Genomic DNA, 53,954 nt, shown 5'->3' on the forward strand with positions numbered 1-53,954 from the left:
GCGGCGGGCGTGGGGCCCCAGTTTTTTTTAATAAAGGCGGGGGGGGGGGGGGGGGGGGGCCCCCCCCCCCCCCCGGGGGGGGGGCGCCCCCGGGGGGGGGGGGGGGGGGCCCCCGCCGCCCCCCGCCACGAGGCTGGGGAGGCGTGAGGTGCGGTGCGGGGTGGGACTCAAAGGGGCAGTCGCGAGGCGGGCACAGGCGAAGCAAGCACCGGAGCGAGGAAGCGAACGGAGTGAGCGACCGAGCGAGGAGCGTGGTTCGAGAGAGCGGAGCTCTCTCGTCATCCCGAAAATCTCCGATTTTCGGGCGACAGCGAGCGTGCGCCCGCCTCGCGACTGGGGCTTTGGCGGTGTTCGCCGTCGATCCGTTGTCAGTTATTTATAAGCGAGCGACTGGGGATTTGGCGGTGTTCGGCACCGATCCGCAGTCAACAATTTATAAACGAGAGACCACGCTTATCGAGACTCGCTCGTTCGCGTCGAAAGTCGACGAATGGCCACTCCGACCGCGTACCCGCCCACCCCGATCAGGACCGCGAACAGCAGTCCGAATCGGACGCCGGATTCGAGCCCGCCGATCAACTCGGCGCGCGCAGATTCGTAGCCGTAGCCCAACATCCGCGGGTGATTGTACCGCGTCGACCCCGCCCAGCTACCGGTGAGATAGCCGACGAGCGGCGGGAACGCGAACCACCAGCACCCGACGAGCCACAGCGAACCGACCGTCGGGACGAGACCCGCACTCGCGAATCCCGCGGCGACTGCGATCCCGAGCGTCACCGCGATCCAGCCGAGGGAGAGCCCGACATCCAGCCCGAGCACGAATCCGAGGGAGGCGAGCAGGAGGAGCGCGATCACCGCCAGCGCGAGCAGCCCCCTCGCGGGGGAGTCGCCGACGACGTGCGGGGTGGAACGCAAAGCTTGGAGGACCATTACCGTCAACTGAACCGCCGCGCGGAAAAGCCGTTTGGGGGATTCAGGAGCTGCTTGGCCTCCACAAGAAGGGTCTCCGGAGCAAGTCGACGGGAGCGACGCTCATCGCTCGTCGTCGTCGTACACCCACGCTCCGACGACCTCCTCGTCATCGTCCCGGCGCCACCGGATCGTGACGATGTCCGGGAACCGGATCGGAAATTGTACCGCTTCTCCGTTGATCGCGTCGCTCGATCCGAGGTCGTCGTCCAACTCCGCCCACGCGACGGTGTCGGACTCGCCCGCCTCGTAATCGGTGCTGACGTTAGTGACGAACACGTCTTCCGCGCGGAGTTGCTCCGTCCCGCCGGTGTGTTCGATGGTCAGTCGGTTCGGCGCGTCGTCCGCGCCCTGGTAGTCGAACGCGAAGCAGGCGAACTCCTCGCAATCCGTCAGTTCGCGGTACCCGAGGGCGCCGAATCCGACCGCGCCCGCGCCGAGGAGTATGACGGCTCGCCGCTTGGGGGACATAGCCTGCCTCACGGAACGGCGACAATTAGGCGTTCGGGCGTTCGGATCTGTCGTTGTTGGCGGTTGCTTATAAATTGTTGCTGGCGGATCGGCGACGAACCGCTCCGAAGCCCCAGCCGCGAGGCCCGCCCCGCACGGCACAGCACCTCACGCCTCCCCAGCCTCGGCGGACGGCCCGGCGCGGGCGGAGCCGCGCCGGACCGCCGCCTCCCTCGCGGTCGGCTCGCACCCTGCGGGCGCTCGCCGGCGCGCCGTTCGGATTTTAAATAGTACGGGTCGAACACGAGCGCGGCGTCGACCGCGGGGCGCCGCGAGGGCGAGACCGCCGAGAGCGTCAGCGCGGCCAGCGCGGGGCCGTGGTTCGTGTGCGCGTCGATGGTAGGCCATCCACGCGACCCGGGTGAATGTTTCCGTCGACGACGGAATCAGAGGCCGTGTCGGCGGTTGACGACGGACCCGACAGAAATCGCTTTCGACGAGCGACACGGCGCCGGCGTTCGCGGTTTCGGCGGGGACCGAGGCGTACCGGTTACGGATGCTTTTTCAACGGCCCGACGTAAGGGACGGTAATGAGTGAACGCGACACCGCGCGAGCGGGTGATCGGCGATGATGGGCGGCAACGACCAGCAGGCGTACGACCGCGGGACGTCGCTGTTCTCGCCGGACGGGCGCATCTATCAGGTCGAGTACGCCCGCGAGGCGGTCTCGCGCGGCGCGCCGAGCGTCGGCGTTCGGACGACGGACGGCGTCGTCTTCGTCGCGATGTCCCGCCCCTCCTCGTCGCTGATGGAGGCCGAGAGCATCGAGAAGCTCCACAAGCTCGACGATCACCTCGGCACCGCGAGCGCGGGCCACGTCGCCGACGCCCGCCAGCTGATCGACCTCGCGCGCCGCCAGTCGCAGGGGAACCGCCTCCGCTACGGCGAGCCGGTCGGCGTCGAGACGCTGACGAAGTTCGTCACCGACCACATCCAGGAGAACACCCAGCGCGGCGGCACCCGACCGTACGGCGCCGCCCTCCTCATCGGCGGCATCGACAACGGCGAGCCGCGCCTGTTCGCCGCCGACCCCTCGGGCACGCCCAACGAGTGGAAGGCGACCGTCATCGGCGGCGGTCGACAGGAAATTCAGGGCCACCTCGAAGAGGAGTGGCACGACGACCTCTCGCTGGAGGACGGCATCGAGCTCGCGGTCGCGGCGCTGGCCGCCCACGACGACGAGTTCGAGGCCTCGGACCTCGCGGTCGCGACCGTGACAGAGGCGGACGGTTTCCGGACGGTTCCGGTCGAGGAGGTTGAGGCCGCGTTCGAGGCCGCCGGCCTGAGCACGGACGGCGAGGATGACGCGGACGACGACGAGTCCGAGGCCGACGACGCGGACGACGACGAGTCCGAGGCCGACGACGCGGACGACGACGAGTCCGAGGCCGACGACGCGGACGGCGACGACGCCGAGTAACGGCCAGCCCCGGAGGCGTCCGGACCCCGGCCGACGGCCGTCCGACCCGTTCCGTGTGCGTGATTGTACGTCGTACACACAACACTTTTAGCGGCGGAAACCCTCGTTTACGGCGTAAAATGCCCGATTCGATGTCCGAACAGCTCCAACGGGACATGGAGTGCGAGGGGTTACTCGAGTGTTTCCACGGCCTGAAACAGTTGGACAAGGACTGTTATCAGGCGCTCGTGTCGGCCGAGGAGGCGCTCACGATCGACGAGGTCGCCGAGCGCGTCGACCGCGAGCGCTCCACCGCCTATCGCGCGGTTCAGCGCCTCCTCAAGGCCGGCTTCATCCAGAAAGAACAGATAAACTACGAGCAGGGCGGCTACTACCACGTGTACAGGCCGACGGACCCGTCGCAGATCGCCGACGACATGCAGCGGATGCTCAACGACTGGTACGCGAAGATGGGCCAACTCATCGGCGAGTTCGAGGAGAAGTACGACCGGCCCGAGCGCGCCGCCGCGGAGAGCTGACGCGAACGACACGCGGTGTTACGTCGGTTCCCTCGCCGGCACCCGTCGATCACGACGAGCAGTACTGTACGGGGACGGCTATACTACGTCTGCGCCCGCGCGCCAAAGCGACCGAGCGCGGCACGGGGATCGGTGGCGTTAGGCCCTTGGAGTCCGCACGATCGGTATGGCAACGAGCGTCAGCGTTCGCTGTGACGACTGTTCGTACGAGGAGGCGTTCGACTCCCTCCGGCGAGCGCGGACGGCGCTGAACGAGCACGAGCGCGCGACCGGCCACGCGGTCGAGTGGGAGATCGGTTCGCTGGCCGGCGGCGTCGAGCGCGCCGGCGACGACGCGGGCGTGTGCGGCCGGGCGGCGTGTGCGAACCCCGACTCGCCGCTTCTCAACCACGACGCCGCACGCGACGTCGACTCGGACGACTGACAGCGCGGTCGACGCCGCTCACCGCGGGGAGATCCGCGACGAGCGTCGGCGGTGCGGCGGGTCCCCGCGTCGTCCGCGGTGGTGGTTTTTGTCTCCGCCGTTCGGAGCGTGAGTCGATGCCACGAGAAGTCGTCTCACACCGCGACGGCCACGTGTACGAGTTCGGTCCGGAGATGGAGCCGGTCTACGAGGCCGCCGACAGCGAGTCGCTGACGATCGAGACGGTCGACAGCCTGAACGGCGAGATCCAGGAAGACGACGACCTGCTCGACGCGATCCCCGAGGAGGTCAACGCCGCGACCGGCCCGATCGCGGTGGTGGGGGCGAGTCCGGGCGACGTCCTCGCCGTCGAGATCGCGGACGTGCGCGTCGCCGAGGACCGCGGCCGCGTGCTCACCGCACCCGGGTTCGGTCTCCTTCGGGACGATACGGAGATCGACCACCCCGCGACGCGGATCACCGAGGTCGACGGCGGGGACGGTGTCAGCAGCGAACCGGGGACGATCGACTTCGAGGGGATCGACGTGCCCATCGAACCCGTTATCGGGACGATCGGGGTCGCCACGGGCGGCGAGACGGTCTCGACGCTCACGCCCGACGACCACGGCGGGAACCTCGACACGACCGACGTGACCGGCGGGACGACCGTCTACTTCCCCGTCTTTCAGGAGGGCGCGATGCTGGCGATGGGCGACGCGAAGGCTGCGATGGCCGACGGCGAGATGTGCGGGACCGGCGCCGAGATCGCGGTCGAGATCGACGCGACGCTCTCCGTGGTCGAGGATCCGGCCGTCTCGCTGGACCGCCCCGTCGTCGACACCGGTGACGCGGTGAAGACGCTCGCGAGCGCGGAGACGCTGGAGGACGCGGTCGCGCTGGCGAACGGCGACATGCTGGACCTGCTGGCGCACCACCACGACTTCTCGCGCACCGAGGCGTACCTCTTTTCGAGCCTCGTCGGCGGGCTGGAGGTCAGTCAGGTGGTCGACCCGCAGGTGACGGCGCGGAACGCGGTGCCGAGCGAGTACCTCTCGCTGCCGTTCTGATCCGCGGACGCCGGGGATCCCGACGACGAACCGGTCGCGTTGGCGTTCGGACGTCAGCGCTCCGACCGCTCGGCGAACCGACGCGCGGCGTCGCTCAAGCCGGAGTCGGTCGCCGTGTCGGTCTCGGCGGCATCGGTCTCGGCGGCACCGGTCTCGTCAGCTTCGATGGCGGTTTCCGACGCGGTCCGCTCGCGGTCCGAGTCGGGAGCGTCGCCCTCGGCAACCGCGTCGCCGGCCCCGACGAACGACGACCCGTCTCCGCCGCCCTCGTCGGCGGAAGCGGTGATGCCCGCCTCACCCGAGTCGGTGACCTCGGAGGGGTCGGCGTCCGGCGGGTAGCTCAGCTCGGCGGGCGGGACGAAGGCGGTTTCGACGGCGCGGACGATCTCGTCGATCTGCTCGTCCTCTAACCGGTCGGCGTACGCCTCGCGGACGAGATCCGGGACCGCGTAGGCGTAGTGCCCGCGGCCGGCGTGGCGGATGAGTCCCGCCCGACGGATCGGTCGGTGGCGGCTGTAGGCGTGCCCGGAGTCGCCGTCGCCGCCGGCGTCGATGTGGGCCGCGACGGGGTCGCTCGCGCCCTCGCGGCGGTAGTGGCGGAGCATCCCGCGAGAGAGCTCCGGGAGCGCCTCGATCCGCGAGCGGAGCTCCTCGATCACCGCCTCCCGGGTACCGAGTTCGATCGCGTCGTCGAACCGGAGCGCGCTCTCGGCCACGTCGTCGCGGGTGACGGGGTCGACGTCGTCCGGTGGGCCTGCCTCGTCCTCGGCCGCGGGGTCGACGGCCGGGGAGTCGGCAGATGCGGTTTCGGGGTCGCCGTGGCTGGCGTCCGAGGGCGTTTCCTCGTCGGCCGCCGCGGAGGCCGCGTCGACCTCGGCGCCGCCGTCGGCGGCCGAGGGGTCAGGTCCACTCTCGCTCTCCTCGGTCGCGGCGACAGCCTCGTCGTACGACTTGAGGACGGACTGGTCGTCGTTGCGCCCGTCCTCGCCGGCGCCGGCGCTCTCGAGTCGCTCTGCGCCGGCCGGCGGTCGCCCGCCGCCGCCCCGGTAGGGGGCCTCCGCTTTGCCGAGGAGCGCCTGCGCGAACTGGTCGGCCATGTTGCTCAGGTCGCGGGCCTCCTCCAGCTCGCGTTCAAGGTCGGCGATCCGCTGGTCCTTCTTGTCGAGTTCCTGTTTGAGGTCGGCGAGTTCGGACTCGCGGCGCTCCTGCTCGTCGGAGATGGACTGGAGTTCGCCGACGAGGTCGCTGGAGACCGACTTCAGTTCCGGGCGCTCGAAGTCGTCGAGTCCGGGGGTCGCGCCCGCGTCGAACGTCTGCTTGCGGTGGAACTGGATCCGGCGGATCGACTCGTCCCAGTCGGACATCAGGAACGCCTCGCCGTCGCCGAGGTCCTCGACCGCGCTCGCGTACTTCGACCCGAGAATCCGGCCGACGACCTTCGTGTCGTTGTCCCAGGTGAGCCGGTGCCAGCAGAGCCAGTCGCACTGGGTGATGAAGTCCTTCTTCACGTCGGCGGGGCGCTGGCTGATCCCGACGATGCCGAGACCGTGCTTCCGGCCGCGCTTGCCCACCTTGATCAGCATCTTGCCCGTCTCGTCCATCCCGCCGCCCTCGGGGATGTACTCGTGGCACTCCTCGATGACGAGCAGGAAGGGTTTCTTCATGCGCTTCTCCTTCGCGAACAGCTGCTTGACGACCGCCAAGAGCAGCTCGTTGGCGGTGTCCTCCTCGAGGTAGCCGGAGACGTCGAGGATGATCGGGACGTTCTGCTCCAAGGCGAGGTTCGCGAGCTTCTCGGCGTGTTCGGGGGAGACGACGATGTCGCACTCGTCGTCGGCGCCGGCGTGGAGGATCTCGTACTCCTCCTTCAAGCCGTAATACTCGCCGTCCGTGTCGACGATGAGAACCGGGAAGCCGCTGTCGAGCAGGTTCTCGATGACGACGGACGCGGTGTTGCTCTTGCCGGACCCACTTTTCCCGGTGATAAAGGACCGGCCGGTGAGCACGTCGACGACCGGGAGTTCGACCGGGGAGCCGGGTTCCGCCGTCGCGTCGCCGCCGATCCCCTCGCTGACGTCCGCGACGTGGATCGTCTCCTCCTCGCTCATACCCGAGAGAGGTGGCGCCCGCCTCATAAACCATCGCCTCGCACCTCGTCGGTCGCCGTCGGCTGCGGGCGGTCCACGGGCGGTCCGCGAGCCGCGGGCAGTCCGCGGGCGGGCGGTCCGCGGGCGGGTGGACCGCGGGCAGTCCGCGGGTGGACCACGAGCGAGTCGCGTTCCGGCGTCCGCAAGACGTATGCCGTTACCAGGAGTCGGACCACCCATGGGCACCGAAGACACCCTCCTCAACGCGGTCATCGGCGCGGTCGCGTCGGTTCTGCTCTCCTTTACCGGCATCTCCCCGCTCCTCGGCGGCGCGGTCGCCGGCTACCTGAACAGCGACGGCACCGCCGACGGCGGCGACGGACTCCGCGTCGGCGCCCTCTCCGGGTTCATCGCGTCGATCCCGATCGTCGGGCTGCTGTTGCTCCTGCTGGTCGTTCTCCCGTTTTTGGGGTTCTTCGCGTTCCCGATCGAGATCGGGCTCGCGGTCGGGGGGATCTTCGTACTCGGGGCGATCGCCGTGTTGGGCGGCGTCGCCTACACCGTCGTGTTGAGCGCGCTCGGCGGCCTGCTCGGCGTGTACCTGAAAGAAGAGCTGTAGGGCGGTCGTCGCTGGTACTGGTTTATTTTCGTGGCGGCGACGAACACCTCCGAAGCCCCAGTCGCTCGGCGATACGCAGTAACCTATGAATCGACGACGAACACCTCCAAAGCCCCAGCCGCGAGGACGGCGCAGGTGACGCAAGCACTGGAGGGAGTGAGCGAAGCGAACGACCGAAGCGCGCAGCGAGCGTGCGCCGTCCTCGCGACTGCCCCTTTGAGTCCCACCTCGCACCGCTCCGCACAGCACCTCACACCTCCCCAGCCTCGTCAGTCGCCCTCGCTCCGCTTCGGGCGACTGACTCCCTCGCGCGTGCGACTCGCAGCCTGACGGCTGCTCATCGGCACGCGCCACCGCAGGTCTATTTAAACGGGAGCGTACGAGAATCGACTCGCGACTTCAATAGAGCCGCCTCAGTGTTCGCCGCCCGTGCCGCGCCGGTTGGAGTCGAGGTCGATGTCGAGGTCGTCGAGCAGCTCCTCGGCCTCCTCGCGCTTCTCCTGGTGGTCTTCGAGGAACTCGCGCATGAGTTCGGCCGCCTGCTCCTTACAGCCGCCACAGAGGCGCTCGCCGTTGACGCACTCGGAGTAGACAGTCTTCGTCAGCTCGTCGTCGTCGCCCGCGAGCAGGTAGGCGTACAGCTCGTAGACGGGGCACTCGTCCGGCTCGCCGCCGAGTTCGCGCTGCTTCTCCGCGGTGTCGCGGCCGCCCGTGGTCGCCGCCTTCACCTTGTCGTAGCCGTCCGCGGGGTCGTCGAGCAGCGAGATGTGGCTCGCCGGAATCGACGAGGACATCTTCCCGCCGGTGAGTCCGGTCATGAACCGGTGGTAGATCGAGGAGGGCTGCCGGAACCCGAACCCGTCGTGGTCTATTTCGACCTCGCGGGCGACCGACTCGGCCTCGTCGCGAGTGAGGTCGAACGCGTCGACGTGGCCCTCGAACACGCGCTTCTCGCCGTCGACAGCCTCGATCAGCGCCTCGAACGCCTCGTCGGTCGCGTTCCGGTCGAAGAAGCGGACGCGGGGGCGGAGCGGCTCCTTCCCGCCGGCGCGGAGCTTGTCGAGGGCGCTCGACTTCGCGGCCGCGAGGTCGACGCTCTCGCGGTCGCTCTCGGGCGGCTCGTAGTCGGCGAGCCAGTCGGCGGCGTCCTCGCAGCGAACGTCGCTTTCTGAATCCACGTCATCCGGTGCGAGCGCGTCGTAGGCGGCCCGCACCAGCTGTCGCTCGTCGTCGTCCAGCTCGAAGGAGGCGAACGCCTCGGTCACCTTGAAGTAGCGCACGCGGGTCGCCAGATCGCGGGTGAGCCGGACGTGCGGGTCCTGGTCCGGCCCGACCGGGATGACGGTGGGCTTCGGCTCGTCGACGAGCTGCGGGTAGAGGATGTCCGCGGTCTGGGTGACGACGCTTTGCATGTGCGAGACGTTCGTCTCGCCGTCGAAGCCGTAGATCGCCTCGAACTCCGAGAAGTTCGCCTTCGAGCCGAGTTCGAAGCCGAGGTCTTGGACCTCTCGGTTGTCCGACTGGCGGTACAGCTCGCCCGCCTCGGCGTCGAAGCCGAGCGCGAGGAGGCTCAGGAGGTAGTTGCGCGCGTGCTCGTCGATCTCGTCCCACGACATCCCTCTGGCGGAGTGGGCTTCGAGGTCGGCGATGAGGCCGAACGCGTCGCCGCCCATCTCCTGGTGCCAGATGATCTCGTCGAACACGAGCTTGTGGCCGATATGCGGGTCGCCGGTGGGCATGAACCCGGAGAGCGCCGCGAACGGCTCGTCGTTCGCCATCGCCTCGGCGACCGCGTCGTACTCGCGGTGCCCGAAGATGACGCCCCGGCGCATCAGGTAGTGCGGGTCCGGCACGTCGTCGTCGACCTCGTCGAACGCCTCGATACCGAACTCCTCGAAGAGGTCCGCGTAGTCCCCGACCGACGCCGACCCCCACGGGTCGAGCGCGACGTCCTCGGTCGGCTCGTCCGCGCGCTCGGTCCCGCCGTCGGTCCGGGGGGGCGTCGACGGCCCGCGGGCGGGGTCGGACTCGCGCCCGTCGCCGTCCGGCGTCGCCCCCTCGGGGGTGTCCTCGTCCATACCACCTCTCCCGTCGGTCGACGCAAAAACCGTTCGCTTGCGCGGGAGCGCTTGCCACGGGCGACGGTCCGACACGACCCCGCGAGGTCGGCGTCACTCCGCGTGCGGCACCAGCCGCGTCGCGGTCGCCTTCCACCGGATCGACACCGGATCGCCGGGTGCGAGACCGAGCCGCTCGATGCTCTCGGCCGTGATCAGCGCGGCGACTTCGGCGGCGGCGTCGCCCGGCGCGCTCCCGTCGGTCGCTTCGACCGCGATTCGGACCGTCGACACAGTCTCGCCGGGGTCGATCCCCGAGACGCGTCCGGCGAGGCGGTTCCGAGCGCTCGTCGCGTCGGGGTCGACCACGTTGGCCGCGTCGTTGACGGTGACGGCGTCGGCCCCGATCCGGACCTGGACCGCGTCGCCGACGGCGAGGTCGCTGCCCCCGCCGCTCTCGTCGCCTCCGTCATCGCTGCCGGTCCCGCCGTGAAGTCCGGAAACCTCGCCGACCGCGGTGTCGACGACCGCGAGTTCGCCGTCGATGGCGGTCACGGCGCCGTCGAGGACCGTCTCCGGGACCGTCGCGGTCGCCGCGAGGACGGCCTGGAGTCGGTCGTATCGGCCGAGGATGCCGCGGCCCGAGGCGGTGAGCCGACTCCCGCCGCCGCCCTCGCCGCCCCGCCGCCGCTCGACGAGCGTCCCGTAGGCCTCCTCCAGCGCATCGATCCGCGAGAGGGCGCGAGCGCGCGAGCGACCGAGTTCCGAGGCCGCGCCCGCGACCGACCCCGCCGCGTCGACCGCGCGCAGCAGCGCCGCGTCGCGGCCGTCGAACTCGACGCCGTCCTCGATGAGCGCGGCGCGCCCGCGACCCGCGGCCGCGTCCGGACCGCGCTGGGCCGAGTCTTCCATGCCCGGGAGATGCGTCCGGGCCGTGTTGGCGTTTTCGACCGGAAGCGCACAGCGGCTTGCCGCGGCGCGCAACTTATATGTGGCACCGACCCACCGTTGTATCTATGACGATACAACGGAGGCGGTTCGTGGCGGCGCTGGGCGCTGGAGCGATCGCGAGCGCAGCCGGCTGTTCGTCGACGAGCGACAGCGGCGACGGAGGCGGGGGTAACGGAACTGCCGGCAACGGGACCGACGACGACGGAACCGAGGGTAGCGAGGCCGTCGGCGTCGCCGGCGAGACGCTGACGCTGACGACGACGACGAGCACGTACGACACGGGACTGCTCGACGAAATCCACACCGACTTCGAAGAGATGTACGGCGTCACGGTCGACGCCGTCGCGCAGGGGACGGGCGCCGCGCTGGAGACCGCCCGCAACGGCGACTCGGACATCGTGATGGTCCACGCCCGCGGGCTCGAAGACGAGTTCCTGCGCAACGGGTACGGCGTCAACCGCCGCGACCTGATGTTCAACGACTTCGTGATCGTCGGTCCCGAGAGCGACCCGGCGGGAATTCAGGGGATGTCCTCGGCGACCGACGCGCTGACGACCATCGCCGAGGCGCAGGCGGGGTTCGTCTCGCGCGGCGACAACTCCGGCACGCACACGAAGGAGCTGAACCTCTGGGAGGCGGCCGGCACGGATCCGGGCGGCGACTGGTACCAGGAGACCGGCACCGGGATGGGCGAGGCGCTGAACATCGCCAACCAGCAGGGGGCGTACACGCTCTCGGACCGCGGGACCTTCATCTCGCAGCGCTCGGAGATCGATCTCACGATCCTCGTTCAGGGACCGATCGAGGACGGGCCGGAGATCCTCGCGAACCCCTACGGCGTCATGGCGGTGAACCCGGGCGTCCACGAGAACGCCAACTACGACCTCGCGATGGCGTACATCGGCTGGATCACCAGCCCCGGCGTCCAGGAGTCCATCTCGGAGTACCAGGTGAACGGCGAGCAGCTGTTCTTCCCGGAGGCGGTCTCGGAGGACCCGAACTTCCAGCAGTACGTTCCGGAGGGGTGGAGTAGCGACGACTCGGACGCGTAGCCGTGCCGCTCGAACCCACCGCACAGCTCGCGCCGGTGCTGTTCGAACCGACCGCACAGTTGGTCCCGGCGCTGCTCGACGTCTCGTTCAGGGAGGGGTACGTCGGGAGCATCGTCTTCGTCTCGCTGTACGTGAGCCTCACCGCAGTGGCGCTGAGCACGCTCGTCAGCGTCCCGGCCGCCGTCGCGATCGGGCTGGCGGAGTTCCCCGGCAAGGGGTTCGTGAAGTCGGTTGTCAACACCGGGATGGGGTTCCCGAGCGTGGTCGTCGGGCTGGTCGTGCTGTTCGCGGTCTCCAATCAGGGACCGCTCGGCTCGCTGGAGCTCATCTTCACCCGGGAGGCGATGATCATGTCGCAGTTCGTCCTCGCGACGCCGCCGATCACGGCGATCAGCCTCGCGGCCGTGAGCGGCGTCGACGACGGGGTCCGCGACGCCGCCCGCGTCCTCGGGGGCACGCGCGTCGACGTGGCGCTCGTCGTCCTCAAGGAGGCCCGATACGGGATCGCGACCGCGGTGCTGGCCGGGTTCGGCCGCGCGGTGAGCGAGGTCGGCTCCGTGCTCATCGTCGGCGGGAACATCACGAGCGCGGACGGCATCTCGAAGACGCGCACGCTGACGACGGCCATCCAGCTCGAAGCCCGACAGGGGCAGTACGAGACGGCGATGGTCCTCGGCGCGGTGCTGGTCGCGCTCGTGTTGACCGTCAACGCCGTCGTCGTCCGCTTCGGCGACCGCGGGGTGACCGCCTGATGCGCCGGGAGGTGACGGCCTGATGCTCCGCGCGAGGAACGCCTCGCAGTCGTACGGCGACGAGACCGTGTTCCGCGACCTCTCGATCGGCGTCGACGCGGGGGAGGTCGTCGCGATAATCGGTCCCTCCGGCGTCGGCAAGACGACGCTGCTCCGGATGCTGGCGCTGTCCGTGGAGCCGGACGAGGGGACCGTGACGCTCGACGGGACCGACGCGTGGGCGGTCGACGAGGCCGAGCGGCTCGCGCTGCGCCGCCGCGTCGGGATGGTGTTCCAAGAGGCGAGCCTCTTCGGCGGGTCCGTCGCGAGCAACGTCGAGTACGGGCTTCGGGTCCGGCGCTCGTGGAGCGAGCGGATCGCGTCGGTCCTCCGACTGAACGGCGCTCCGGACGCCGTTCGGGAGGCGCTCGACGTCGTGGGGCTGACCGAGAAGACGAGCCAGCCCGCCGACTCGCTGTCGGGCGGCGAGGCCCAGCGCGTGTCGTTCGCCCGCGCGCTGGCGTACGAGCCCGACGCCCTGCTCCTCGACGAACCGACCTCTGACCTGGACCCGCGGAACACCGCCGTCATCGAAGACGCGGTCGACGAGGCGAAAAAGCGCGGAATCGGCGTCGCGCTCGCCACCCACGACATGCATCAGGCCGAGCGGGTCGCGGACCGCGTCGCGGTGTTACTCGACGACGGGATCACGGAGATGGGACCGACCGAGGAGATCTTCGAGGACCCCGAAAACGAGCGCACCCGGAAGTTCATCTCGGGCGAGCTGGTGTACTGACGCAGATTGGGGAAGAGAAGCCACCGATCCGAATCGGGCGATCTGAGACAGGTGATCGACGATTTTGCGAAGAACACCTCCAAAGCCCCAGTCGTGAGGACGACGCACGCTCGCTGCGCTCCTCGTCACTCACTCCGTTCGTTCCTGCGGTGCTTACATCGCCTGCGTCGTCCTCACGACTGCCCCTTTGAGTCCCACCCGACCGCAACCGCACAGCACCTCACGCCTCCCCAGCCTCGTCGCTGGCACCCTCCGCTTCGCTCCGGGAGCCAGCGACTCCCTCGCGCGTGCTGCTCGGCCGCGGGGCGGCCTCGCAGGCACGCGCCACCGTGCCGTTTGTTTATAAATAATCGGCACCGCCAGCTCAGACGTCGAAGTCGAGTTCCACCGCGTCGCCCGCGTCGGCGTCGCCCGGATCGACGACGTGCTCGTCGGCGGCGAACCCGTCGTGGAGGTGGTCGTAGGTGCGCTCGATCGCTTCCACGATCACCTTCGTGTCGCCGGTGACGGGCATGAAGTTCGTGTCGCCGCTCCACCGCGGGACGACGTGCGTGTGGAGGTGGTCGATCGACCCGCCGGCGGCGTCGCCGCCGAGGTTCTGGCCGGTGTTGACGCCGTCGGGGTCCAGATCGCGGCGCAGCGCCGCGAGCGTCGCCGCCTTCAGCTTCGCGTGATCGAGGAGGGTCGCGTCGTCGAGGGCGGTCGGGTCCTCGACGTGTTCGTCCGGGATCACCATCGCGTGGCCGGGGTTGTACGGCGCGTTGTTCAGGAGGACGTAGTTGCGCTCGCTGCGGGCGACCACGCGCGCCTCGCGGGCGTCCTCGCGCTCGGGCAGGACGCAGAACGGGCAGCCGTCGATCGGGTCGGCGTCGCGCTCGACCCACTCGATCCGCCACGGCGCGAAGATCCGGTCCATCAGTCGTCGAAGCCGTGGATGCCCGCAGTCGTCACCTCGACCCCGTCCTCGGTGACGAGCAGGGTGTGTTCCGCCTGACTCACGAGGGCGTCGTCGTCCTCCTTTAAGACGGGGTACCCCTTGATCGCGTTCGCCTGTTTCAGGCGGCGGAGCGCCATCTCGGCGCGGTCCGTCTCCAGCCACCGCGCCGCGAACGGGAGGTCGTCGAACGCCTCGATCGCTTCGAGCGCCTGCCGCGCGCGCCGGTCGCGCACGCTCGCGGACCCCTGCTGTTCGAAGATCTGCTCGTCGGTCCCCTCGCCGACCTTCCCGCGGCCGTCGGTGGCGAACGGCTCGATCGCGACCGCCTGCCCCGGCTCCAGCTCGACGGAGCGGTCGACGCCGCGGTTCGGCACCGTCGGCCCGGTGTGGGCGTCGTACCGCTGGACGCCGTGCCCGGAGAGGTTGAGGACCGGCGTGTAGCCGTACCCGCGGATCACGTCCTCGATCGCCTGTCCGACGACGCCGACCTCGACGCCCGGTCCGGCCTCGTCGAGCGCCGCTTCGAGGGCCATCTCCGCGGCCTCGACGAGTTCGGGGGTCCCGCTGTGGTCGACCGTCACCGCGGCGTCCGCGATGTAGCCGTCGACGTGGACGCCGACATCGAGACACACCATCTCCTCCCCGAACTCGGTGTCGTCGTCGCGGCCCGGGGTGGCGTGCGACGCCTCCGGGTCGACGCTGATGTTCACCGGGAACGCGAGACCGGCGCCCTGCTCGCGGACGAAGTCCTCCGTCCACTCGGCGACCTCGAGGTGGGTCCGGCCCGGTTCGACCATCTCGCGGGCCTCGTTCATCGCTTCCGTCAGCACCGCGCCGGCCTCGCGGTAGCTCTCGACCGCGTCCTCGTCCAGAGGTCCGTGACTCATGGGTCAGGATTCGGCGACCGCGCGCAAAGAGGTTGCGGAGGGCGGTCGCAACGCTCCGGATCCGGCGAGGGCGACGGAGCCGATCCGCCGCCGGTCAGGTGGGCGTGATCTCGACGTACCACTCGTCGGCGGCCGGGTTCGCCGTCTCGTGGGCGTACCCGCGTTCGGCCAACACGTCGTACAGCGGCACCGGCTCGAAGCTGTTCACCAGACAGAGCGACTCCCCCTCGTCGAGACCGTCGAGCGCGGCCATGATGTCGCCGAACGGTTCGCCGTCGATCTCGCGGGCGTCCAGCCGCTCGTCCGCGTCGTCGAATGGATCGGCGCTCATGGATCGGCGGTCGCGTCCCGCGGTGGTATAGTTCCTCCCGAAAGCGTTCGGGAGGTCCGTTCGAACGCTGGGCGTGCGCTCGAACATGTTCGCTCGAAGACGGAGGAGGCTCGGGCGCGTACCGAGGGATATGTCGAGTACACCCTCGGACCACGACCACGGCGCGGACCCGGTGACCGACCACGTCCACGAGAACTCGTGGTCCGCGAACCTCGAAGGCCCCGAACACGCCGAGGACCGCGACCTCCTCGTGCGGCAGGCGATCGAGGCGGTCGAGCACACGGCCGCGGGCAACCACGTCAACCTCGTCACCCACGGCGATCACGGCCACCCGGAGGAGTACCTCTTCGAGGCGCTCGAATCCGAACTCGACGGCGACGTCGACCCGGAGTACGTCGAGCAGTGCGGCTGCGGCGGCCACGTCGTCCGCGTCGACGTCTGAGCGGATTCATTCGTTTTCGCTGGCCGCTCGCGGGAGCCACATCCGAACCACCGTCCCGGTCGGCTCGCGGGTGTCGATCTCGAGGTCGCCGCCGGACTCCGTGACGATCCAGTGGACGAGCCAGAGACCCAGCCCGCTCGCGTGTTCGAGCGCCGTCTCCCGGGCCTCCGAGAACACCGCCCGCTCGACCGGCGGGATCCCCGGCCCGTCGTCGGCCACGTCGATCCGGAAGCGGTCGCCGTCGGCGACGACGCTCGCCTCCACGTGCGGGTCGTCGCCGTCGTTGTGGACGACCGCGTTCTCCAGCACGTTCCGGACCGCCGACTCCAGGAGTTCGTCCGCGGAGACGACCGCCGACCCCGGGACGGTCACCGTCACCGTCGCCCGCGGGAACGACGACTCCAGCGAGTCGCAGAGGCGGTCGACGAGCGCGGCCAGATCGATGTCGGTCCGGCCCGCGTCGCTGTGGAGCGCGACGTCGATCTCTCGGGCCTGATCGCTGAGGTGGGTCAGCGTCTTGACCTTCCGGTCGATGATGTCGAGGTACTGCTGGCCCTCCTCGTCGACGTGGTCGCGGAGCAGGTCCGCGTACCCGCCGATGACGTTGGTGTCGTTCTTGAGGTCGTGGCGCAGCACGCGGTTCAACACCTGAAGCCGCTGTTCGTACCGGCGGGCCTCTGTGACGTCGGTGGCGGTGATGACGACCTCGCGCGCGTCCTCGAACAGCCGTTCGATGACCGTCTCGAACTGACGCCAACTGCCGTCGGCGCAGGCGATCCGGTGCGTGAGCGACTCCGGCTCCGGGCCGTCGAAGGCGCGCTCGAACGCCCGCTGTGCCTCGCGCCGGTCCTCGGGATGGACCAGATCGATGACCGGCCGCCCCTCCACCTCGCTCGTCCGATGGCCGAGCAGCCGCTCTATCGACGGACTCACGTACCGAACCAGGCCGTCGTCGCCGCAGACCGCGATCACGTTCGGCGACTTCTCGATGAGCGCGCGGTAGCGCCGCTGGAGCGTCTCCCGCTCGGTGACGTCGCGGAACAGGAGCACCGTCCCGCTGCGGGCCGTCCCCGGCCCCGAGATCCCGTGGACATCGACGGTCAGGAACCGCGGCGTGCCGCCCCCGTCGACCGTCACGTGGAACTCGTCGTCGGCCGCCCCGTCCGCGACCGCGTCGGCGACCGGCGGGGCGTCGGCGAACGCCTCGTCGGCGTGGACGCCGAGTTCGGTCTCGGGGAACAGCGACCGGGCGGGGTCGTTGCGGTCGACCACGCGCCCCTCGGCGTCGCAGACGACGACGCCGTCGGAGAGGTTCGCGAACACCGCGTCGCGGGCGATCGGCGAGACGTCAAGCAGCCGATAGCGGAACACGACCCACGCCAGCAGCGCCGAGGTCCCGCTGAACGCGATCGGGGTGAAGTCGACGAGACCGGTCTCGGGACCGATCGCGCCGGCGATGCCGGCCGCGCCCAGCGCCAGCGGCGCGACGCCGGCGACGAAGAGGATCGCGGCCTGTCGGCGGAACACGCCGTCGCGGGTCGCCGCCGCGTAGCCGAGGACGGCGAAGGTGAACAGGTTGACCGCGTAGGTGTAGCCGACAAATCCGAGCAGCGCGGGCGTCGGCGCGTAGTCGAGGACGCGGTAGCCGCCGGCGTCGACGAGCGACGGAGCGAGGTAAAAGAGCGGGTCCGCCCCGACGGTCCAGACGGCGACGACGACCGCGGCGGGGACGAGCCAGAAGAGCGCGAAGCGGCGCCGACCGAGCCACGCGGTCCGGTCGACGTACGAGAGGACGAAGGCGGGCCACGCGACCGCCAGCCCGGCGGTGCCGAGCCAGACGAAGCGGTTGAAGTACAGCGTTGTCTCCAGCGAGGCGGCCGACAGCTGTGCCGCGTACGCCAGCGACCAGACGCCGGCGGTGCCCGCGACGCCGACGAAGCTCCACAGGAGGGAGTTGCCGCCGCGGGTTCGGTTACCGACCGCGTAGACGGAGAAGGCGAACGACGCGACGGCCGCCACGAGCAACGGAGCCGTGTACGGCGTCGGTTGCCACGCCATCGATACCGATAGGTGACGAGTAGTGCCTAAAAAGGGACCGAATCCCCTAACCCGTTCGAGGAGAGTCGATCCGTATGCTCGAACCGGGCGACTCCGCACCCGAGATCACGCTCACCGACCACCGCGGCGAGACCGTCAGCGTCGACCCGGCCGCGGCCGCTCACACGGTGGTGTACTTCTACCCGCGCGCCGACACGCCCGGCTGCACCGCCGAGGCGTGTGCCTTCCGCGACGAGTGGGACGCATTCGAGGACGCAGGGATCGCCGTCGTCGGGATCAGCGACGACCCCGTCGAGGACCTCGAACCGTTCGCCGCGGAGTACGACCTCCCGTTCACCCTGCTCTCGGACCCCGACGGCGAGGTGTCGAGCGCGTACGACTCCTACGGCGAAAAGCAGATGTTCGGGAACACCTTCGACGGCGTGTTCCGGAACACGTACGTCCTCGACGGCGAGGGCACCGTCGTCCTCGCGTACGAGGGCGTCTCCCCCGAGGACCACGCCGTCGAGATACTCGACGACATCGCCGCGCTCGAGGACTAACCGGGAATCGACCGGCGGCGGGACCACTATCGCCGGCCGCCACCCGGTAGTATTATTACTTGTCACGATTCACCTGAAACGATGCCCTCCAAACGAGCGTTTGCGAAGCGCGTAGCGGCGCTCGCAGCGACCGGGCTGGGAGTCGCCGGACCGATCGGTGCCTTGACCTCCGAGCCGCCGCCCGACGCGACCCTCGCCGTCGAATCGGCCGCGACCGGAGCCGACTCGAACCGCGACGAGACGGCGAGCGACCGTGCCGACGCGGAGTCCGGCGGGCCGCGCTCCGCGGTCGCCGCCGGAACCTACGACCCGGCCGCGACCGCGTCCGGCTCCGTCGACACCGTCGTGACGGGGCGGATCGATCCGGCGGTCCTGACGGCGACCGGCCTCCCGAGCGGGATCGGAACCCGGGTCCGACGGCTTCTCGACCGGTACGAGAGCGTGTCGATCGCCGCCGTGCGACAGGCGACCGGCGGCGCCGCGCTCACCGCGGACGGGCCGGAGGGGTGCGCCGTCGCGGTCGGCGACGTCGACGCGGCCGCGCTCGCCGCGGAGCTCGACGCCGATCCCGAGGTGACTCGCGAGTCGGACGACGGATCGGGATTCGCTCGGTTCCGGGCGCCGAGACTCGGGTCGGCGGTCGCCGTGGCCCCCGGTGAACTCGTGGCCGCGTACGGCCCGACGCCCGCCGTCGCCGCGACGCACCGCGACGCCGGAATCGACGGCGAGAAGCGGCGGCGGGCGGGCGCGACCGCGAGCTACGGCCCCCTCCCCTCGCTGCTCGGCGGCGACGCGACGGTGTGCGTCGACCTCGGATCGGACGCCCGCGATCACCTGCGGGACCTGCTCGCCGACGCGCCGGACGAGCTCCGCACCGCGCTCGACGCGTCGGGCGCGGTCGGGGCGTCGCTCCGCGTGACCGACGGGGGGTCCGGGAGCGGAGACACGGTCCCGGACGGCGACGCGAACACTGACGCCGGCGCGCCGAGCGTCGCGCTGCGGTACGGCGCGGTCGCGGACCCCCGACGCCTCGACAGGGAGACGGCCGAAGCGATCGCGCGGGCGGCCCGCGAGGGCGAGACCTCCCTTTCGGACGCGACCGTCGCGCGACACGGGCGGACCGTGATCGTCGACGCCGCCGCCGAGAGCGACCTGTTCGCCTCTCACGCGTCGCTGTTCGGCGCCGCCGTCGGCGATCCGATCGAGGTGGCCGACGCGTGAGCGACGGCGACGACCGCGACGGAACCGAGACGCATCGACGAGCAACCGACGCGCGAGCGAACTCACGATGACGACGCCACAACACACGACGCGACGACTGCGGAATCGAACGAGGGCGACTCGATGAGCTCCGAGGATCCGCCTTCGAGGACACCGGACGAACCGACTGACGACGCGGAGGTCGCGACGGGCGACCGCTCGACCGCCACGCGCTCGGCGCCGAGCGCCGGGCGGTCGAGCGGGGACAACGCGGACGCGACGCTCCTCGACCGCGTCGAGACCCGACACGCGGTCGGCGTCGCGGCGGTCCTCGCGGTCGCCGCGGGCCTGCTCGTCGCGCCCGGCGTGTACGGGGCGGTGACCGGTCCCGACGGGACGGTCGCCGTGGTCGAGATCGACGGCAGCATCGACTCGGCGACGGCCCAACACGTCGAGGACAACCTCCGCGACGCCCGGACGAACGACTCGATCGAGGCGGTCGTCCTCGAGGTCAACAGCGGCGGCGGCCTGCCCGCACAGAGCGAGCGGATGTACGCCGCGGTCGACCGCACCGCGTCGGTGATGCCCGTGTACGCCGCCGTCGACACGCTCGGCGCGTCGGGCGCCTACCTCGCGATCGCGCCCGCCGACCGGATCTACGTCGCGCCCTCCGCGCAGGCGGTCGGCAGCGTCGGGGTCGCCGGCACCGCGCCGGCCCCGAACGGCCCGAACGCGGGGACGACCGGACCGGACAAGTCCGGCAGCGACCCGGACACCCAGCGCGAGCGGCGACAGACGCTCGCGAACCTCTTCATCGAGAACGTGATCGAACAGCGCGGCGACGAGATCGAACTCGACCGCGAGGCGATCGCACACGCCGACGCGTACCTCGGCACCGAGGCGGTCGAGAACGGCTTCGCCGACGAGTTCGGCTTCGTCGACGGCGCGGTCGCCGACGCCGCCGCCGAGGCGGGAATCGACGACTACGCGGTCGACACGCGCCGCACCGAAAGCCCCGTGCCGACCAGCATCCCGCTGTTGGAGCGCGACGACGGGACGGTCGTCGTCGCCGGCGGCGCCGAGGAGGAACTCGGCGACGGACTTGTCCTCGCGGTCGCGCCGGCGGCGTGGGACGAGACCGTCGGCGACGACGTCGTCATGACGAGCTACACCGGGCGCCTGCCCGCGGACGGCGACGCGGCGGACGCGGAGACGACGGCCGGTGGCGACGGAGACGCGACGACCGACGACGCGGCCGCGGCGAACGGAGGTGACGGCGAATGAGCGTCGACCTGCGAACGACGGTCGGCGCGTTCGCGCTGGTCTTCCTCGCGGTCGTCGGCGTCGCCGCCGTCGGCGGGGTCGTCCTCGACGACGCGCCGCCCGAGACGGAGTCGGTCGCGGACGACCACTGGCAGTTGGACTCGGTCGAACCGGAGACGGTGAGCGAGGGCGGCGAGGTCGAGATGGAGAGCACCGAGCCGTCCAACACCGTCGTCGTCCATCTCGGCGGCGTGACGGCCGGAGTCGGCGGCGGCACGTCGATCCTGCCGATCGAAGACGGCGATGCGCCCGCGGGAGCGGACATCGGGTCGCTCGGCGGCGTCCAGCGCGGCGTCGCGCCGCTCACCGCGGCGCTCGTCGAGAACGGCCACGAGGTCCGGTTCTACGGCGGGGCGGCGACCGCGGAGCCGCTGTCGTCGATGCTCTCGGACGCGGACGCGTTCGTCACCACGACCCCCGGCGCGCTGTCGGCGACCGACGCCGACGCGGTCGAGTCGTTCGTCGACGCCGGCGGCCGGACGCTCGTCACGAGCGATCCCGGCGGCGCCGGCGCGCTCACCGACTTCGGCTCGCCGTTCGGCGTCTACGGCGAGGCGGGCTACGTGTACGACATGGAGAACAACGACGCGAACTACCTCAGCGTGCTCGTCGAGCCGACCGGGCCGGGGACGCTGACGGCGGGCGTCGAGGAGGTCGTCCTCCGCGGCGCCGCGCCGATCGGCGCCGCCGGCGACTCGGCGACGCTCGCCACCGCGGAGACGTCGCGGCTGTCGACGACCCGGGAGGCCGGCTCCTACGGCGTCGCGGTCCGAAGCGACTCGCTCGCGGTGATTGGAGACTCGAGCTTCCTCGAACCGGAGAACGCCGGTCGCGCCGACAACGGCGTCCTGATCGGTAACGTCGCGGACTTCCTCGTGACGGGACCGAACCCCGACGTGTCGTTCGGACCGGCGACCGGCACGGGCGGCGCGGTCCCGCCGGGAGCGACGATCTCGCCGGGCGGGACGACGACGCCGACCGACCCGTCCGAAAACGAAACGGACCCGTCCGGGAACGCGACCGCGTAACCGGTTCGCGCCCCGGCGCAACGCCGACTTTTCTATCCCGGAAATCGGATCCCGGCGGCCGCGTCGGCGATCTCGCGGCGCTTCAGGAGGCCGAATCCGAAGGCGATGACCGCGAAGCCGGCGACGGTGAACGGCGCCACCGGCTCGTCCGCCGATGTCCGCGTCGCGGCCGACCCACGCAGTGGACGACCCGCTCAGTAGCCGCGGACGATGAGGTAGTCCGCGAGGTCTTCGAGCAGGCTCCGAGAGCCGCTCTCGGGGAGCAGTTCGAGGTGTTCCTTCGAGCGCGCGGTGAGGTCCGCTGCGGTCTCGCGGGCGTACTCGATGGAGCCGGCTTCCTCCAGCGCCGCCACGGCGTCGTCGATGGCCGCCTCGGTCACCTCAGCGGGCGTGTCGGCGTCGACGAGCCCGTCGACGTCGATCCCCTGCTGACGGGCGTGGAGGGTTATCAGCGTCTCTTTCCCCTCGACGAGGTCGGAGCCGCGCTGCTTCCCCAGTTCCTCGGAGGGGACCGTGATATCGAGCACGTCGTCTTGGATCTGGAACGCGCGCCCGGAGTCGATCCCGTACCGGTAGAGGGCGTCGACGACCTCCTCGTCGGCGCCGAGCAGGAGGGCCGGGGTCGCCGCCGACGCGCCGTACAGCACCGCGGTCTTCAGCTCGACCATGTCGAGGTACTCCTCCGGCAGGATGTCGTCCCGGCTCTCGAAGGCGACGTCGAGCGCCTGCCCCTCGCAGATCTCGGTACAGGTCGACGCGAGCATCCGCATCGCCTCCAGCCCGTTCTGCGGATCGGCGCCCGTCTCGGTCATGAACTCGAACGCCTTCGAGTAGAGCGTGTCGCCCGCGAGGATCGCCGTCGAGAGGTCGTACGCCTCGTGGACCGCGGGGACGCCCCGACGCAGGTCGTCCTCGTCCATGATGTCGTCGTGGATCAGCGTGAACGACTGGATCACCTCGATGGCGACCGCGGCCCGCATCACGTCGACGTCGTCGCCGTCGAGCGACGGGAACGCGCGGAAGTCGGCGTCCATCGGCTCGGTGCCGGTGACCGCCTCTGCGGCCAGCGTCGCCACCGTCGGGCGGAGCCGCTTCCCGCCGGCTTCGAGGATGTACCGGGTCGCCTCGTACAGTCGCTCCGGCTCCTGTACCGGCAGCTCCTCGTCGATAGCGGCGTTGACGAGGTCACGCCGCTCGCGGATGGCCTCTAACACCCGCGCCTCCTTCGTCTCGCTCGTCATTCGACGAGCTGGATGGTAGACCCGTTCTGCGTGACGTGGACGTCACGTCCGAGCTTGTACCCCTGCGACTTCGCGAGGTCGACGTACGGCGAGCGCCCTTTCAGCGTCTGGTGACCGGGGATGAGGTGCTGGGGCTGGAGCGCCTGCAGCATCTCGTAGTGGCCCTCCTCGCGGAGGTGGCCCGAGACGTGGATGTCGTCGTAGAGGCGCGCGCCCTGCATCCGGAGGAGCTGCTCGCTCTGGTAGCGCTGGCCCTCGTTGGTCGGCTCCGGGATGACGCTCGCGCTGAAGACGACCTTGTCGCCGTCGTCGATTTCGTACGGGGTCTCGCCGCGGCCCATGCGAGTGAGCATCGCGCGCGGCTCGCCCTGATGGCCCGTCACGATGGGGAGGAAGTTCCCCTTCCCCTCCTTCATGATCCGCTTGAACGCGCGGTCGACGGACTTGCGGTGGCCGTACATGCCGACGTCGCCCTGGAAGTCGACGAAATCGAGCCGTTCAGCTGTGCCAGAGTACTTCTCCATCGAGCGCCCGAGCAGGACCGGCTGCCGGCCGATCTCGCGGGCGTACTCGACGAGGGTCTTCACGCGGGCGATGTGGGAGGAGAACGTCGTGGCGACGATGCCGCCGGTGTAGTCCTCCATCGATTTCAGCGTGTCCTCGACGTGCTTTTTCGCGTACGACTCGGAGGGCGTCCGACCCTTCTGGCCGGCGTTCGTACAGTCCTCGATGTACGCGAGGACGCCCTCGTCCTGCCGGCCGATCTCGCGGAACCGCTCCATGTCGATCGGGTCGCCGATGACGGGGTCGTGGTCCAGTCGCTTGTCGAGTCCGTAGACGATCGCGCCCTCGGGCGTGTGGAGGACCGGGTTGATCGCGTCGATGATCGAGTGGGTGACGTTGACGAACTCCATCTCGACCTGCTCGGAGTCGCCGATCGCCATCGTGGCGCCCGGCTTCATCTTCACGAGGTCGTTGTCGACCTGGAACTTCCCCTCGTCTTCGATCTGCTGGCGCACCAGCTCGATCGTGTACGGCGCGGAGACGATCGGCGCGTCGTAGCGGTGGGCGAGCTTCGGGATCCCCGCGATGTGGTCGAGGTGACCGTGGGTGGGGACGATCGCCTTGACGTCGCCCTCGAGCTCGCTCATGACCCGGTCGTCCGGGATGGCGCCCATGTCGATCAGGTCGAGGCTGTGCATGCTTTCGGTCTCCACGTTGTCGTGGATGAGGACCTTACTGAGGTTCAGGCCCATGTCGAAGATGACGATGTCCTCGCCCGCTCGGACCGCCGTCATCTGTCGACCGACCTCTTCGTAACCGCCGAGTGTCGCAATTTCTATTTCCATGGTGTGCGTGTCTGACGCCGTGGTCGGCGTCGGTCACTGAAACCCCGCAAGGAGCCGTCGGCGCTACGTCGTACCGCGCGTCGTTGAGGCCCCGCTACGGCCGAGTCGTCGCGACTCACCGTGTCCCGCGGGAGTGTGGTACCTCGGCGTACTCCCGCCCACGTTAAAAACTCCCGGGTTCGGTCGCGCGGCGGCGGTTCGCGTCCGAACGCGGCGACGAGGGACCGCGTTTCGACTGAGCTGACGGCGGAAGCTCCGAACGAGTCCCACAAAGCGTTTCACGCTCTCAGTCGAACCGCCGACGATGGCAGAGATCCCCCGCCGCCGGGCCCTCCTCGCGGTCGCGTCAGGGATCGCCGCCCTGTCCGGCTGCTCCGGCAGCGAAACCGCGTCGAACAGCTACCCGACCGGAGAGCGACCGATCGAGGGGTACGAACTCGAAAAAGCGCGCGACGAGCGCGGCGGCGCGCTGGTCACCGCGGACGACGGGCTGCCGTCGCTATCCGCCGACGAGCGGGCGCTCCAGCGGCGAGCGACGCGACGCGTGCTGGTCGCGGACGCCGACCTCGCGGCGCTCACCTTCGCCGAGACGGACGCGGGCGAGACGCTCCGGTCGTTTTGCGCCGCGACCGACTTCGACGCGGCGTCGGTGTACCTGCTCGCGATGTCGGTCGACGCGTGTCGAGAGGTCCGGTTCCGGTCGGTGGCGGTCGAGCGCGACGAGCTCGCGGACGACGACCTCCACCCGCACGCCGACTTCTGCCAGGCGTACCGCCCGGCAGACGTCGAGTGCGAGGGCGACGCGTTCCACACCGTCGGGTTCGCGATCCGACTCCCGGTCGCGGCCAGCCGCTCGACCGGCAGCGGAAGCGGCATGAGTAGCTCCTGTCAGCAGGGGGAGCCGCCGACCGTGTTCAACGCGTCGGCCTCGTCCGAAACCGACGGTGATGGCGCGTGACCCGCGGATCGGGTCCGGATCGTGGACCGGGTTCGCGCCGCGGGTCGAGCTCGCGCCGCCGGCTCCTCGCCGGGGTCGCGACGGCGGGCGCGGCGGCGCTCGCCGGCTGTTCGGGACTCCCGTTCACCGGCGACGAGGAGCGTCGCGAAGCCCCTCCGTCGCTTCCCTCGGACGCCGTCGGACCGATCGATTGGCCGGCGTCGCCGTACCCCGTGACCGTTCCCGCGTCGCTCGCGGACGCCCACGAGACGCGTGCCCGCGAGATGCTCGCCGACGTGCCGGCCGACCCGGACGTTCCCAACGCCGCGGTCGCGGCGGCGGTCGGCGACGACCGCGAGCGCGCGCTCCGGCGAGCGGACGCCGCGATACCCGAGGAGTGGCCGGTCGATACCCTCTCCGCGTGGCGACGGCGCCGAGGCGACGCCGCGGAGGTCCGCGGCGCGTATCGGGCGGCCACCGGGGCGGACGACGGGTCGGAGCTCGCCGCCAGGCGCCGCGCGATCCGCGACGACCGCGGGGCGCTCGCTTCCGGTATCGAGTACCGGGGCGAATCGGCCGTGGAGGCGGTGCTGGCGTACGAGCCGGTCGAGTCGCTGCTCGGGGAGTGCGCGAGCTACGTCGAGCCGCGCGTGACGTACCCCGCCGATCCGGTCGCTGAACCCTTCCGGGCGGGCGAGGCGGTCGCCCGGGTCGAGCGCGCGGCGGCGGCCGCGGCCGACGCGGAGGGGGTCCGCGAGGCGTTCCTCTCCGAGCGCGACGGGGCGGCGGCGCGGTGGGCGTCGCTGGTCGCGGCCGCCGACGGGCTGCGGGGGTCCGTGAGCCGGACGCACGCGACCGTCCGCGAGCGTACCGACGGCGAGGATCCGCTCGGCGACGAGGATCTGAGCGGAACGGTCGCACAGGAGTTGGCGGCCGTCAGCGAGACTCGGGTCGAGTCGGCGGCCGAGGACGTCGAGCGGGCGATCGACGCCGGCGACCACGCCACCGCCGTGATCGAGTCCGGCACCTCGTTGGCCGAGATTGAGGCGTTGCGAGCGACTGTCGAGGAGATCCGCGGCGGCGAACACCGGGACGCTCCCACGGAGGCGTCGGTTCGGTCGGCGGCGGAACGGGCGCGGACGACAGTGAGCGAGGTCGTCGACCGCGACGACCCGCTGGCGACGCGGCTCGTCCGCCCCGGACTGGAGATAGTCGGCTACGTCGCCGATCGGATCGAGGAGGGGTACGGCTCGGCGCGGCGGAGCCAGGCGGAACTGGCGTACGCCGACCTGTACGCGAGCGCGGTCCCGGCAGCGGCCGCGTTCGTTCGCGAGCGGCTGGAGCAAGCGGATTCCGGAGCGAACTGACTCGTCCGCAGGCGGCTGGAGCGACCGGATTCGTGTCAGACCGTCCGGTCTCGGGACCGGCGTCCCGGTATTTTTATTACCGCGACGGGCGGCGGTACGGACAATGAGTGGACGACCCCTCGACGTGCTCGAAGCGTCGCTCGAGGAGCCGGTGACGGTACACCTGAAGGACGGGACGACGTACTACGGAGTCCTGGGCGGCTACGACCAGCACATGAACGTCGTCATCGAACCGGAGACCGACGTGGACGACCGCGTCGACGACGACCTCGACGGCGAGTTCGCGGTCGCGATCGAAGACACAACGATTATACGCGGCGATAACGTCGTTACCATCAAAGCATGACCGGAGCAGGTACGCCCTCTCAAGGAAAGAAGAACAAGACGGTCCACGTGAAGTGTCGACGCTGCGGCGAGAAGTCCTACCACATCAAAAAGGAGCGCTGCTCCTCGTGCGGCTTCGGCGATTCCGCCTCGCGTCGCGATTACGCCTGGCAGTCGAAGACCGGCGACAACTGAACTGCGGTCTCTTCGGTTTCTTCTCGCTTTTACTCGGTGAGCCGCGCGTGTATGTAGAGGGAACTGGGGAGCGACGAACACCTAACTGGGGAGCGACGAACACCTCCAAAGCCCCAGTCGCGAGGACTCGCGCGTCTCGTTGTCGCCCGAAAATCTTCGATTTTCGGGATGTCGTCAGAATCCTTCGGATTCTGACTGCTAGCCAGAAATCGGAGATTTCTGGCGATGACGAGAGAGCTTCGCTCTCTCGAACCACGCGCTTCAGTCGCTCGCTTGTTTCACTCGCTCGCTCTTTCCAGTGCTTACGTCGGCGTGCTTCGTCCTCGCGACTGCCCCTTTGAGTCCCACCCCGCACCGCTCCGCACGGCACCTCACGCCTCCCCAGCCTCGTCAGTCGCCGTCGCTCCGCTCCGGCGACTGACTCCCTCGCGGGCGGTTCGCGGCCGCCGGTGGCGGCCTCGCAGGCACGCGCCACCGCGTCTGATCGGTTTCGATTCCCCGAACACCCCGCCGGCGAGCCAACCGTTAACCGGGTCAGTCGCCCAGCAGGGGTATGGACCTCTCAGTCGTCGACCTCTCGCCGGTCCCCCGCGGCGGCACCGCGGCGGACGCGTTCACGAACACGGTCGACGCCGCGCGCCACGCCGAGCGACTGGGCTACGAGCGGTTCTGGGTCGCCGAACACCACGGGATGGGCGACCGCCTCGCGGGCACCACGCCCGAGGTGCTCCTCGGCCGCCTCGCGGGCGCGACCGAGTCGATCCGGATCGGCTCCGGCGCCGTGCTCATGAACCACTACAGCCCGTTCAAGGTGGTCGAGTCGTTCGGCGTCCTCGACGGCCTGGCCCCCGGCCGCGTCGACCTCGGGATGGGACGCGCCAACGGCTCGCCCGCGTCGGACCGCGCGCTCGGCACCGACCGGCGCGTCGAGAACCCGAACGAGGACCACCGCGAGCGGATCACGGCGGTCGTGAACCACCTCCGCGACGACTACCCGCCGGACCACCCGTACAGCGACCTGTCCGTGCCGGGTTCAGCGGAGGGACCGGCCGTCCCGTGGGTGCTGGGATCGAGTCCGTCGAGCGGGAAGCTCGCGGGCGAGCTGGGGCTGCGCTACTGCTTTGCCGCCTTCATCCGCCCCGGATTCGCCGAGCGCGCGTTCGCGGCGTACCGCGAGGCGTTCGACCCCGAATCCGGACCCGGAGGCCTCGACGAGCCGCGCGGGATGGTCGCGGTCAACGCGGTCGCGGCGGAGACGGACGAGGCCGCGGCCCGGCGGCGCGCGCCCGCGGAGGCGACGTTCCGGCGCATGCAGCGCGGCGAACTGGGCGACGAGACCCCGACCGTCGAGGAGGCGGTCGACGAGCTGGGCGGCGCGCCCGAGCCGACGCCCGAGACGCTCGACGACGACGAGTGGCCGCGGGCGATCTCCGGGAGTCCGGAGACGATCTCGGGGCTGTTAGAGCAGCTGGCCGACCGTGTCGGCGTCGACGAGGTGATGATCCAGCACACCGTGCCGGACCACGACGACGCGCTCGACTCGCACGCGCTGCTCGCCGAGGCGATGGACCTGGACGGGCGGGAATAAATTGACTCCAGCGCGGGAGCCGCTCTCGATCCCGAATGCCCTCTTTGAGAAACGGTCGGTACCAGATCGGTAGCGGACACCGCTAAAGCCCCAGCCGCGAGGACTCGCGCGGCTTGCTGCGCTCCTCAGTCGCTCGCGGTGCTCGCTCTTTGCGGTGCTTACTGCGCCGTGCTTCGTCCTCGCGACTGCCCCTTTGAGTCCCACCCCGTACAGCACCGCAACCGCCCTCACGCCTCCCCAGCCTCGTCGGCCGGTCTCCGCTTCGCTCCGACCGGCCGACTCCCTCGCGCGTGCTCCTCGCGGCCGCCTTCGGCGGCCACTCGGAGGCACGCGCCACCGCAGATCGGGCTATAAGTAGTGCGGTCGGAATCGCGGTCAGACGCTTACTCCACGCGCTCGCGGGCGGCGGCGACGAGCATCGGGAGCATCACGGTCGCGTCGCCGTAGACGGAGGCGTTGCGCGCGTCCTTCTCCAGTTTCCCCCACGACCGCGCCTCTTCGAGGGTCGCGCCCGAGAGCCCGCCGGTCGCCTCCGGGTCCATCGTGATCTGGACGGCGTAGTCGTACGCGCGGGGCGTGACCAGCATCGTCTGGAGCGTGAAGTTCTTCGGCACGCCGCCGCCGACGAGCAGGCAGCCCGCGTCGTCGGCGTCGAACGCGAGGTCGGTCAGCTCCGTCATGTCCGCGAGCGCGTCGAGCGTGAAGTCGGCGGTCTGGGCGTACATCCACGCCTGAAGCCCCAGCACGGAGTCTTGAACCGCGGGACAGTAGATCGGCACGTCGCACTCGTAGGCGGCGGCCGCGACGCCCGGCCCTTCCGGGACGTCGTCGCGCTCGTTGACCTCGGCGTTCGCGCGGCCGAGTTCGCGCGTGAGGTCCGCGATGGAGACGGCGTCGTCGCCCGCTCCGCTCCCGCCTTCGGCGTCGGGGTCGGCTTCGAGCGCCGGGAACACCTCCTCGCGGAGGTGCCCCTCGAACTCCGCGAAGTGCTCTTGGGGAAGGTAGACGTTGTAGATGCGGTCGACCCCCTCGTCGCGGAGCCCCTCGTCGTGTTCGCGGAGGCTCTTCTCGGGGTCGTGAGTGCGCCCGTGGTGGTGTTTCCCGCCGATCGCCTCGATGGCGTCGTGGGTGAGGTTCGCCCCGGTGGTCACGAGGGCGTCGACGTAGCCGTCGCGGACGAGGTCGGCGACGATCCGGCGCATGCCGGCGGGCACCATCGCGCCCGCCAGCGAGAGGAACACGGTACAGTCCTCGTTCTCGAACATCTCCGCGAGCACGTCGCCCGCCTCGTTGACCGCGGCGGCGCCGATCCCCGCGTCGCCGTAGCCGTCGACGAGTTCGCTCACCGTCATCCCGGCCGTCGCGCGGGTGTGGCCCATCGGGTCCTCGCCGAACTCCTCGCGGGGTGGCTCGTGGCCGCCGTGGTCGTCGTGATCGTGGCCGTCGCCGGCAGCGTCACCGGCGTCGTCGGTCCCGTCATCGGCCGCGTCCGCGACGTCGTCTCGCGTCCCCTCGTCGCTGTCGGTCATGGCTCCGGATGGGGTCGGCGCGCGTTTGAAACGACCGATCTATCGCCCGACGCCCCCGCCGCTCACGGGCGGGAACAGCGCCAGCTCGTCGCCCGCTTCGAGGGTCGCGTCGAGACCGTCGTCGTGACGGACGCTGCGCCCGTTCCGGAGGACGTTGATGTGGTCCGCGACGGTCCCGTCCTCGATGACGCGGTCCCGCAGGTCGGGGTGCGCGTCCAACAGCGCGTCGAGGGCGTCGCCGACCGTGTCGCCCGGCTCCGCGTCGACGGTCACGGCGCGGCCGCCCGCGATCTCCGCGAGGTCGGCGAACAGCTTCCACTCCATACGCGGATCCCCGCGCGGGCGACTCAAGAGCGTTGCGTCCCGCCGACGGGGGGATCGGATCCGTCGCGGTCGTCGCCGCCGTCGGTCGAGGCGATACCGTCGCCGTCGTCGAGTTCGGCGTCGCGCTCGGCCGCGGACGCCCTCCCGTTTGATCCGCCCGATCCGCCAGCCTCGTCGGACGCCGCGGCGGCCGTCTCGAACCGGCGAATCGCGTCCGGGCGCCCGACGAGATACACCAGATCCCCGGCGTCGAAGGTGTACGACCGCGGCGGGATCGGCTGGACGGACCCCTCCGCCGGGCGGACGGCGGCGACGACGGCCCCGACCTCGCCGACCGTGCTCCCGTCGAGGTCGCTCCCGGCCGCGACGGTGACGGAGGCCATCGTCTCGTCGGCGTTCCGCAGCAGGGAGGCGAACTCGCGGTCCGCCTGCGGCTCCGCGGGGAGCGTCACGACCCGGTACCCGCCCTCGTCTGTCAGGCGCTCGGCGTCCGACTCGTCGAGCGCGACGGTGACGGCGTCGCCGGCGACGCCGCGCAGCTCGCCGGTCGCGACTCGCTCCAGCTCCGGATCGTCGCGCCACAGCTGGACCGTGTCGCCGACGGTCGCGTTGTTCGGCGGGTCCGCCGAGACCGCGACCGCCGCCGATCCGGGCGCGAGCGTCGGGCCGAGTCCGGCGGCGCGGGAGCCGACCGCGAAGTAGTCGACCGTTCCGTCGGCGTCGAGGTCGACGTCGACGTAGCCGACGCCGTACTCCTCCTTGAGCCGGGCGACGAGCCGCTCGCGGAGGGCCGCCTCCGAGAGCTTCCGCGGGAAGAGCAGGGTCGTCTCGGCGAGCTCCGCCTTCTTCTCCGGCGAGACGGGGTCGTACGTGTCCATGTCGCCGATCTCGTCGGCCGGCGGGATCGTCACCGCCGTGAACCGCCCGACAGCGCGGACGACCCCGCTCAGCTCGCCGTCGAGCTGTTTGGCCCCCGAGAGCGCGAACACGTCGACCGCGAGGCGGTCGCCCGCGTACCGGCCGACCGGGGCCATCACCGCCGCCACGCCGAGCGAGACGAGGTTGAAGAACACGCTCTCGGGCGCCAACAGCGCCGGGTTGTCGCCGACCGCGACCGATCCCAGCGAGGTCGTGTTGAGGTATAAGGCGACCACGGAGACTCCGATAAGCCCGGTCACGCCCTCGGGGATCTCCGCACGGAAGTACCAGCGGTAGGCCAGCGCCGCGCTCCCGGCGACGAGGGCGGCGACGACCGCGAACGTGACGAGGGCGACCGCCGCCTGCCGCGGCCGCGAGAAGCCGACATCGACGGCCGCGCCGACGAGGGCGCCGAGCGCGAGCGTCACGCGGCCACCTCCGCGAACCGGTCGAGCGCGTCGCGGCTCCCGACGACGAACAGGTCGTCGCCCGCCGACAGCGACTGCGACCCGCCGGGCGCGATCGTCCACGACTCGTGGCGGGCCGCGAGGACGGCCACGTCGTACGCCTCGCGGAGCTCGGCCTCGCCGATGGTGTGGCCGTCCAGCGGCCCGCCGGCGACGACCGAGACCTTGCGGAACCGCTTCCCGGTCCGGCGCAGCAGGGCCGTGAGCTCGTACTCGCGACGGGTTCCCCGCGACAACACCAGCACGCGCCCGCGGTCGGCGCGGAGGAGCGTTGTCGCCTCCGAGCGGTCGAGCGCGAGCGTCACCCGCCCCTCGCCGCCGGTGGTCGTGGGCGCGGTCGCCGCGGGCGGAGAGGCGACGGCGTCCTCCCCGCCGTCGGTCCGAGCGTCGTCGTCCGGGTCCGGGTCGTCGCCCGCGGCGGGGGAGTTCGGTGCCGCGACTGCTCCCGGCTCCGGCTTCCCGCTGGATCGGGCGGCGAGCACGGTGCCCTCGGTTCTGAGGTCGGGCGTGATCACTCGGACCACGTCCCCGCGGGCGATCCCGGTCGGCACGAGCGCCGACACCGACACCGCGCGCTTCCCGGCCGGCACCCGCTTCGAGAGCGCCCCCGTCGGCGGCGCGGCGGAGACGGTCGCGCGCGCCTGCTCGTCGATCCGGACCGCCACGTCGGCGAGGTCGAGCTCGGTCCGGAGCCGCTCCGCGAACCGGTCTTCCAGCTCCGCGAGCGGGAGGTCGGCCGGGAACGTCCAGTCGCCGTCGAGGATCGCCCGGCGGGTCTCGGCCGGCAGCGGCGGGTACCCCTCCATGTCGTTCACCTCGCCGGCGACCTCGACGGAGACGCGGCCGCGGCCGCCGACGAGTTCGATCACGTCGGTCGAGAGCGTCCGGTCGCGGAGCTGTTTGAGCGAGATCCGCTTGGGAACGCTGGCGCCGAGTCGGTCGCCCTGCGCGTGGGCGTACAGCGAGAGCATCAACACGACGACGATCGCCGTGAGGATCGCCGGCGCGCGCTCCGACGACCGGATCGTCTCGTCGTTGAGCGCGAGCAGCCCGCCGTTGACCCCGGCGATCGCGAGCGACAACACGACCACCCCCAGCCCGGGGATCGTCACGTCGGTCACGTACTTGAACACGAACCCGAGAGTCCCGGCCACCAGCGCGGGGACGATCCCGGTGATGACGCCGAGGTAGATTCCGAAGACGATCTCGACGGGCAGCGACATACGCCCCTCAACCGGCGGCGCGGTTAAACGTGTATCGGCGCGAGGGTCGCGTCGAACCCGCCGTCGACGCCGCCAGCACGCTCCACGGCCGGCGTCGAAGCCGTCCGACTCGATGCGGCCTCGCGGGGTTTAAGTTCGGTCTCGGCGACGCGGAGGTATGGAGCTGACCCGGGACTGGGTGACCGTTCGGGCGTCGATACTCCTGACGTTCGCGGTCGCGGTGCTGTCGATCCTCGCCGGGCTGGCCCAGATCGGTGGACTCGGCGTCTCCGGTCCGCTCGCCCCGCTGGTCCCCGACTTCGTCCGACAGACCGTCGGGTTCACGGGAACGATCACTGGGTTCGCGATGCTCGGCAGCGGCTTCGCGCTGAAGAACGGTTACCGCGTCGGCTGGTACTCCACGGCGGTGCTGCTCCCCCTGACCGCGATACAGGGGCTGATGCAGGCGTCGGTGGTGTCGTTCCCGCTGGTGGCGCTGTCCGTCCTCTCGATGCCGACGCTCGTGATCAACCGCGGGCGGTTCGACAGGTCGTACTCCCCCTCGCCGACGCAGCTCGCGGCCGGCGCTGCGCTGGTGACGGCCGTCGCCTACGGGACCGTCGGGACGTACGCCCTCCGCGACCAGTTCAACGGGGCCGAGACGATTGTCGACGCGTTCTACTTCACCGTCGTCACCGCCTCAACGGTCGGTTACGGAGACATCAGCCCGGCAACCGACATCGCCCAGCTGTTCGCGCTCTCCTCGCTCGTGATGAACGTCGCCGCCTTCGCGGTGGCGCTCGGGGTCCTCCTCACGCCCGCCATCGAGGCGCAGCTCTCCAAGGCACTCGGAAAGATGACCGACAGACAGATCGACCTCCTCGACGACCACGTCCTCGTGTTAGGATACGGGGACTTGACGGAACCGATACTCGAAGAGCTCGCCGCCCGCGAGGGCGTCGAGTACGCCGTCGTGACGCCCGACGAGACCGTGGCGAGACGGCTCGCCGACCACGACATCCCGGTGTACACCGCGGACCCCAGCGACGTGGAGCCGCTCGAACGGGTGAACCTCGACGGCGCCCGGGCGGTCGTCGCCGCCACCGAGGACGACGCGCGCGACGCGCTCGCCATCCTCACCGCCAGACAGCTCAACCCCGACGTGCGTATCGTCGCGGCGGTGACGCAGCGCGAGAACGTCGACAAGCTTCGCCGCGCCGGCGCTGATCAGGTGATCTCACCCACGACGCTCGGCGGACACATCATCGTCGACTGCGCGTTCGGCGCGGACAGCAAGGACGCGACCGAGGGGATCCTCGACGACGTCGACCTCGACGACTGAGTTTCGCTGGCCGCGGACGTACTGCTCAGCGGCTCCGCCGCCCTTTCGTCTGCCGGTAGTCCCGGCTCAACACGTTCTCCCGCATGTGATCGCGGAAGGCGTCGGCCTCCGCGTCGGTCATCGCCGCCGGATCCCGCATCGGCACCAGCTCGAAGCCGCGGCCGCGGATCGTCGTCGCGTGTTCGGCGTCGACGTCGAAGGAGTCCGGCCGCCGCGTCGTGTACTCGACGGCCAGCTCGCGGAGCGGGCGCTCGCCGACCGGCACGATGATCTGCGGGTTTATCATCCGAACCTCGGCGTTGAGGAACGGCTCGCAGGTCTCGGCCTCCCAGTCGCTCGGCTCGCGGTCGGGGTGTCGACACCGCGTCAGGTTCGTGAAGAAGACGTTCTGGACGTCCGGCTCCGCGGCGTCCGGCGCCGAGCGAACGAAGCCGAGGTCACCGAAGATCGATTGAACGCGTTCACCCCCGCCCGGGCCGGTGAAGGGGACGCCGTTGCGCTCCGCGGCCTCGGTCGGCGCCGTCCCGACCACGAGGAACTCGGCGCCGACGTCGCCGTAGCCGTGAACGACGCGGTCGCGGGCGCCGCACAGCTCGTCGCAGTTCTCGCAGTCGGGGTCCATCGCGAACGGGTTCTCGAACTCCGTCTGGTTCGCGTCCACGGTCGACGTGAGCGCCGAGCGCCCCTAAACGCTCCGGCGCGGAGACCGGTGTGGTGAGAAGCGGGCGGATCGAACGGGGAACCGATGCGATAGAGAGCGGACCGGGTCAGTTCGGCACGTAACAGTCGCCGTCGCAGTCGACGAGCCCCTCGTTGCGGAGGGTCTTCAGGATGCTGTATAAGGAGAGCTTCTTCATCCCGAGCGACTCGCCCATCTCCGAGACCGTGGCGTCGCCGTTCGTGGTCAGGTAGAGGTACACGAGCTTGGCGCGGGGGGACTGAAGCTCCGCGGGCAGCGCGCGGGCCGCCGCGGACGCGGTTTCCGTCTCGATCATCTTGTCCGAACGGTTGGGTTCGACGATAATAAATCCCCTATTCAACGTTCGTCGAAATACTCGAAAGGCGTCGAAGAGCGTCTGCCTCCCCGAATTTCCTCGAATCTACGGAGACAACGTCGATCGACGAAGCCCAAATCGACGCGTCTCGACGGCCGGTTTCGACCGTCGACGGATAGGAAACCGTGAACGATCCGGATCGATTAGGTGAGACCGGGACGGTCCCGGCGAGGGACGCGGCGGGACCGCGTCGGGGCGCCGCGGACGGTCGCCCGTCGTCGACCGATTCAGTACGAGCGGCTCTTCGGCTCGTACGTCTTGTTTTCGCCTTCGAGCACGACCGGCTTGTACCACAGCTCCGGCTCGCCCTCGCTCCACGAGATGAGCGTGTGTTTCAGCCAGTTCTCGTCTTTGCGCTCCTGGTGTTCCTTCCGCCAGTGGGCGCCGCGGAACTCCTCGCGGGCGAGCGCGCCCATCGTCAGCGCCTCCGCGATGTCGAGGATGTTCCGCGTCTCGATCGTGTGGATGAGGTCGGTGTTGAACGTCCGCGACGGGTCCGACACCGCGACGTCCTTGTACGCCTCGCGGGCCTCCCGGAGGTCTTCGAGCGTCTCCTCCAGCCGACCCTCCTCGCGGAACACGTTGACGTTGGCCGTCATCGTCTCCTGGACGGCGGAGCGGATCTCCGCGTGGTTGCGGCCGTCCCGGGAGAGCAGCTCCTCGACGCGTTCCTGCGCCCGGTCGACGGCGCCCCCGACGACGCTCTCCGCGTCGGTCGCCACGGCGCCGCCGTCGGCCGCGGCCGGGTCCGAACCGCCGGTCTCGCCGACCTCGACGCCGAACTCGTAGTCGGCCGGCTCCCAGTCGCTGGACCGGCCGGTCGTGACCTCGGCTTCGCCCATCTCCTCGCCCGCGGCGTGGCGGCCGGCGCGCTTGCCGAAGACGATGAGTTCGGGGAGCGCGTTGCCGCCGAGGCGGTTGGCGCCGTGGACGGAGGCGCAGGCGCACTCGCCGGCGGCGTACAGCCCGTCGATGACGGTCTCGCCGAACTCGTTCGTCTCGATGCCGCCCATCGCGTAGTGCTGGCCGGGCTTGACCGGCATCGGCTCTTCGAGGCCGTCGGCGCCCTCGAAGTCCTCCGCGAGGTGGAGGATGTTCTCCAGCCGGTCGAGGATGCGCTCCTCGCCGAGGTGGCGCATGTCGAGGTGGACGTACTCGTCCTCGATGCCGCGCCCCTCGTTGACCTCGGTCAGCTCGGCGCGCGAGACCACGTCGCGAGAGGCGAGCTCGCCGTCGTTGTTCGCGTAGCCGTGCTCGAACATGAACCGCTCGCCGTCCTCGTTGTAGAGGATACCCCCCTCACCGCGGACGCCCTCGGAGATGAGGACGCCGGTCGACGGCAGCGTCGTCGGGTGGAACTGGATGAACTCCATGTCCTCCATCGGGACGCCGGCGCGGTACGCCATCGCGACGCCGTCGCCGGTGTTGGCGACCGCGTTGGTGGTGTGGTCGAACACCTGTCCCATCCCGCCCGTCGCGAGGATGACGCCGTCGCTGGCGCGGAAGCCGCTGATCTCGCCGCTCTGGATGTCGTACCCGACCACGCCGTGACAGGTCCGCTCGGCGGGGTCGTCCTCGTCGGTGACCGCCAGATCCATCACGTGCCACTCGTCGTACACCGTGATTCCGCGTTTGACCACCTGCTCGTACATCGTGTGGAGCATCTGGTGGCCCGTCTCGGCGCCCGCGTACGTCGTCCGCGGGAACGAGAGGCCCCCGAACGGTCGCTGGGAGACGCGACCGTCCTCCTCGCGGGAGAACGGCATCCCCCAGTGTTCGAGTCGGATGACCTCCTCGGGGCTCTCCTGACAGAGCGCCTCGACCGCGGGCGCGTCGCCGAGGTAGTCGGACCCCTTCATCGTGTCGTACGCGTGGTCCTGCCAGGAGTCGGCGTCGCGAAGCGCCGCGTTGATCCCGCCCTCCGCCGCGCCCGTGTGCGACCGGACGGGATGGAGCTTCGACACCATCGCCACGTCCGCGCCCGCTTCCTGTGCCGCGATCGCCGCCCGGAGTCCCGCCCCGCCGGCCCCGACGACGACGACGTCGTGTTCGTACATTGTTGGTATGTAATTTCGTAGGTTCCGGAGTTCCTTGATACTGTCTGTCGGAATTACCAGAACTTCAGGTTGTTTTTGACCGCCTCGCGCTTCAGCTCCTGGATGTGCTCGGTGAGGGGGATGTCCTTCGGACACACCTCGGTACAGGAGAACTGGGTCTGACACCGCCAGACGCCGTGTTCCTGCTCGATGATCTCCAGGCGCTTCTGTTTGATATCCTCGCCCTCGCGCTCGTCCATCGCGAACCGGTACGCCTTGTTGATCGCGGCCGGTCCGAGGTACTCGTTGTCGCCCGCGGCGATGTTACACGAGGACATGCACGCGCCACACCAGATACAGCGCGTAGACATCTTGATCTTCTCGCGGTTCTCGCGGTCCTGCCGCTGTTCTTCCAGCTCGCCGTCCGGGTACTCGTTGGTCTGGAAGTACGGCTCGACGGCCTCCATCTGGTCGTAGAAGTGCTCCATGTCGACGACGAGGTCCTTCGTCACCTCGGCGTGGGGGAGCGGCTCGACGCGGACCGGCTGTTCGAGGTCCGAGATCTGGGTCTTACACGCCAGCTTCTGCCCGCCGTTGACGAACATCGCGTCGGAGCCGCACACCGCCTGCCGGCAGGAGTGGCGGAACGTGAGCGAGGAGTCGTACGTGTCGCGCGCGTACATCAGCGCGTCGAGGACGGTCATCCCCTTCGTGAACGGGACGTGGAACGTGTCGAACCGCGGCTCCTGTTTCCCCTCGACCTGCGGGTCGTAGCGGAACACCTTCAGTTCGACCGTGCTCTCGTCGGCGGCCGCCTTCTCGGCCTCCTCCTCCTGTCGCTGCTCGCGGCGCTCCGCGGCGCGGCGGCGCTTCTCGGCGCGGCGCTCGTCGCCCTTCGAGGCCGGCTCCGTCTCGGCGTCGGTCTCGGTCGATTCCTCGGTCTGCTTCGGAATTTGCGTGCTCATTGTCGGTTCAGTAGATGCTCATTGTCGGTTCAGTAGAGTCCGATGCCCGCCCACGCGTTCGCGGTGCGGATTCCCTGCGCGATCAGCACGACGCTCGCGGCGACGAGCGTCCACTTGATCACGGTGCGTTTCGTGCCGGAGAGTCCCTGGTTCAACAGGGCGTTGTAGACGCCGTTGACCCCGTGGAACGTCGCGGTCACGAGGAAGAGGACCATCAGCGAGTAGTAGCTCAGCGACTCCATGCGGCCGGCGCTCGCGAGGAACGACACCTCGTCGGCGTGGTGGACGAAGTGGAGCAGGAAGAAGTGGAACGCCAGCACGACCAACAGGAACACCGCCGTGATCCGCTGGAGCAGCCACATCCGACCGCCGGAGTCGAACGAGGAGTAGCGCTCGGCCATCTCAGAACGCCCCCGCGATGAACGTCGGCACGGACGCGACGGTGATCGCTCCGGTGAGGATCAGCGACGCGTAGAAGCTCTTGTCCTGTGCCTCGAGTCCGATTCCGAGGTCGACGAGGAGGAGCCGAGTCCCGTTGAGCATGTGGAAGACGGCGACGGCCAGCAGGCCGACTTCGAGGATGCGCACGAGCAGCAGCCCCTCCAGGGAGACGATGGTCTGCGTGTACACGTCGTTGCCCGCGCTGATCGCCGCTTCGCTCGCCCCGGCTGCCGGGATCCCCGTACTCAGGACGGCGATGTGCGTGAACAGGTACCCGATGAGCACCCATCCCGTGAACTTGTGGAAGATCCACGCCCACATCCCCGCCTCGAACTCCCGCCAGCGGGAGAAGTCCTCGATGAGGCCTCGATTGTACGACTGACTCATACCTAACGGTTCTGAACCGGGGTCGTATAGTAGTTACTAACACCGCAGCGGTCGCTTCCGTGTTTCCGAATTCCGAGGGACGTCACGGTCGTGTGACACGGCGTTTCACGCCCCGGACAGTCGCGGAATCCTTTTATGTCCCAGTCCCACTTTTCCGGTCGCAATGGCGAAAGGCGAAGTCGATTTCTTCAACGACACTGGTGGCTACGGATTTATCGAGACTGACGACGCGGACGAGGACGTGTTCTTCCACATGGAGGACGTCGGCGGCCCGGACCTCGAAGAGGGTCAGGAAGTCGAGTTCGACATCGAGGAGGCGGACAAGGGTCCGCGCGCCACGAACGTTACCCGTCTGTAAGTCGGCGACGACACCGAGGCGAATCGGCTTTTCGACCGTTCTCGCTCCCCGAGCGGCCGCACCGGAGCGCGCTCCCGCTGAACGGCGGGCCGTTTCGACGAGAGCGATTTTCGGCGGCAACGTCCCCGACCGATAGGAATTTACCGCTCGTTGACTGACCGGTCAGTCAATGAGCGACGCGCCGAGCGCGGCCGAAGAGATCATGGACGGGGTGTACAGCGCCCTCCGCGCTCACGGGTACGCCGACCTGACGATGCAGGACATCGCCGACGAGTGTTCGAAGAGCAAGTCGCTGCTTCACTACCACTACGACACGAAAGAGGACCTGCTCGTCGCCTTCTTAGAGTACATCGTCTCCGACTCCGAGGAGCGGATCGCGGCCCGCGCCGACGACCCGCCCGTCGAGCGGCTGGTCCAGTTCATCGGGTGGTTCGTCTTCGCTCCCGACGAGACCGACCGCGAGGCGTTCCACATCGCGCTGCTGGAGCTGCGGACGCAGGGACCGTTCAACGAGCGGATCCGCGAGCAGCTGGCGCGCAGCGACCGGCTGCTCCGGGGGACCGTCGCCGACATCCTCGCGGACGGCATCGAGACCGGCGTCTTCCGCGACGTCGACGTCGAGGAGACGGCGGCGATGATCGTGGCGACCCTCGACGGCGCGCGGACCCGACAGATCACCCTCGCCGACTCCGTTCGAGGCGACGAGGCCGACGGCTACACCCGCACCGTGGCGGAGGCGACGCTCCGGCGGATCGTCGAGCCGCTGCTCGCCGACGGGGCGGAGCTGCCGCCGCTCGACGCGGCGATCGAGGCGCTGCGGCGGGACCCGGACAGTCCGGAGCCGGACGACCCGGAACCGGATGACCCGGAGACCGACGCGGCCGCGGACGGTTCCGAATGACACGCTTCGGGTTCGAGCGACCGCCGCCGGTGCTACTCGCGGTGATCGCGAGCACGTTCTTCGTCGGCTTCGGCGGCGGCGTCGTCTTCCCAATCTTACCGAACCTCGGCGCGGTGCTCGGCATCTCGGCGTTCATGGTCGGCGTGATCCTCTCCGCGAACCGGTGGGTTCGGCTCGTCGCGAACGCGCCCGCCGGCGCCCTCGTCGACCGGTACGGGACGCGAAAGCCGTTCGTGATCGGCCTGTTCGTCGAGGGGGTCGCCACGCTCGGCTACGTCGTCGCGCTCGCGATGCCGCCCGCCGAGTCGCTCCGCCCGCTCGCAGCCTCGCTGCCCACGCTCGCGGCCGGCCCGCTGGCCGTCGGCCCGGACTGGTGGTTCACGGCGCTTTCGGGGGTCGTCGCGCCCGAGACGTGGTTCCTGCTCGCGCGGGTCCTCTGGGGGCTCGGCTCCGCCGCGGTGTTCGCGACCGCGTACACCATCGCGGCCGACCTCTCCGACGGCGGCTCGCGGGGGACGAACATGGGGATCGTCCGCGGCGGGATCACGATGGGGTTCCCGGCCGGTCTCGTGCTCGGCGGCGTGGTCTCCGCGGTCGCGGGCAACGTCGCCGCGTTCGTCGTCGCCGCCGCGTTCGCGCTCACCGCCAGCGTCGTCGCCCACCGCTACGTCCCGGAGACGCACGTCACGGGCGACCGCTCCGGGGACTCGATCAGGCCGTGGGAGGTCGACACCGCCGTCCCTGCGGTGACGGTCGGGCTGGTCAACTTCGGGCTGATGTTCGCGTACATCGGCGCGCTGTTCTCCACGCTCGTCTTATTCCTCGGCGAGAACGACATCTCGCTGTTCGGGCTGGCCCCGCAGGGAACCTCCGGGCTGTTCATGGCCGGCACGGTCCTCTCGGCGGCGTTCTTCATGCTCGTCGGGGGGCGGGTCTCCGACGCCCGCGACTCCCGGACGCCGATCTTGCTCACGTTCCTCGTCGTCTCGTTCGTCGGGTTCCTGCTGCTCGCTCGGGCCGGCTCCGTCCTCTCCTTAGGGCTGGCCTGCGTTTTCATCGGCGCCGGCCAGGGCGGGACGAGCGGCCCGATGATGGCCCTGCTCGCGGACCTCACCCCCGACGAGCGGATGGGCCGCGCGTCGGGGACGAACAACGTCCTCGGCGACGTGGGCGGCGGTCTCGGGCCGATGGTGTCGCTCCCGCTGATCGAGGCGGTGGGCTTCACGCCCATCTACGCGGCCTGCGCCGTCCTCCCGCTCGCCGCGGGCGCCGTCCTGCTCGTCGGCGTTCGCCGGGAGACCGGGACCTTCCTCCCCGGACACGCCGCGGGCGAGACGGGTCCGAGCGAGCGGTCGAGCGCCGCGGATTCGTAATCGACGGCGCTCCGATCGACCTCGCTGACTGCGTTTGTAAATTGGACCGAGCGGTGGCGCGTGCCTGCGAGGCCGCCCCGCGGCCGAGCAGCACGCGCGAGGGAGTCGGGCGGCCGGAGCGAAGCGGAGGCCGGCCGACGAGGCTGGGGAGGCGTGAGGTGCTGTGCGGTGCGGTGTGGGGTGGGACTCAAAGGGGCAGTCGCAAGGGCGGCGTAGGCGACGCAAGCACCGGAACGAGGGAGCGGAGCGACCGAGTGAGGAGCGCAGCGAGCGTACGCCGCCCTTGCGACTGGGGCTTTGGAGACGTTCACCGTCGATTTACGGTCAGCCATTTATAGGCAAGCGGCGGGAGGGTCGGTGGCGTTCCACCCGGTATCGCGTGAACTCTTATAAACACGTACTGGGCCGGCGTGTCTCGTCGGACGAGTCGTTCACCGCTACACAGTCGATCTGTAAGGTGTGCGAACCGCTGACTCCCCCTACCCGAAAGAACAACCGTTAAAAGTCGCCGACGGGTTCGTACGGACATGGCTGGAACTATCGAAGCGCTCGTCCCCGGCGGGCAGGCCACCCCCGGCCCGCCGCTCGGTCCCGAGCTCGGACCGACGCCGGTGGACGTTCAGGACGTCGTCGCGCAGATCAACGACGAGACCGCCGCGTTCGACGGCATGGAAGTGCCCGTCACCGTCGAGTACGACGACGATGGCGCCTTCACCATCGAAGTCGGCGTGCCGCCCACCGCGGAGCTCATCAAGGACGAGGCCGGCTTCGAGACCGGCTCCGGCGAGCCCCAGAAGGAGTTCGTCGCGGACATGTCCATCGAGCAGGTGAAGACGGTCGCCGAGCAGAAGTCGAGCGACCTGCTCGCGTACGACACGAAGGCCGCCGCCAAGGAGGTCGGCGGCACCTGCGCCTCCCTCGGCGTCACCATCGAGGGCGAGGACGCCCGGACGTTCGACGACCGCGTCGACGCCGGCGACTACGACGACGTCCTCGACGAGTAACGCCGCGGCTCCGACGACGACCGTTCTTCTCGGCGTAGGTTTCCCGGAGATCGCGTTCCGACGCGCTCGACTCGACCGAGAGCGCACGCGCCGTCAACGCGACGAAGAGCGCATGCGTCCTCAGTTCGACCGAGAGCGCACGCGCCGTCGACGGCGCCCGCGCTCCGGCGGTTTTATCTCCGAACCGAGGCGACACGCCGGTATGCCGGATCTTCACCCGATCGCGAAGCGGATCCACAACGTCCAGCCCCGAGCGGTGCGGCTCGAGCTCGACGCCGGCGAGACAGGCGTCTTCGAGTTCTCGTCGACCGAGTTCTTCCAGCGGGAGTTCCGCGGCGAGGGCGTCCGGACCGACGCCGACCGCGACGCCGACTTCCGGCTGATAAGCTCCGAGGACCACGAGCGGATCCTGCTCGGCCGCTCCGGTCCCGACGAAGAAGGCTGGTCGATGGTCGGCGAGGTGGTCGCGGCCGAGCGCGCCGAGGAGTGATCGTCGGTCTCGGCTCGCGGAACCGCTCAGCGAACGACGGTGACGGGCACCTCGGCGCGGCGGACGACGCCCTCGGCGACGCTGCCGAGGAGGACCCGAGAGATCCCGGTTCGGCCTCGACTCGCCAACACGACGTGGTCGAACGGCTCGCCGGAGCCGTCGTCCCCGCCGACCGGCTCCTCGCCGCCCGCCACGTCGAGGATCGTCTTCGTCGGGCGGCCGACTTCCAGTCTCGTCTCGATCTCCCGACCGACCGCCTCGGTCGTCTCGGAGAGGACTCGCTCGCCGCGCTGTTTGGCGCTTTCGTACCACTGGTCGGAGGCGCCCGGGAACCCGCCCTCCGCGCCCGTCGCCGAGTCCGCGGGGTTGATCACGTGGAGCGCCGTGAGTTCGGCGTCGGGCCACTCGTCGGCCGCGAACCGGAGCGCTTCGGCCGCCTCCTCCGACCCGTCGACCGCGACGAGGATGCGCTTGGACATACGCGAGGGTTCGCGCGCTCAGGTTAAAAATGGCGGCGGCGACTCCAATTCGGCAAAAATCCGCTCGGAGAGACGATAGAGGGGGATCGATCAGCGGAAGAAGCCGTTCAAAAACACTTGCCGGGCGGCCGTTCACCGGCTCGTATGAGCAACCCGTACGCGCAGTCGCAGCTGGCGTGCGGAAGGTCACGAAGCGTCGGCGGACTCTCGGTCCTCCTGATCCTCGCGGGCGTCGTGTCCATCGCCGACTCGCGCGACAACCAGCGGCTCGGCGATCGGTTCGGACACGCTGGTCGTGCGGGTTTAGAGGGATCCCGCCGTCAGTCGTGGCGCGTCACGCACTCCGAGAGGCCGATCAGCTCGACCGGCTCGGAGTTGTCCGGCGAGTAGACGACCATCTGTCCCTTCTCCATGTACGGCACCTTCCCGGCGAGGTTCGTCGGGATGTTGACGCTGTGTATCGCGTCCTCGTCGCCGAGGTTCAACACGATCTTCGTGTTCACCTGCTTGAACACCGACTCCGCCACGTCCTGCGGGTCTTGGGTGATCAAGAAGAGACCCAACCGCTCCTTGCGGCCCTGCTTGGCGGCCTCCGTGAACTTCTGGACCACCTTCTGCGCCTGGACGTTGTCGGCGTCGGCGAGGAAGTTGTGCGCCTCGTCCATCCCGACCAGCAGGGGCGTCTCCTTGATCCGGTCGCTGTCCGGGTCGTTCGAGAGCTTGTCGTCGATGAGCAGCCCCGCGACCGCGAGGACGACGATCTCCTTCTGCCGTGAGGTCGGCAGGTGGTAGGTGGGGACGACCGAGAGACCGCCGGGGCGGACGAGCGTGTGGTCCAGCTCCGTGATCGGCTTCGCGTCCTGGTCGAACACGCCACTCGGGACCCCGCGGACCCGCCGTTTGACGGCGTCGAACGTCGCCTCGTGGACCCGACCGCTCTCGTGAAGCTCCTCTTTGAGCGCCGGGTCGTCGAGGTACGAGAGGAACTGGCTGTACGTGCCCGAATCGCCGTAACTGTCGAAGAAGCGGTTGAGAAGCGTCAGCAGCGCGGGGTACTGGTTGTCGTTGAGTCCCGACCCGGCCACCAGCCACGGCATGTCGTGCGCCAAAGAGAAGGGGATCGTGAACTCGACGCGCTCGGCGCGGTGGCCCTCGCCGGGATACGTCGCGTTCGCGACGCGGGGCACGAGGGCGACGGTGTCGTCGTGGCCGCCGTGGGCGATCCCCTCGCGCTCCAGCCGGCGCGCGAACGCGTCGTCGAGGTCGGGGTTGTCGTCGTGCATCTGCGCGTACTCGTCTTGCGGGTCGAACTGGACGACCGCCATCCGCGACTCGCGGCCGTCGCCCATCGGGTAGGTCCGGTCCGAGTCGAGGTACTGCCGGAGGACGTTCTTCGAGGCGTGGGTCTTCCCCGAACCGGTGCCGCCGGCGACGAGCGTGTGCCGGAAGGCGAGCGGGTCGCCGTCGGCGTAGTCGTCTTTTACTCGATAGTCGACGGTCGGCGGCTCGGCCGCGGTCCGGACCTTCTCGCCGCCGACCGAGAGGTGGCCGAGGAAGACGCCGTCGTCCGGAATCTTCAGCCCCGTCTTGATCTCGGCGTCGTCGGCCGCCTCCTCGACGACGGCCCCGGGCTTGGGGACTCGGTCCGTCATCCGGCGTTTCATCGAGTCGCCCTCGCCGTAGACGACGGACATCGGCTCCAGGTCGGCGACGAACTTGTAGTCGCGCTCGGCGAACTCGTCGCGTCGCATCTGCCGGCGGGCGTGGATCTCGGTCGCATCGTCCGACTGGAACTCCTGGGCGTACTCCAGCCCCGTGATCCGACAGAACAGCCGCTCGCCGTCTGGGTAGGGGATCAGGAGGTACTTCCCGAGCCGGACCGACTCGCGGTTGTCCGTCGTGACGAACGCCTTCAGGGAGGTCTCATCCTCCTCCTCGGCGACGCGAAGCCCCTGCGACACCGACACGACGCCGAGACCCGCGTCGCTGCCGGCCGGCGTCGCCTCGTAGGCGGCGAACGCGTCGTCATCGGCGTCGCCGCGCGCGTCGGCAGCGTCGGTCGACGCCGAATCGGCGGTCGCGGCGTCAACCGCACTCCCGCCGTCGGCCGCACTCCCGCCGTCGGCCGCGGACTCGGCCTCGTCTCCGGCGTCGTCGATCTCACCCCGAGTGCCGTCGCCGTCGCCGTCACCGCTGAACTCGGTGAAATCCTCCAGGGTCATGGCGTATCCACCGGTCGCCGGGCCGAAAGCGTTTGCCCTCGCGTCGCGCTGTCGGTTCTCCCGGCGCTGAGCCGTCGCGGGGGCCTTATCCCGCTCGGCCCCCTACTCGTGGCATGATACTCGTTCGCGGCAGCGGCGGCGGGACGGACCTCACCGGTACGGTGTTCGAGCGCGGGGAGGAGCCGCCCGCGTACAAGGGCGCGCCGAACGAGGACGCGCCGTACGTGTGGGTGTGCGACTCCTTTTACGAAGTCGAGAGCGGCGGCTCGCCGCTCGTCGTCGACGGCGAGGAGATCCGCGTCGCCTTCGAGGAGCCGATGCCCCGCGGGTTCGACACCCGCGAGCAGGCGGTCGCGGCGGCGCGCGAACACGTCCGGACGCAGTTCGCGCGGATCGGCGTCGACCCCGCCGACGTCGAGGTCGAAGTGAGCGCGGCGGACCCGGCCTGAGGTCCGCGGACGAGTGGAGGTGAGTCGACCGCGCCTCCGCTTCCCCCAACCCCTTTTCGACCGCGGCCCAACCACGCCGTATGACCGAGCTACCGGACCGCGTCGTCGGCGACGCGCGGACGAGCGACTTCGGGTGGGACCTCCTCACCGACCTGACCGACATCGGGAACCGCATGGCGGGATCGACCGGCGAGCGCCGCGGCGCCGAGCGCGTCGTCGAGGCGTTCGAGGCGGCCGGCCTGCGGAACGCCGGTCTCGACGAGTTCGAGATCCCCGGCTGGTGGCGCGGCGCGTCGTCGCTGTCGGTGTCCGGCGCGGTCGAGCGTCGCCACGAGAACGCCCACGAGGTGATCGCGTTACCCGGCACGCCGAGCGGCGAGGTGACCGCCTCGCTCGTCGACGTGGGCGACGGCACCGACGAGGAGTTCGCGGCCGCGGAAGCGGAGCTGGAGGGCGCGGTCGCGATGGCCTCCTCGCGCACGCCCGAGAGTCACGACCGGTGGATCCACCGGATGGAGAAGTACGTCGCGGCGGCCGAGCGCGGCGCCGTCGGGTTCGTCTTCCGCAACCACATCGAGGGGGCGCTCCCGCCGACCGGCGAGATCGGCTACCACAACCGCCCCGGACCGATCCCCGCGGTCGGCGTCTCGAAGGAGGTCGGCGACCGGCTCTCGCGGCTCGCCGCGGCGGCCGAGGGCGACGGGGAAGGTGGCGACGGTTCGAGAGGCGGCGCCGCAGCGGGAGACCTCCCGACCGTCTCGCTCGACGTCGACTGCCGGAACGAGCCGACGACCTCGGTGAACGCGGTCGCGGAGGTCGGCCCGGAGACGGAGGAGGCGGTGTACCTCACCGCCCACGTCGACGCCCACGACGTGAGCGACGGCGCCAACGACAACGGCGCGGGGTCGGCGCTCGTCGCGGAGGTCGGCCGCCTGCTCGCCACGGTCGAGGGCGACCTCGACACGCGGGTCCGGCTCGTCACCTTCGGCTCCGAGGAGATCGGGCTGTGGGGAGCGTATCACACCGCGGAGACGACGCCGCGCGAGGAGATCGCCTGCGTGGTCAACCTCGACGGCGCCTGTAGCTCGCGGAACCTCCGCGTGGGAACGAACGGGTTCGACGGGATGCGGTCGGTTTTCGAGTCGGTCGCGGACGCGTTCGACGCGCCGCTCGCGACCGGGGAGACGATCGCGCCGCACGGCGACCAGTGGGCGTTCGTCCAGGAGGGGATCCCGGCCGTGATGACCTCGACGACGAGCGACCAGTCCGGGCGCGGCTGGGGGCACACCCACGCCGACACCCTCGACAAGCTCGACTCCAGAGACCTCCGCGAGGTGGCGACGCTCGTGAGCGCTGCCGTCTACCGGTTCGCGACGGGGGAGGTCGAGGCGACCCACCGGTCGCGGGAGTCGATCCGCGACGCCATCGACGAGGGGTACGTCGAGGAGCTGAAGACGGGCGGGCGGTGGCCGTACGAGGAGTGAGAGCCGCGAAGTAGAGACGACGCCGGGCGCGGCGGCTCACGGACCGCTCGCCGGGTCGGCGCCCGACTCACTCCTCGTCGGAGCCGTCGGAGACGCCGAGCGGGAGCGAGTCGGGGGCGTCGCCGTCGGCGTCGAGACCGGCGTACGCGTCGTCGATGAGCCGGGCCAGCTGCGTCTCGGGGGTCACGCCGCGGGCGGCGGCGAGGGCCGCGAGGCGCTCGTACTGCTCGTCCGGCACGGAGACGGTTCCGTCGTCCATACGCGGCGCTGCGTCCCGAAGCTACAAAAGCGTTGTTCGGACCCCCGTTCATGACGAATCCGACCGATCCGACTCGCGGACGGCGCCGACCGGTTCCCCCTCGGCGAACCGGTCGAACAGCGCGTTCATCACGACCGACTCGGCTCGCGAGAGGTGCTCCCACACCGTCGTCGAGCCGAGTCCCAGCTCGGCGGCGACCTCCTCGACGCCCACGCCGCCGCCGTGGTCGTAGTATCCCGCCGCGATCGCGGTCGCGAGGACCTCCCGCTGCCTGTCGGTAAGCCCGTCGAGGAGGCCGGACGCGGGGAGCTGCGGGGAGCGCTCGATAGAGGCCAGCTCCACGTTCCGCGCCAGCTCCACCTCGTTGCCCCCGCGTTCCAGCTCGCGCATCACCGCCGAGAGGTCGTCGTCTTCCTCCAGGTACGCCGTCCAGCGCTCGACGCCGCCGGAGATGGTCGTCCCCGTCCGGTAGTGGATCCCCATCCGCGAGAACCGCTCGCCGATCCCCTCCCAGTCGGCCGCCGCGACGTCGATCGTCAGGGCGACGTAGGCGTGGGTGCCCTCGATCGGCGCCAACGGCTCGGCCGACACGATCAGGTCGAACTCGCGGAACTCCTCGACGAACGCCTCGATCTCGGCCGGCGGTCCGGTGAGTTCGGCGATCCGCTTGTGCTCGGGACCGCTCCCAGTCATCGACGAGACGGAGCGGTACCGCACCTCCGGGTGGCGCGCGCTCACCTCGCACTCCGGCTCCCCCGCGTGGTGGATCCGGAACGTCACTTCCCGCATGGCCGATTCGAGGGCGCCGAGGTTCAAACGGGTTCCGGAGCGTCGCGAGTCATTTATACCGGTGACCGCGCAACGATCGGCGTGGTGGCGATGACGAGTCGGTTACCCCCACCGAGCTCCTTGTGACGACGGGTTTCCACCGAGCCACCGTTTCCGTGCCCGCCAGCGGCGCGGCCGCCGCTCGCGGTCGTGGAGCGCGGTGAAAGTGATCGTAAACCGGCGAGTAGCGCCGAAGTCGTGCGGTTTCGACGCGAAATAGAAGGGTGAGTCGTCGTCGCAAGCGGCGGGACGGGGCGCCGCTCAGTACGAGGCCGCGCGCTTGTCGAGGCCGGCCGCCTCGATGTCCTCGCCGCCGACGGAGGTGCGGAGGACGTCCATCCCGTCGTCGCGGTCGACGTCGAAGTTGCGGGCGTACAGCTCCGCGACCCGCTCGTACTCGGCGTCGGAGACCGGCGGCACGTCGGCGGCGGCGCTCCACTCGGCGATGTCGTCGCCGTCGCGGAAGGTGGGCGTGACCGAGGCGACCTCGTCGTGCGCGAGCAGCCAGCGGATCGCGGCCTGCGCCATCGTACGGCTCCCCTCGGCGCCGTCGGGGTCTTCGAGGAAGCGGATCGCCTCGACCTTCTCCCAGCCCGTCTCGTACCACTCCTTCGGGCGGTGCGAGCGGTGGTCGCCGTCCTCGAGGACGGTGTCGGGCGTCACCTGCTCGTTGAGCAGGCCGGAGGAGTGCGGGACGCGGGCGATGACGGAGGTGTCGGAGCCGGACTCGCGGATGCTGTCGACGAAGTGGCTGCCGGGCTGCTGTTCGAAGAGGTTGAAGACGGTCTGGACCGCGTCGAACTCCTCGTACTCGATCGCGGCGTCGCCCTCGGCGAGCCAGCCGATGGAGGGACCGAGCGCCCAGCCGAGCGCGCCGACGCGACCGTCGGCCTTCCACTCGGCGAGGAGATCCCGGACCTCGGGCGTGACCTCGTCGACGTCCGCGTTGTGGAGCTGGAGCACGTCGACGTGGTCGGTGTCGAGCCGGTCGAGCGAGGCCTCGAACGCCTCGGTGAGGTACTCCTCGTTCAGCTCCTTGGGAAGCTCGCCGTGGCCCGCCTGCGGGTTGTCGTAGAAGTCGTAGCCGATCTTCGTCGACAGCGTCACCTCGTCGCGGCGGCCGGCGATCGCCTCGCCGATTATCTCCTCGCTGTCGCCGTGGCCGTACACGTCGCCGGTGTCGACGTAGGTGACGCCCGCGTCGAGCGCCTCCTCGACCATCTCGACCGCCTGTTCGTCCGAGCGGTCGCCCCACCAGTCGGTGCCGACGACCCACGCGCCGAAGCCGATCTCAGAGACCTCGACGCCCGAGTTCCCGAGTTCGCGGTGTTGCATACCCACCGGTTGGCGGTCGGGACACTTATCGGGCGCGGTCGCTCCCGCGCCGGTGGAATCGAAGCCCGGGACCGTCCCGGTGGAATCGAAGCCGGTCACGGTCGCACCGAGGGGATCGGTCTCAGACTCGGTCGCGGGGGATCGCGGTTTCGTGTCCCGTCTCGCACCGTTGGATATTACTCGTTCGTCGCCCACCGAGCGGCCATGGACGACGCCCTCCGCCGGCGGCTCGACGCCGTCGTCGCGCTGCTCGCGGTCATCGCCGCCGTCTCGGTCGCCGCCCTGCTGCTCTCGTTCGGCAGGGCCGCGATCGTCCCGTCCCTCGTGATCGCCTTCGTGGGCGTTCTCGTCGGCCTGTTCGTCGACGCCGAACTGTACTGACCGGCTCGGGCGTCGAGAACGCACAACCGAATCCCTTTGAACGACGGCGACGAAGGTGGGCCGATGACAAAGCGACACGTGTCCCTGCCCGACGGCGCCGAGGCCGGGGTCCGAGGGTTCATCGACGAGGTGGACGAGCGGCTCTCCTCGGACGAGGACACCTGCGAGGTCGTCCGCGACGTGCTGATCGACCTCCACGGCGACCGCGAGGCGTGGGAGGCGTGGCAGGACGGCGAGTCCGTCTCACGGGCCGAGCGCGTCCGCCTTCAGGGGTACGACCCGTGTAACGCGACGCTGGAGTCGGAGTACTACGCGGAGAAGGACGAGGACCGCTTCCAGCGCTCGAAACACCTCCAGTGGCTCTGGCGGCAGTTCGACGCCACGCCGATGGCCGACAACGTCGAGTTCGCCCTCCGCTTCCGTCAGATGCTCGGGGACCACCTCTTCGCCGAGTGCGGGGAGAACTGCCGCTTCTTCAAGGGGATCTCCGTCACCTACGGCCACAACATCGAGGTCGGCGACAACGTCGTGATCCACGACGACGTCCACCTCGACGACCGCGGGAAGCTGACGATCGGCGACCGCGCGTCGGTCTCCGACGGCGTCCACCTCTACAGCCACGACCACGACATCGTCGACCAGACCGAGGTCCGGAACTTCCACACGATCGTCGCCGAGGACGCCCGCGTCACCTACGACGCGATGGTCCGGGCGGGCTGCCGGATCGGCGAGAACAGCGTCGTCGGCGCGCGCTCCGTGGTTCAGGGCGACGTGCCCGACCACCACGTCGTCGTCGGATCGCCCGCGCGAAGCGTCCGCGTGAAGCCCGGCTGGGAGGAGACCGCAGAGGAACTTGAGGACGGACGGCTCCCCGACAACCAGGACGAGCGCGAGATCGAGTACGAACTCCCGGAGGACCTCGAACAGTTCGACGAGTTCGGGCGGGACCTCCGACCGCCGAATCCGTCGCGCTGACGCTCCTCGGAGGTGCCGCCGTCGCGGGCGTCGCCGAGAACGCCCGTGGTGTGGTATCGCGCGCCAGTATCGTTATTGGCCAGCAGCGCGTACGAGCAGGTGGTGTAGTACACATGACAGGACAACAGATCCTGATGATCGTCGGCGACTTCGGGGAGGATTACGAGATCATGGTGCCGTTTCAGGCGCTCCAAGCGGTCGGCCACGAGGTCCACGCCGTCTGCCCGGAAAAATCGGGCGGCGACACCGTCAAGACCGCGATCCATGACTTCCGGGGCGACCAGACGTACCTGGAGACGCGCGGCCACGACTTCGAACTCACGCACGGGTTCGACGAGGTCGACCCGGCCGACTACGACGCGCTGGTCGTCCCGGGCGGACGCGCCCCCGAGTACCTCCGCGGGTACGACGAGGTGCTCGACGCGGTGCGGCACTTCTTCGAGACCGACAAGCCCGTCGCGTCGATCTGTCACGGCCCACAGATCCTCGCGGCCGCCGGCGTGCTCGACGGCTACGAGATGACCGCGTACCCCGCCGTCAGGCCCGAGGTCGAGGCCGCCGGCTGCTCGTGGGTCGACGGCGTGACGACCGACGGGAACCTCGTCACCGGGCAGGCGTGGCCCGACCACCCCGAGTGGATCGCACAGTTCCTCGACGTGCTCGGCACCGAGATCGACCACGAGGCGACGGCTGCGACCGCGGACTGAGGCCGCCGCGGTCCCCGGAGACGGGTCGTTCGCCGGGGCCGATCGATTCGCCGGGGCCGATCGGTTCGCCGGAGACGGGTCGGTCCGCCACCGCGATTTATGGGGTGCGGCCGCGTTGTGCGTCCCATGAGCGACGACGAACCCACGGAGACGGCGGACGGGGCGGCCGACGAGGCGGCCGCCCGCGGTGCGCCCTCCCGGCTCGGCCGAATCCTGCTCGGCGTCGGTCTCGCCGCGCAGGCCTCGGAGGACTTCCGCGACATGGACGACACGATCGAGTACGCCGAGTCGGCGGGCGTTCCGATGCCGGACGTGGCCGCGCCGTTCGCCTCCGGCATGATGGTGGTCGCCGGCCTCGGGATCGCGCTCTGGCGGCTTCCCCGGGTCGCGACCGGCGCGGCGGTCGCCTTCCTGACGGTCGTGACCGCGACGATGCACGACTTCTGGAACACCGACGAGGACGACAAAAGCGGCGAGCGACTCGCCTTCTTCGGCAACCTCGCGATGCTGGGCGGGGCCTTGGTGTTCCTCCGCGAGGCGTACAAGAAGTGATCGGAGACGTGGGAACAGGTTCAAAGCCGGGATCGCCTGTTTATAATCTGTTGCTGGCGGATCGACGGCGAACACCTCCAAAGCCCCAGCCGCGAGGGCGAAGCACGGCGACGCAAGCACCGCAGCGAAGGAGCGAGCAACGCGAGCGACTGAGCGAGCAACGCGAGCGACTGAGCGAGGCGCACAGCGAGCCGTGCTTCGCCCTCGCGACTGCCCCTTTGAGTCCCGCACCGCACAGCACCGCAGCCTCACACCTCCCCAGCCTCGTCGCTCACGCCCTGCGGGCGTTCGCGACTCCCTCGCGCGTGCTCTCGCCGGCGGCTTCGCCGCCGGCTGTCAGAGAGACCTTCGGTCTCTCACTACTCGCGGCCGCCTTCGGCGGCCCCTCGGAGGCACGCGCCACCGCGTCGTTCCGTTATAAATCACCGGCGTCCAGCGGGTCCTCCAGCTGGCCCATCACCGCCTCCATGGCGTCGGTCGCGGTGATCAGCCCGACGACCTCGCCGTCCTCGATGACAAGGGCGAGCTCCTGTGACTCCGCCTGGAACTGGTCGAAGGCGTT

The 53,954-nt window shown here is 70.0% G+C and carries 57 protein-coding genes and 2 pseudogenes (1 of these 59 running past the window's edge); 31 read left to right on the forward strand and 28 right to left on the reverse strand.

Annotated elements, in window-relative coordinates; all coding sequences use genetic code 11:
• Positions 1–453 precede the first annotated feature (453 nt).
• Together J2744_RS10495 and J2744_RS10500 are read right to left on the reverse strand one after the other, a co-directional pair.
• The gene (locus tag J2744_RS10495; protein WP_210113310.1) at positions 454–930 is read right to left on the reverse strand and encodes a hypothetical protein; all 477 of its coding nucleotides are present in this window, start codon (positions 928–930) and stop codon (positions 454–456) included.
• Positions 931–1,032: 102 nt separating this feature from the next.
• Positions 1,033–1,440: a hypothetical protein gene (locus J2744_RS10500; RefSeq protein ID WP_210113311.1), complete on the reverse strand. Its 408-nt coding sequence runs from the start codon at positions 1,438–1,440 to the stop codon at positions 1,033–1,035.
• Positions 1,441–2,047: 607 nt separating this feature from the next.
• On the opposite strand from J2744_RS10500, the gene psmA reads away from it, so the two are divergent.
• From psmA to J2744_RS10520, 4 genes are all read left to right on the forward strand, one after another.
• Positions 2,048–2,899 (forward strand): archaeal proteasome endopeptidase complex subunit alpha, encoded by an 852-nt coding sequence (gene psmA / locus J2744_RS10505; protein ID WP_210113312.1) that lies wholly within the window; start codon positions 2,048–2,050, stop codon positions 2,897–2,899.
• A gap of 119 nt (positions 2,900–3,018) precedes the next feature.
• The gene (locus J2744_RS10510; protein ID WP_210113313.1) at positions 3,019–3,417 is read left to right on the forward strand and encodes a helix-turn-helix domain-containing protein; all 399 of its coding nucleotides are present in this window, start codon (positions 3,019–3,021) and stop codon (positions 3,415–3,417) included.
• A gap of 166 nt (positions 3,418–3,583) precedes the next feature.
• Positions 3,584–3,841 carry a DUF7542 family protein gene (locus J2744_RS10515; protein ID WP_210113314.1) on the forward strand — a complete coding sequence of 86 codons (258 nt, stop codon included), beginning with the start codon at positions 3,584–3,586 and terminating at the stop codon, positions 3,839–3,841.
• A 116-nt stretch (positions 3,842–3,957) separates the two neighbouring features.
• Positions 3,958–4,887 (forward strand): acetamidase/formamidase family protein, encoded by a 930-nt coding sequence (locus J2744_RS10520; protein ID WP_210113315.1) that lies wholly within the window; start codon positions 3,958–3,960, stop codon positions 4,885–4,887.
• Positions 4,888–4,940: 53 nt separating this feature from the next.
• Here J2744_RS10520 and J2744_RS10525 read toward each other — a convergent pair whose 3' ends face one another.
• Positions 4,941–6,995, reverse strand: coding sequence for an ATP-binding protein (locus tag J2744_RS10525; protein WP_210113316.1), 2,055 nt, complete (start codon positions 6,993–6,995; stop codon positions 4,941–4,943).
• Between the two features lie 217 nt (positions 6,996–7,212).
• Here J2744_RS10525 and J2744_RS10530 point away from each other — a divergent pair, with 217 nt between their 5' ends.
• Positions 7,213–7,593: a DUF5518 domain-containing protein gene (locus J2744_RS10530; RefSeq protein WP_210113317.1), complete on the forward strand. Its 381-nt coding sequence runs from the start codon at positions 7,213–7,215 to the stop codon at positions 7,591–7,593.
• Positions 7,594–8,006: 413 nt separating this feature from the next.
• Here the strand turns inward: J2744_RS10530 and J2744_RS10535 are convergent, their stop codons facing one another.
• A complete protein-coding gene (locus tag J2744_RS10535) occupies positions 8,007–9,671 on the reverse strand; it encodes a tryptophan--tRNA ligase (RefSeq protein WP_210113318.1) in 1,665 nt (554 codons plus the stop codon).
• Between the two features lie 93 nt (positions 9,672–9,764).
• Positions 9,765–10,562, reverse strand: coding sequence for a TOBE domain-containing protein (locus tag J2744_RS10540; RefSeq protein WP_210113319.1), 798 nt, complete (start codon positions 10,560–10,562; stop codon positions 9,765–9,767).
• A 104-nt stretch (positions 10,563–10,666) separates the two neighbouring features.
• Here J2744_RS10540 and J2744_RS10545 point away from each other — a divergent pair, with 104 nt between their 5' ends.
• The 3 genes from J2744_RS10545 to J2744_RS10555 are packed head-to-tail and all read left to right on the forward strand — an operon-like array spanning position 10,667 to position 13,180.
• A complete protein-coding gene (locus J2744_RS10545) occupies positions 10,667–11,653 on the forward strand; it encodes a substrate-binding domain-containing protein (RefSeq protein WP_210113320.1) in 987 nt (328 codons plus the stop codon).
• A 35-nt stretch (positions 11,654–11,688) separates the two neighbouring features.
• On the forward strand, positions 11,689–12,405 hold the full coding sequence (locus J2744_RS10550) for an ABC transporter permease (RefSeq protein ID WP_210113441.1): 717 nt from the start codon (positions 11,689–11,691) through the stop codon (positions 12,403–12,405).
• A 22-nt stretch (positions 12,406–12,427) separates the two neighbouring features.
• Positions 12,428–13,180 (forward strand): amino acid ABC transporter ATP-binding protein, encoded by a 753-nt coding sequence (locus J2744_RS10555; RefSeq protein WP_210113321.1) that lies wholly within the window; start codon positions 12,428–12,430, stop codon positions 13,178–13,180.
• 364 nt (positions 13,181–13,544) lie between these two features.
• Here J2744_RS10555 and J2744_RS10560 read toward each other — a convergent pair whose 3' ends face one another.
• The 3 genes from J2744_RS10560 to J2744_RS10570 all read right to left on the reverse strand — a co-directional run bounded on the left by J2744_RS10560 (position 13,545) and on the right by J2744_RS10570 (position 15,335).
• Entirely contained in the window at positions 13,545–14,096 is a 552-nt protein-coding gene (locus J2744_RS10560; RefSeq protein WP_210113322.1) for an HIT family protein, read from the reverse strand.
• The gene (gene map, locus J2744_RS10565; protein WP_210113323.1) at positions 14,096–15,004 is read right to left on the reverse strand and encodes a type II methionyl aminopeptidase; all 909 of its coding nucleotides are present in this window, start codon (positions 15,002–15,004) and stop codon (positions 14,096–14,098) included. Before map ends, J2744_RS10560 begins: the two co-directional genes overlap by 1 nt.
• A 94-nt stretch (positions 15,005–15,098) precedes the next feature.
• Positions 15,099–15,335 carry a DUF2249 domain-containing protein gene (locus J2744_RS10570; RefSeq protein ID WP_210113324.1) on the reverse strand — a complete coding sequence of 79 codons (237 nt, stop codon included), beginning with the start codon at positions 15,333–15,335 and terminating at the stop codon, positions 15,099–15,101.
• Between the two features lie 130 nt (positions 15,336–15,465).
• Between J2744_RS10570 and J2744_RS10575 the strand changes: the two genes are divergently transcribed.
• Positions 15,466–15,777, forward strand: coding sequence for a CGCGG family putative rSAM-modified RiPP protein (locus J2744_RS10575; protein ID WP_210113325.1), 312 nt, complete (start codon positions 15,466–15,468; stop codon positions 15,775–15,777).
• Positions 15,778–15,783: 6 nt separating this feature from the next.
• On the opposite strand, the gene J2744_RS10580 is transcribed toward J2744_RS10575, so the two are convergent.
• Positions 15,784–17,835, reverse strand: coding sequence for a histidine kinase N-terminal 7TM domain-containing protein (locus J2744_RS10580; RefSeq protein WP_210113326.1), 2,052 nt, complete (start codon positions 17,833–17,835; stop codon positions 15,784–15,786).
• Between the two features lie 74 nt (positions 17,836–17,909).
• Here J2744_RS10580 and J2744_RS10585 point away from each other — a divergent pair, with 74 nt between their 5' ends.
• The 4 genes from J2744_RS10585 to J2744_RS10600 all read left to right on the forward strand — a co-directional run bounded on the left by J2744_RS10585 (position 17,910) and on the right by J2744_RS10600 (position 21,928).
• Entirely contained in the window at positions 17,910–18,377 is a 468-nt protein-coding gene (locus J2744_RS10585; protein ID WP_210113327.1) for a peroxiredoxin, read from the forward strand.
• An 81-nt stretch (positions 18,378–18,458) separates the two neighbouring features.
• Positions 18,459–19,598 (forward strand): hypothetical protein, encoded by a 1,140-nt coding sequence (locus tag J2744_RS10590; RefSeq protein ID WP_210113328.1) that lies wholly within the window; start codon positions 18,459–18,461, stop codon positions 19,596–19,598.
• Between the two features lie 123 nt (positions 19,599–19,721).
• Positions 19,722–20,861, forward strand: coding sequence for a S49 family peptidase (locus tag J2744_RS10595; protein WP_210113329.1), 1,140 nt, complete (start codon positions 19,722–19,724; stop codon positions 20,859–20,861).
• The gene (locus tag J2744_RS10600) at positions 20,858–21,928 is read left to right on the forward strand and encodes a hypothetical protein (protein ID WP_210113330.1); all 1,071 of its coding nucleotides are present in this window, start codon (positions 20,858–20,860) and stop codon (positions 21,926–21,928) included. Before J2744_RS10595 ends, J2744_RS10600 begins: the two co-directional genes overlap by 4 nt.
• A 32-nt stretch (positions 21,929–21,960) precedes the next feature.
• Here J2744_RS10600 and J2744_RS10605 read toward each other — a convergent pair.
• The 3 genes and pseudogenes from J2744_RS10605 to J2744_RS10615 form a co-directional block, all read right to left on the reverse strand.
• A pseudogene (locus J2744_RS10605) lies at positions 21,961–22,077 on the reverse strand (DMT family transporter); the annotation flags it as partial.
• Positions 22,078–22,122: 45 nt separating this feature from the next.
• Positions 22,123–23,169, reverse strand: a complete 1,047-nt coding sequence (idsA3, locus tag J2744_RS10610; protein ID WP_210113331.1) for a geranylfarnesyl diphosphate synthase — start codon at positions 23,167–23,169, stop codon at positions 22,123–22,125.
• Positions 23,166–24,518 (reverse strand): ribonuclease J, encoded by a 1,353-nt coding sequence (locus J2744_RS10615; protein ID WP_210113332.1) that lies wholly within the window; start codon positions 24,516–24,518, stop codon positions 23,166–23,168. Before J2744_RS10615 ends, idsA3 begins: the two co-directional genes overlap by 4 nt.
• Positions 24,519–24,822: 304 nt before the next feature.
• Between J2744_RS10615 and J2744_RS10620 the strand changes: the two genes are divergently transcribed.
• From J2744_RS10620 to J2744_RS10640, 5 genes are all read left to right on the forward strand, one after another.
• Positions 24,823–25,476: a hypothetical protein gene (locus J2744_RS10620; protein WP_210113333.1), complete on the forward strand. Its 654-nt coding sequence runs from the start codon at positions 24,823–24,825 to the stop codon at positions 25,474–25,476.
• Positions 25,473–26,822: a hypothetical protein gene (locus tag J2744_RS10625; RefSeq protein WP_210113334.1), complete on the forward strand. Its 1,350-nt coding sequence runs from the start codon at positions 25,473–25,475 to the stop codon at positions 26,820–26,822. The genes J2744_RS10620 and J2744_RS10625 overlap by 4 nt, the downstream gene beginning before the upstream one ends.
• Before the next feature lie 103 nt (positions 26,823–26,925).
• Entirely contained in the window at positions 26,926–27,168 is a 243-nt protein-coding gene (locus J2744_RS10630; RefSeq protein ID WP_210113335.1) for an LSM domain-containing protein, read from the forward strand.
• Entirely contained in the window at positions 27,165–27,341 is a 177-nt protein-coding gene (locus J2744_RS10635) for a 50S ribosomal protein L37e (protein WP_210113336.1), read from the forward strand. Before J2744_RS10630 ends, J2744_RS10635 begins: the two co-directional genes overlap by 4 nt.
• 553 nt (positions 27,342–27,894) lie before the next feature.
• Positions 27,895–28,929 (forward strand): LLM class flavin-dependent oxidoreductase, encoded by a 1,035-nt coding sequence (locus tag J2744_RS10640; RefSeq protein WP_210113337.1) that lies wholly within the window; start codon positions 27,895–27,897, stop codon positions 28,927–28,929.
• A gap of 383 nt (positions 28,930–29,312) precedes the next feature.
• Here J2744_RS10640 and J2744_RS10645 read toward each other — a convergent pair whose 3' ends face one another.
• From J2744_RS10645 to J2744_RS10660, 4 genes are read right to left on the reverse strand one after another with little or no spacing between them, the layout of a single operon-like run.
• A complete protein-coding gene (locus tag J2744_RS10645; protein ID WP_210113338.1) occupies positions 29,313–30,458 on the reverse strand; it encodes a deoxyhypusine synthase in 1,146 nt (381 codons plus the stop codon).
• A 39-nt stretch (positions 30,459–30,497) separates the two neighbouring features.
• Positions 30,498–30,782 carry a ubiquitin-like small modifier protein 1 gene (locus tag J2744_RS10650; protein ID WP_210113339.1) on the reverse strand — a complete coding sequence of 95 codons (285 nt, stop codon included), beginning with the start codon at positions 30,780–30,782 and terminating at the stop codon, positions 30,498–30,500.
• Between the two features lie 23 nt (positions 30,783–30,805).
• On the reverse strand, positions 30,806–32,128 hold the full coding sequence (locus J2744_RS10655) for a TrkA C-terminal domain-containing protein (RefSeq protein ID WP_210113340.1): 1,323 nt from the start codon (positions 32,126–32,128) through the stop codon (positions 30,806–30,808).
• The gene (locus J2744_RS10660; RefSeq protein ID WP_210113341.1) at positions 32,125–33,390 is read right to left on the reverse strand and encodes a potassium channel family protein; all 1,266 of its coding nucleotides are present in this window, start codon (positions 33,388–33,390) and stop codon (positions 32,125–32,127) included. Before J2744_RS10660 ends, J2744_RS10655 begins: the two co-directional genes overlap by 4 nt.
• A gap of 157 nt (positions 33,391–33,547) precedes the next feature.
• Here J2744_RS10660 and J2744_RS10665 point away from each other — a divergent pair, with 157 nt between their 5' ends.
• Entirely contained in the window at positions 33,548–34,711 is a 1,164-nt protein-coding gene (locus J2744_RS10665; protein WP_210113342.1) for an NAD-binding protein, read from the forward strand.
• 25 nt (positions 34,712–34,736) lie between these two features.
• On the opposite strand, the gene J2744_RS10670 is transcribed toward J2744_RS10665, so the two are convergent.
• The 6 genes from J2744_RS10670 to sdhC form a co-directional block, all read right to left on the reverse strand.
• On the reverse strand, positions 34,737–35,372 hold the full coding sequence (locus tag J2744_RS10670; protein ID WP_210113343.1) for a uracil-DNA glycosylase: 636 nt from the start codon (positions 35,370–35,372) through the stop codon (positions 34,737–34,739).
• Between the two features lie 106 nt (positions 35,373–35,478).
• Complete coding sequence (locus tag J2744_RS10675) at positions 35,479–35,706, reverse strand: helix-turn-helix domain-containing protein (protein WP_210113344.1); 228 nt, start codon at positions 35,704–35,706, stop codon at positions 35,479–35,481.
• Positions 35,707–35,993: 287 nt separating this feature from the next.
• Positions 35,994–37,823, reverse strand: coding sequence for an FAD-binding protein (locus tag J2744_RS10680; RefSeq protein ID WP_210113345.1), 1,830 nt, complete (start codon positions 37,821–37,823; stop codon positions 35,994–35,996).
• A gap of 53 nt (positions 37,824–37,876) precedes the next feature.
• Entirely contained in the window at positions 37,877–38,767 is an 891-nt protein-coding gene (locus J2744_RS10685) for a succinate dehydrogenase/fumarate reductase iron-sulfur subunit (RefSeq protein ID WP_210113346.1), read from the reverse strand.
• Positions 38,768–38,796: 29 nt separating this feature from the next.
• Positions 38,797–39,168, reverse strand: a complete 372-nt coding sequence (locus tag J2744_RS10690; protein ID WP_210113347.1) for a succinate dehydrogenase hydrophobic membrane anchor subunit — start codon at positions 39,166–39,168, stop codon at positions 38,797–38,799.
• 1 nt (position 39,169) lies between these two features.
• Positions 39,170–39,595 carry a succinate dehydrogenase, cytochrome b556 subunit gene (gene sdhC / locus J2744_RS10695; protein ID WP_210113348.1) on the reverse strand — a complete coding sequence of 142 codons (426 nt, stop codon included), beginning with the start codon at positions 39,593–39,595 and terminating at the stop codon, positions 39,170–39,172.
• 163 nt (positions 39,596–39,758) lie between these two features.
• Between sdhC and J2744_RS10700 the strand changes: the two genes are divergently transcribed.
• The 5 genes from J2744_RS10700 (at position 39,759) to J2744_RS10720 (ending at position 43,721) form a co-directional block, all read left to right on the forward strand.
• Positions 39,759–39,953: a cold-shock protein gene (locus J2744_RS10700; RefSeq protein WP_004046659.1), complete on the forward strand. Its 195-nt coding sequence runs from the start codon at positions 39,759–39,761 to the stop codon at positions 39,951–39,953.
• 169 nt (positions 39,954–40,122) lie between these two features.
• Positions 40,123–40,854, forward strand: a complete 732-nt coding sequence (locus J2744_RS10705; protein ID WP_210113349.1) for a TetR/AcrR family transcriptional regulator — start codon at positions 40,123–40,125, stop codon at positions 40,852–40,854.
• A complete protein-coding gene (locus J2744_RS10710) occupies positions 40,851–42,227 on the forward strand; it encodes an MFS transporter (RefSeq protein WP_210113350.1) in 1,377 nt (458 codons plus the stop codon). Before J2744_RS10705 ends, J2744_RS10710 begins: the two co-directional genes overlap by 4 nt.
• A gap of 527 nt (positions 42,228–42,754) precedes the next feature.
• Positions 42,755–43,231 (forward strand): 50S ribosomal protein L11, encoded by a 477-nt coding sequence (locus J2744_RS10715; protein ID WP_210113351.1) that lies wholly within the window; start codon positions 42,755–42,757, stop codon positions 43,229–43,231.
• Between the two features lie 202 nt (positions 43,232–43,433).
• Entirely contained in the window at positions 43,434–43,721 is a 288-nt protein-coding gene (locus J2744_RS10720) for a transcriptional regulator (protein WP_210113352.1), read from the forward strand.
• 26 nt (positions 43,722–43,747) lie between these two features.
• Here the strand turns inward: J2744_RS10720 and J2744_RS10725 are convergent, their stop codons facing one another.
• Positions 43,748–44,200, reverse strand: coding sequence for a universal stress protein (locus tag J2744_RS10725; RefSeq protein WP_210113353.1), 453 nt, complete (start codon positions 44,198–44,200; stop codon positions 43,748–43,750).
• A 161-nt stretch (positions 44,201–44,361) separates the two neighbouring features.
• Here J2744_RS10725 and J2744_RS15325 point away from each other — a divergent pair.
• Positions 44,362–44,507 (forward strand): annotated as a pseudogene (locus J2744_RS15325) (RDD family protein); the annotation flags it as partial.
• A 13-nt stretch (positions 44,508–44,520) separates the two neighbouring features.
• Here J2744_RS15325 and J2744_RS10730 read toward each other — a convergent pair.
• Complete coding sequence (locus J2744_RS10730; RefSeq protein ID WP_210113354.1) at positions 44,521–46,422, reverse strand: ATP-binding protein; 1,902 nt, start codon at positions 46,420–46,422, stop codon at positions 44,521–44,523.
• A gap of 113 nt (positions 46,423–46,535) precedes the next feature.
• Here J2744_RS10730 and J2744_RS10735 point away from each other — a divergent pair, with 113 nt between their 5' ends.
• The gene (locus J2744_RS10735; protein WP_210113355.1) at positions 46,536–46,871 is read left to right on the forward strand and encodes a DUF7113 family protein; all 336 of its coding nucleotides are present in this window, start codon (positions 46,536–46,538) and stop codon (positions 46,869–46,871) included.
• An 80-nt stretch (positions 46,872–46,951) separates the two neighbouring features.
• Positions 46,952–48,355: a M28 family peptidase gene (locus J2744_RS10740; RefSeq protein ID WP_210113356.1), complete on the forward strand. Its 1,404-nt coding sequence runs from the start codon at positions 46,952–46,954 to the stop codon at positions 48,353–48,355.
• 67 nt (positions 48,356–48,422) lie between these two features.
• Here the strand turns inward: J2744_RS10740 and J2744_RS10745 are convergent, their stop codons facing one another.
• From J2744_RS10745 to J2744_RS10755, 3 genes are all read right to left on the reverse strand, one after another.
• Complete coding sequence (locus J2744_RS10745) at positions 48,423–48,614, reverse strand: hypothetical protein (protein ID WP_210113357.1); 192 nt, start codon at positions 48,612–48,614, stop codon at positions 48,423–48,425.
• A 48-nt stretch (positions 48,615–48,662) separates the two neighbouring features.
• Positions 48,663–49,403, reverse strand: a complete 741-nt coding sequence (locus J2744_RS10750) for a helix-turn-helix domain-containing protein (protein WP_210113358.1) — start codon at positions 49,401–49,403, stop codon at positions 48,663–48,665.
• Between the two features lie 300 nt (positions 49,404–49,703).
• Complete coding sequence (locus tag J2744_RS10755) at positions 49,704–50,777, reverse strand: aldo/keto reductase (protein WP_210113359.1); 1,074 nt, start codon at positions 50,775–50,777, stop codon at positions 49,704–49,706.
• A gap of 204 nt (positions 50,778–50,981) precedes the next feature.
• Here J2744_RS10755 and J2744_RS10760 point away from each other — a divergent pair, with 204 nt between their 5' ends.
• The 4 genes from J2744_RS10760 to J2744_RS10775 all read left to right on the forward strand — a co-directional run bounded on the left by J2744_RS10760 (position 50,982) and on the right by J2744_RS10775 (position 53,392).
• Entirely contained in the window at positions 50,982–51,158 is a 177-nt protein-coding gene (locus J2744_RS10760) for a hypothetical protein (protein ID WP_210113360.1), read from the forward strand.
• A 63-nt stretch (positions 51,159–51,221) separates the two neighbouring features.
• Positions 51,222–52,133 (forward strand): acyltransferase, encoded by a 912-nt coding sequence (locus J2744_RS10765; protein ID WP_210113361.1) that lies wholly within the window; start codon positions 51,222–51,224, stop codon positions 52,131–52,133.
• 113 nt (positions 52,134–52,246) lie between these two features.
• Complete coding sequence (locus J2744_RS10770) at positions 52,247–52,840, forward strand: DJ-1/PfpI family protein (protein WP_210113362.1); 594 nt, start codon at positions 52,247–52,249, stop codon at positions 52,838–52,840.
• Positions 52,841–52,966: 126 nt separating this feature from the next.
• Positions 52,967–53,392, forward strand: a complete 426-nt coding sequence (locus tag J2744_RS10775; RefSeq protein WP_210113363.1) for a DoxX family protein — start codon at positions 52,967–52,969, stop codon at positions 53,390–53,392.
• 415 nt (positions 53,393–53,807) lie between these two features.
• Here J2744_RS10775 and J2744_RS10780 read toward each other — a convergent pair whose 3' ends face one another.
• A protein-coding gene (locus J2744_RS10780) for a CNNM domain-containing protein (RefSeq protein WP_210113364.1) crosses the window boundary here: on the reverse strand, positions 53,808–53,954 show its final stretch. It continues 930 nt past the right edge of the window; 147 of the gene's 1,077 nt are visible here — the last part of the coding sequence; its start codon lies beyond the right edge, outside the window; the stop codon is at positions 53,808–53,810.

This window comes from Halorubrum trapanicum (assembly GCF_017873555.1).
Taxonomy (GTDB): domain Archaea; phylum Halobacteriota; class Halobacteria; order Halobacteriales; family Haloferacaceae; genus Halorubrum; species Halorubrum trapanicum.

What these genes read in the sequence shown, in the direction of transcription:
- J2744_RS10495 (WP_210113310.1), bottom strand. Translation starts at nt 930, where the DNA reads ATGGTCCTCCAAGCTTTGCGTTCCACCCCGCACGTCGTCGGCGACTCC.
- J2744_RS10500 (WP_210113311.1), bottom strand. Translation starts at nt 1,440, where the DNA reads ATGTCCCCCAAGCGGCGAGCCGTCATACTCCTCGGCGCGGGCGCGGTC.
- psmA (WP_210113312.1), top strand. Translation starts at nt 2,048, where the DNA reads ATGATGGGCGGCAACGACCAGCAGGCGTACGACCGCGGGACGTCGCTG.
- J2744_RS10510 (WP_210113313.1), top strand. Translation starts at nt 3,019, where the DNA reads ATGCCCGATTCGATGTCCGAACAGCTCCAACGGGACATGGAGTGCGAG.
- J2744_RS10515 (WP_210113314.1), top strand. Translation starts at nt 3,584, where the DNA reads ATGGCAACGAGCGTCAGCGTTCGCTGTGACGACTGTTCGTACGAGGAG.
- J2744_RS10520 (WP_210113315.1), top strand. Translation starts at nt 3,958, where the DNA reads ATGCCACGAGAAGTCGTCTCACACCGCGACGGCCACGTGTACGAGTTC.
- J2744_RS10525 (WP_210113316.1), bottom strand. Translation starts at nt 6,995, where the DNA reads ATGAGCGAGGAGGAGACGATCCACGTCGCGGACGTCAGCGAGGGGATC.
- J2744_RS10530 (WP_210113317.1), top strand. Translation starts at nt 7,213, where the DNA reads ATGGGCACCGAAGACACCCTCCTCAACGCGGTCATCGGCGCGGTCGCG.
- J2744_RS10535 (WP_210113318.1), bottom strand. Translation starts at nt 9,671, where the DNA reads ATGGACGAGGACACCCCCGAGGGGGCGACGCCGGACGGCGACGGGCGC.
- J2744_RS10540 (WP_210113319.1), bottom strand. Translation starts at nt 10,562, where the DNA reads ATGGAAGACTCGGCCCAGCGCGGTCCGGACGCGGCCGCGGGTCGCGGG.
- J2744_RS10545 (WP_210113320.1), top strand. Translation starts at nt 10,667, where the DNA reads ATGACGATACAACGGAGGCGGTTCGTGGCGGCGCTGGGCGCTGGAGCG.
- J2744_RS10555 (WP_210113321.1), top strand. Translation starts at nt 12,428, where the DNA reads ATGCTCCGCGCGAGGAACGCCTCGCAGTCGTACGGCGACGAGACCGTG.
- J2744_RS10560 (WP_210113322.1), bottom strand. Translation starts at nt 14,096, where the DNA reads ATGGACCGGATCTTCGCGCCGTGGCGGATCGAGTGGGTCGAGCGCGAC.
- map (WP_210113323.1), bottom strand. Translation starts at nt 15,004, where the DNA reads ATGAGTCACGGACCTCTGGACGAGGACGCGGTCGAGAGCTACCGCGAG.
- J2744_RS10570 (WP_210113324.1), bottom strand. Translation starts at nt 15,335, where the DNA reads ATGAGCGCCGATCCATTCGACGACGCGGACGAGCGGCTGGACGCCCGC.
- J2744_RS10575 (WP_210113325.1), top strand. Translation starts at nt 15,466, where the DNA reads ATGTCGAGTACACCCTCGGACCACGACCACGGCGCGGACCCGGTGACC.
- J2744_RS10580 (WP_210113326.1), bottom strand. Translation starts at nt 17,835, where the DNA reads ATGGCGTGGCAACCGACGCCGTACACGGCTCCGTTGCTCGTGGCGGCC.
- J2744_RS10585 (WP_210113327.1), top strand. Translation starts at nt 17,910, where the DNA reads ATGCTCGAACCGGGCGACTCCGCACCCGAGATCACGCTCACCGACCAC.
- J2744_RS10590 (WP_210113328.1), top strand. Translation starts at nt 18,459, where the DNA reads ATGCCCTCCAAACGAGCGTTTGCGAAGCGCGTAGCGGCGCTCGCAGCG.
- J2744_RS10595 (WP_210113329.1), top strand. Translation starts at nt 19,722, where the DNA reads ATGAGCTCCGAGGATCCGCCTTCGAGGACACCGGACGAACCGACTGAC.
- J2744_RS10600 (WP_210113330.1), top strand. Translation starts at nt 20,858, where the DNA reads ATGAGCGTCGACCTGCGAACGACGGTCGGCGCGTTCGCGCTGGTCTTC.
- idsA3 (WP_210113331.1), bottom strand. Translation starts at nt 23,169, where the DNA reads ATGACGAGCGAGACGAAGGAGGCGCGGGTGTTAGAGGCCATCCGCGAG.
- J2744_RS10615 (WP_210113332.1), bottom strand. Translation starts at nt 24,518, where the DNA reads ATGGAAATAGAAATTGCGACACTCGGCGGTTACGAAGAGGTCGGTCGA.
- J2744_RS10620 (WP_210113333.1), top strand. Translation starts at nt 24,823, where the DNA reads ATGGCAGAGATCCCCCGCCGCCGGGCCCTCCTCGCGGTCGCGTCAGGG.
- J2744_RS10630 (WP_210113335.1), top strand. Translation starts at nt 26,926, where the DNA reads ATGAGTGGACGACCCCTCGACGTGCTCGAAGCGTCGCTCGAGGAGCCG.
- J2744_RS10635 (WP_210113336.1), top strand. Translation starts at nt 27,165, where the DNA reads ATGACCGGAGCAGGTACGCCCTCTCAAGGAAAGAAGAACAAGACGGTC.
- J2744_RS10640 (WP_210113337.1), top strand. Translation starts at nt 27,895, where the DNA reads ATGGACCTCTCAGTCGTCGACCTCTCGCCGGTCCCCCGCGGCGGCACC.
- J2744_RS10645 (WP_210113338.1), bottom strand. Translation starts at nt 30,458, where the DNA reads ATGACCGACAGCGACGAGGGGACGCGAGACGACGTCGCGGACGCGGCC.
- J2744_RS10650 (WP_210113339.1), bottom strand. Translation starts at nt 30,782, where the DNA reads ATGGAGTGGAAGCTGTTCGCCGACCTCGCGGAGATCGCGGGCGGCCGC.
- J2744_RS10660 (WP_210113341.1), bottom strand. Translation starts at nt 33,390, where the DNA reads ATGTCGCTGCCCGTCGAGATCGTCTTCGGAATCTACCTCGGCGTCATC.
- J2744_RS10665 (WP_210113342.1), top strand. Translation starts at nt 33,548, where the DNA reads ATGGAGCTGACCCGGGACTGGGTGACCGTTCGGGCGTCGATACTCCTG.
- J2744_RS10675 (WP_210113344.1), bottom strand. Translation starts at nt 35,706, where the DNA reads ATGATCGAGACGGAAACCGCGTCCGCGGCGGCCCGCGCGCTGCCCGCG.
- J2744_RS10680 (WP_210113345.1), bottom strand. Translation starts at nt 37,823, where the DNA reads ATGTACGAACACGACGTCGTCGTCGTCGGGGCCGGCGGGGCGGGACTC.
- J2744_RS10685 (WP_210113346.1), bottom strand. Translation starts at nt 38,767, where the DNA reads ATGAGCACGCAAATTCCGAAGCAGACCGAGGAATCGACCGAGACCGAC.
- J2744_RS10690 (WP_210113347.1), bottom strand. Translation starts at nt 39,168, where the DNA reads ATGGCCGAGCGCTACTCCTCGTTCGACTCCGGCGGTCGGATGTGGCTG.
- sdhC (WP_210113348.1), bottom strand. Translation starts at nt 39,595, where the DNA reads ATGAGTCAGTCGTACAATCGAGGCCTCATCGAGGACTTCTCCCGCTGG.
- J2744_RS10700 (WP_004046659.1), top strand. Translation starts at nt 39,759, where the DNA reads ATGGCGAAAGGCGAAGTCGATTTCTTCAACGACACTGGTGGCTACGGA.
- J2744_RS10705 (WP_210113349.1), top strand. Translation starts at nt 40,123, where the DNA reads ATGAGCGACGCGCCGAGCGCGGCCGAAGAGATCATGGACGGGGTGTAC.
- J2744_RS10710 (WP_210113350.1), top strand. Translation starts at nt 40,851, where the DNA reads ATGACACGCTTCGGGTTCGAGCGACCGCCGCCGGTGCTACTCGCGGTG.
- J2744_RS10715 (WP_210113351.1), top strand. Translation starts at nt 42,755, where the DNA reads ATGGCTGGAACTATCGAAGCGCTCGTCCCCGGCGGGCAGGCCACCCCC.
- J2744_RS10720 (WP_210113352.1), top strand. Translation starts at nt 43,434, where the DNA reads ATGCCGGATCTTCACCCGATCGCGAAGCGGATCCACAACGTCCAGCCC.
- J2744_RS10725 (WP_210113353.1), bottom strand. Translation starts at nt 44,200, where the DNA reads ATGTCCAAGCGCATCCTCGTCGCGGTCGACGGGTCGGAGGAGGCGGCC.
- J2744_RS10730 (WP_210113354.1), bottom strand. Translation starts at nt 46,422, where the DNA reads ATGACCCTGGAGGATTTCACCGAGTTCAGCGGTGACGGCGACGGCGAC.
- J2744_RS10735 (WP_210113355.1), top strand. Translation starts at nt 46,536, where the DNA reads ATGATACTCGTTCGCGGCAGCGGCGGCGGGACGGACCTCACCGGTACG.
- J2744_RS10740 (WP_210113356.1), top strand. Translation starts at nt 46,952, where the DNA reads ATGACCGAGCTACCGGACCGCGTCGTCGGCGACGCGCGGACGAGCGAC.
- J2744_RS10745 (WP_210113357.1), bottom strand. Translation starts at nt 48,614, where the DNA reads ATGGACGACGGAACCGTCTCCGTGCCGGACGAGCAGTACGAGCGCCTC.
- J2744_RS10750 (WP_210113358.1), bottom strand. Translation starts at nt 49,403, where the DNA reads ATGCGGGAAGTGACGTTCCGGATCCACCACGCGGGGGAGCCGGAGTGC.
- J2744_RS10755 (WP_210113359.1), bottom strand. Translation starts at nt 50,777, where the DNA reads ATGCAACACCGCGAACTCGGGAACTCGGGCGTCGAGGTCTCTGAGATC.
- J2744_RS10760 (WP_210113360.1), top strand. Translation starts at nt 50,982, where the DNA reads ATGGACGACGCCCTCCGCCGGCGGCTCGACGCCGTCGTCGCGCTGCTC.
- J2744_RS10765 (WP_210113361.1), top strand. Translation starts at nt 51,222, where the DNA reads ATGACAAAGCGACACGTGTCCCTGCCCGACGGCGCCGAGGCCGGGGTC.
- J2744_RS10770 (WP_210113362.1), top strand. Translation starts at nt 52,247, where the DNA reads ATGACAGGACAACAGATCCTGATGATCGTCGGCGACTTCGGGGAGGAT.
- J2744_RS10775 (WP_210113363.1), top strand. Translation starts at nt 52,967, where the DNA reads ATGAGCGACGACGAACCCACGGAGACGGCGGACGGGGCGGCCGACGAG.